This window comes from Kribbella sp. NPDC050820 (assembly GCF_040653975.1).
Lineage (GTDB): Bacteria > Actinomycetota > Actinomycetes > Propionibacteriales > Kribbellaceae > Kribbella.
In genome coordinates this window covers 57,175-113,318 of the sequence record NZ_JBFAHB010000001.1, presented here as the reverse complement: position 1 = coordinate 113,318, position 56,144 = coordinate 57,175, and the positions used below count along the sequence as shown (strand labels likewise).

General features: G+C 68.9%; 57 protein-coding genes (2 of these 57 only partly in view). 22 read left to right on the top strand and 35 right to left on the bottom strand.

Translation table 11 applies throughout. The features are described from left to right. Nucleotides 1–1,195 carry the 5' portion of an MFS transporter gene (locus tag AB0H36_RS00535; protein ID WP_360514040.1) on the bottom strand. 32 nt of this gene lie to the left of the window's left edge, so the window shows 1,195 of its 1,227 coding nt (coding positions 1–1,195); its start codon is at nt 1,193–1,195; the stop codon falls past the left edge of the window. 82 nt (nt 1,196–1,277) lie between these two features. On the opposite strand from AB0H36_RS00535, the gene AB0H36_RS00530 reads away from it, so the two are divergent. Beyond that, nucleotides 1,278–2,174 carry a LysR family transcriptional regulator gene (locus AB0H36_RS00530; RefSeq protein WP_360514037.1) on the top strand — a complete coding sequence of 299 codons (897 nt, stop codon included), beginning with the start codon at nt 1,278–1,280 and terminating at the stop codon, nt 2,172–2,174. Here the strand turns inward: AB0H36_RS00530 and AB0H36_RS00525 are convergent. Further along, nucleotides 2,171–3,007 carry an SRPBCC family protein gene (locus AB0H36_RS00525; protein ID WP_360514034.1) on the bottom strand — a complete coding sequence of 279 codons (837 nt, stop codon included), beginning with the start codon at nt 3,005–3,007 and terminating at the stop codon, nt 2,171–2,173. The two genes, AB0H36_RS00530 and AB0H36_RS00525, sit on opposite strands and share 4 nt — an antisense overlap. Next, nucleotides 3,000–3,566, bottom strand: coding sequence for a helix-turn-helix domain-containing protein (locus AB0H36_RS00520; RefSeq protein ID WP_360514031.1), 567 nt, complete (start codon nt 3,564–3,566; stop codon nt 3,000–3,002). The genes AB0H36_RS00525 and AB0H36_RS00520 overlap by 8 nt, the downstream gene beginning before the upstream one ends. Before the next feature lie 195 nt (nt 3,567–3,761). Here AB0H36_RS00520 and ugpC point away from each other — a divergent pair, with 195 nt between their 5' ends. Genes ugpC through AB0H36_RS00505 form a run of 3 tightly spaced genes read left to right on the top strand, consistent with a single transcriptional unit; the run spans nt 3,762 to nt 5,718 of the window. Beyond that, a complete protein-coding gene (gene ugpC, locus AB0H36_RS00515) occupies nt 3,762–4,838 on the top strand; it encodes a sn-glycerol-3-phosphate ABC transporter ATP-binding protein UgpC (protein ID WP_360514028.1) in 1,077 nt (358 codons plus the stop codon). A 13-nt stretch (nt 4,839–4,851) separates the two neighbouring features. Then, nucleotides 4,852–5,280, top strand: coding sequence for a protein-tyrosine phosphatase family protein (locus AB0H36_RS00510; protein ID WP_360514025.1), 429 nt, complete (start codon nt 4,852–4,854; stop codon nt 5,278–5,280). Between the two features lie 42 nt (nt 5,281–5,322). Continuing rightward, entirely contained in the window at nt 5,323–5,718 is a 396-nt protein-coding gene (locus AB0H36_RS00505) for a RidA family protein (protein ID WP_360514021.1), read from the top strand. On the opposite strand, the gene AB0H36_RS00500 is transcribed toward AB0H36_RS00505, so the two are convergent. Next, a complete protein-coding gene (locus AB0H36_RS00500; RefSeq protein WP_360514018.1) occupies nt 5,702–6,973 on the bottom strand; it encodes an FAD-binding oxidoreductase in 1,272 nt (423 codons plus the stop codon). The genes AB0H36_RS00505 and AB0H36_RS00500 overlap by 17 nt on opposite strands. 59 nt (nt 6,974–7,032) lie before the next feature. On the opposite strand from AB0H36_RS00500, the gene AB0H36_RS00495 reads away from it, so the two are divergent. Next, nucleotides 7,033–7,998 (top strand): YafY family protein, encoded by a 966-nt coding sequence (locus tag AB0H36_RS00495; protein ID WP_360514015.1) that lies wholly within the window; start codon nt 7,033–7,035, stop codon nt 7,996–7,998. Here AB0H36_RS00495 and AB0H36_RS00490 read toward each other — a convergent pair. After that, on the bottom strand, nt 7,988–8,389 hold the full coding sequence (locus AB0H36_RS00490; RefSeq protein ID WP_360514012.1) for a hypothetical protein: 402 nt from the start codon (nt 8,387–8,389) through the stop codon (nt 7,988–7,990). The genes AB0H36_RS00495 and AB0H36_RS00490 overlap by 11 nt on opposite strands. A gap of 108 nt (nt 8,390–8,497) precedes the next feature. Here AB0H36_RS00490 and AB0H36_RS00485 point away from each other — a divergent pair, with 108 nt between their 5' ends. Together AB0H36_RS00485 and AB0H36_RS00480 are read left to right on the top strand one after the other, a co-directional pair. Further along, on the top strand, nt 8,498–8,560 hold the full coding sequence (locus AB0H36_RS00485) for a hypothetical protein (RefSeq protein ID WP_360515102.1): 63 nt from the start codon (nt 8,498–8,500) through the stop codon (nt 8,558–8,560). A 430-nt stretch (nt 8,561–8,990) separates the two neighbouring features. After that, nucleotides 8,991–9,623, top strand: coding sequence for a MerR family transcriptional regulator (locus AB0H36_RS00480; RefSeq protein WP_360514009.1), 633 nt, complete (start codon nt 8,991–8,993; stop codon nt 9,621–9,623). On the opposite strand, the gene AB0H36_RS00475 is transcribed toward AB0H36_RS00480, so the two are convergent. Further along, a complete protein-coding gene (locus AB0H36_RS00475) occupies nt 9,624–12,698 on the bottom strand; it encodes a replicative DNA helicase (protein ID WP_360515099.1) in 3,075 nt (1,024 codons plus the stop codon). A gap of 474 nt (nt 12,699–13,172) precedes the next feature. Between AB0H36_RS00475 and AB0H36_RS00470 the strand changes: the two genes are divergently transcribed. Then, nucleotides 13,173–14,501 carry an MATE family efflux transporter gene (locus AB0H36_RS00470; protein ID WP_360514006.1) on the top strand — a complete coding sequence of 443 codons (1,329 nt, stop codon included), beginning with the start codon at nt 13,173–13,175 and terminating at the stop codon, nt 14,499–14,501. Nucleotides 14,502–14,543: 42 nt separating this feature from the next. Next, nucleotides 14,544–15,149, top strand: coding sequence for a hypothetical protein (locus AB0H36_RS00465; protein ID WP_360514003.1), 606 nt, complete (start codon nt 14,544–14,546; stop codon nt 15,147–15,149). Here AB0H36_RS00465 and AB0H36_RS00460 read toward each other — a convergent pair. Genes AB0H36_RS00460 through AB0H36_RS00415 form a run of 10 tightly spaced genes read right to left on the bottom strand, consistent with a single transcriptional unit; the run spans nt 15,146 to nt 25,189 of the window. Continuing rightward, on the bottom strand, nt 15,146–15,484 hold the full coding sequence (locus tag AB0H36_RS00460) for a YrdB family protein (RefSeq protein WP_360514000.1): 339 nt from the start codon (nt 15,482–15,484) through the stop codon (nt 15,146–15,148). The genes AB0H36_RS00465 and AB0H36_RS00460 overlap by 4 nt on opposite strands. After that, on the bottom strand, nt 15,484–15,861 hold the full coding sequence (locus tag AB0H36_RS00455) for a DUF4913 domain-containing protein (RefSeq protein WP_360513997.1): 378 nt from the start codon (nt 15,859–15,861) through the stop codon (nt 15,484–15,486). The genes AB0H36_RS00460 and AB0H36_RS00455 overlap by 1 nt, the downstream gene beginning before the upstream one ends. Beyond that, nucleotides 15,851–17,701 carry a TraM recognition domain-containing protein gene (locus tag AB0H36_RS00450; protein WP_360513994.1) on the bottom strand — a complete coding sequence of 617 codons (1,851 nt, stop codon included), beginning with the start codon at nt 17,699–17,701 and terminating at the stop codon, nt 15,851–15,853. Before AB0H36_RS00450 ends, AB0H36_RS00455 begins: the two co-directional genes overlap by 11 nt. Further along, nucleotides 17,701–19,347, bottom strand: coding sequence for an ATP/GTP-binding protein (locus tag AB0H36_RS00445; RefSeq protein WP_360513991.1), 1,647 nt, complete (start codon nt 19,345–19,347; stop codon nt 17,701–17,703). The genes AB0H36_RS00450 and AB0H36_RS00445 overlap by 1 nt, the downstream gene beginning before the upstream one ends. 16 nt (nt 19,348–19,363) lie before the next feature. Further along, nucleotides 19,364–20,872, bottom strand: coding sequence for an SCO6880 family protein (locus AB0H36_RS00440; protein WP_360513988.1), 1,509 nt, complete (start codon nt 20,870–20,872; stop codon nt 19,364–19,366). Beyond that, nucleotides 20,859–22,481: a type IV secretion system protein gene (locus AB0H36_RS00435; protein ID WP_360513985.1), complete on the bottom strand. Its 1,623-nt coding sequence runs from the start codon at nt 22,479–22,481 to the stop codon at nt 20,859–20,861. Before AB0H36_RS00435 ends, AB0H36_RS00440 begins: the two co-directional genes overlap by 14 nt. A 1-nt stretch (nt 22,482) precedes the next feature. Continuing rightward, nucleotides 22,483–23,385: a type IV secretion system protein gene (locus AB0H36_RS00430; protein ID WP_360513983.1), complete on the bottom strand. Its 903-nt coding sequence runs from the start codon at nt 23,383–23,385 to the stop codon at nt 22,483–22,485. Further along, nucleotides 23,385–24,242, bottom strand: a complete 858-nt coding sequence (locus tag AB0H36_RS00425) for a hypothetical protein (RefSeq protein ID WP_360513980.1) — start codon at nt 24,240–24,242, stop codon at nt 23,385–23,387. Before AB0H36_RS00425 ends, AB0H36_RS00430 begins: the two co-directional genes overlap by 1 nt. Nucleotides 24,243–24,274: 32 nt before the next feature. Then, complete coding sequence (locus tag AB0H36_RS00420; RefSeq protein ID WP_360513977.1) at nt 24,275–24,544, bottom strand: conjugal transfer protein TrbC; 270 nt, start codon at nt 24,542–24,544, stop codon at nt 24,275–24,277. Nucleotides 24,545–24,562: 18 nt separating this feature from the next. Continuing rightward, entirely contained in the window at nt 24,563–25,189 is a 627-nt protein-coding gene (locus tag AB0H36_RS00415) for a DUF6668 family protein (RefSeq protein ID WP_360513974.1), read from the bottom strand. Between the two features lie 304 nt (nt 25,190–25,493). Between AB0H36_RS00415 and AB0H36_RS00410 the strand changes: the two genes are divergently transcribed. Then, nucleotides 25,494–26,909 (top strand): hypothetical protein, encoded by a 1,416-nt coding sequence (locus AB0H36_RS00410; protein WP_360513971.1) that lies wholly within the window; start codon nt 25,494–25,496, stop codon nt 26,907–26,909. Nucleotides 26,910–27,340: 431 nt separating this feature from the next. Here AB0H36_RS00410 and rplI read toward each other — a convergent pair whose 3' ends face one another. From rplI to AB0H36_RS00380, 6 genes are all read right to left on the bottom strand, one after another. After that, nucleotides 27,341–27,787, bottom strand: a complete 447-nt coding sequence (rplI, locus tag AB0H36_RS00405) for a 50S ribosomal protein L9 (RefSeq protein WP_360513968.1) — start codon at nt 27,785–27,787, stop codon at nt 27,341–27,343. 14 nt (nt 27,788–27,801) lie between these two features. Then, a complete protein-coding gene (gene rpsR, locus AB0H36_RS00400; protein ID WP_360513964.1) occupies nt 27,802–28,035 on the bottom strand; it encodes a 30S ribosomal protein S18 in 234 nt (77 codons plus the stop codon). Nucleotides 28,036–28,116: 81 nt separating this feature from the next. Next, the gene (locus tag AB0H36_RS00395) at nt 28,117–28,692 is read right to left on the bottom strand and encodes a single-stranded DNA-binding protein (protein WP_360513961.1); all 576 of its coding nucleotides are present in this window, start codon (nt 28,690–28,692) and stop codon (nt 28,117–28,119) included. 92 nt (nt 28,693–28,784) lie between these two features. Next, a complete protein-coding gene (gene rpsF / locus AB0H36_RS00390) occupies nt 28,785–29,075 on the bottom strand; it encodes a 30S ribosomal protein S6 (protein WP_132211461.1) in 291 nt (96 codons plus the stop codon). Between the two features lie 212 nt (nt 29,076–29,287). After that, nucleotides 29,288–29,947: a DUF4241 domain-containing protein gene (locus AB0H36_RS00385; RefSeq protein ID WP_360513958.1), complete on the bottom strand. Its 660-nt coding sequence runs from the start codon at nt 29,945–29,947 to the stop codon at nt 29,288–29,290. After that, nucleotides 29,944–31,089 carry an MFS transporter gene (locus AB0H36_RS00380; protein ID WP_360513955.1) on the bottom strand — a complete coding sequence of 382 codons (1,146 nt, stop codon included), beginning with the start codon at nt 31,087–31,089 and terminating at the stop codon, nt 29,944–29,946. The genes AB0H36_RS00385 and AB0H36_RS00380 overlap by 4 nt, the downstream gene beginning before the upstream one ends. Nucleotides 31,090–31,183: 94 nt before the next feature. Between AB0H36_RS00380 and AB0H36_RS00375 the strand changes: the two genes are divergently transcribed. Together AB0H36_RS00375 and AB0H36_RS00370 are read left to right on the top strand one after the other, a co-directional pair. Continuing rightward, nucleotides 31,184–31,684 carry an Lrp/AsnC family transcriptional regulator gene (locus AB0H36_RS00375; RefSeq protein WP_360513952.1) on the top strand — a complete coding sequence of 167 codons (501 nt, stop codon included), beginning with the start codon at nt 31,184–31,186 and terminating at the stop codon, nt 31,682–31,684. Nucleotides 31,685–31,747: 63 nt separating this feature from the next. Beyond that, on the top strand, nt 31,748–32,551 hold the full coding sequence (locus tag AB0H36_RS00370) for a deoxyribonuclease IV (RefSeq protein ID WP_360513949.1): 804 nt from the start codon (nt 31,748–31,750) through the stop codon (nt 32,549–32,551). On the opposite strand, the gene AB0H36_RS00365 is transcribed toward AB0H36_RS00370, so the two are convergent. Continuing rightward, the gene (locus AB0H36_RS00365; RefSeq protein ID WP_360513946.1) at nt 32,532–32,987 is read right to left on the bottom strand and encodes a hypothetical protein; all 456 of its coding nucleotides are present in this window, start codon (nt 32,985–32,987) and stop codon (nt 32,532–32,534) included. The two genes, AB0H36_RS00370 and AB0H36_RS00365, sit on opposite strands and share 20 nt — an antisense overlap. A gap of 35 nt (nt 32,988–33,022) precedes the next feature. On the opposite strand from AB0H36_RS00365, the gene AB0H36_RS00360 reads away from it, so the two are divergent. Further along, the gene (locus tag AB0H36_RS00360) at nt 33,023–33,559 is read left to right on the top strand and encodes an NUDIX domain-containing protein (RefSeq protein ID WP_360513943.1); all 537 of its coding nucleotides are present in this window, start codon (nt 33,023–33,025) and stop codon (nt 33,557–33,559) included. Here the strand turns inward: AB0H36_RS00360 and AB0H36_RS00355 are convergent. The 3 genes from AB0H36_RS00355 to AB0H36_RS00345 are packed head-to-tail and all read right to left on the bottom strand — an operon-like array spanning nt 33,528 to nt 36,050. Further along, nucleotides 33,528–34,736, bottom strand: coding sequence for an MFS transporter (locus AB0H36_RS00355; RefSeq protein WP_360513940.1), 1,209 nt, complete (start codon nt 34,734–34,736; stop codon nt 33,528–33,530). The genes AB0H36_RS00360 and AB0H36_RS00355 overlap by 32 nt on opposite strands. Before the next feature lie 31 nt (nt 34,737–34,767). Continuing rightward, complete coding sequence (locus AB0H36_RS00350; RefSeq protein WP_360513937.1) at nt 34,768–35,484, bottom strand: SDR family oxidoreductase; 717 nt, start codon at nt 35,482–35,484, stop codon at nt 34,768–34,770. After that, entirely contained in the window at nt 35,484–36,050 is a 567-nt protein-coding gene (locus tag AB0H36_RS00345) for a TetR/AcrR family transcriptional regulator (protein WP_360513934.1), read from the bottom strand. The genes AB0H36_RS00350 and AB0H36_RS00345 overlap by 1 nt, the downstream gene beginning before the upstream one ends. A 120-nt stretch (nt 36,051–36,170) precedes the next feature. On the opposite strand from AB0H36_RS00345, the gene AB0H36_RS00340 reads away from it, so the two are divergent. The 4 genes from AB0H36_RS00340 (at nt 36,171) to AB0H36_RS00325 (ending at nt 40,034) form a co-directional block, all read left to right on the top strand. Next, the gene (locus AB0H36_RS00340; RefSeq protein ID WP_360513931.1) at nt 36,171–37,088 is read left to right on the top strand and encodes an SDR family NAD(P)-dependent oxidoreductase; all 918 of its coding nucleotides are present in this window, start codon (nt 36,171–36,173) and stop codon (nt 37,086–37,088) included. 81 nt (nt 37,089–37,169) lie between these two features. Continuing rightward, entirely contained in the window at nt 37,170–38,300 is a 1,131-nt protein-coding gene (locus AB0H36_RS00335) for a peptidoglycan bridge formation glycyltransferase FemA/FemB family protein (RefSeq protein WP_360513928.1), read from the top strand. Nucleotides 38,301–38,304: 4 nt separating this feature from the next. Then, nucleotides 38,305–39,306, top strand: a complete 1,002-nt coding sequence (locus AB0H36_RS00330; RefSeq protein WP_360513925.1) for an alanine racemase — start codon at nt 38,305–38,307, stop codon at nt 39,304–39,306. Nucleotides 39,307–39,368: 62 nt separating this feature from the next. Continuing rightward, nucleotides 39,369–40,034: an AIM24 family protein gene (locus AB0H36_RS00325; protein ID WP_360513922.1), complete on the top strand. Its 666-nt coding sequence runs from the start codon at nt 39,369–39,371 to the stop codon at nt 40,032–40,034. Between the two features lie 73 nt (nt 40,035–40,107). Here the strand turns inward: AB0H36_RS00325 and AB0H36_RS00320 are convergent, their stop codons facing one another. Continuing rightward, nucleotides 40,108–40,473 carry a VOC family protein gene (locus tag AB0H36_RS00320; protein ID WP_360513919.1) on the bottom strand — a complete coding sequence of 122 codons (366 nt, stop codon included), beginning with the start codon at nt 40,471–40,473 and terminating at the stop codon, nt 40,108–40,110. Between the two features lie 116 nt (nt 40,474–40,589). Here AB0H36_RS00320 and AB0H36_RS00315 point away from each other — a divergent pair, with 116 nt between their 5' ends. Continuing rightward, the gene (locus AB0H36_RS00315) at nt 40,590–41,312 is read left to right on the top strand and encodes a methyltransferase domain-containing protein (RefSeq protein WP_360513916.1); all 723 of its coding nucleotides are present in this window, start codon (nt 40,590–40,592) and stop codon (nt 41,310–41,312) included. A 10-nt stretch (nt 41,313–41,322) separates the two neighbouring features. Beyond that, nucleotides 41,323–41,679, top strand: coding sequence for a VOC family protein (locus AB0H36_RS00310; RefSeq protein ID WP_360513913.1), 357 nt, complete (start codon nt 41,323–41,325; stop codon nt 41,677–41,679). A 100-nt stretch (nt 41,680–41,779) separates the two neighbouring features. On the opposite strand, the gene AB0H36_RS00305 is transcribed toward AB0H36_RS00310, so the two are convergent. Then, complete coding sequence (locus AB0H36_RS00305) at nt 41,780–42,934, bottom strand: NAD-dependent epimerase/dehydratase family protein (RefSeq protein WP_360513910.1); 1,155 nt, start codon at nt 42,932–42,934, stop codon at nt 41,780–41,782. A gap of 159 nt (nt 42,935–43,093) precedes the next feature. On the opposite strand from AB0H36_RS00305, the gene AB0H36_RS00300 reads away from it, so the two are divergent. Next, nucleotides 43,094–43,594 carry a GtrA family protein gene (locus tag AB0H36_RS00300; RefSeq protein ID WP_360513908.1) on the top strand — a complete coding sequence of 167 codons (501 nt, stop codon included), beginning with the start codon at nt 43,094–43,096 and terminating at the stop codon, nt 43,592–43,594. On the opposite strand, the gene AB0H36_RS00295 is transcribed toward AB0H36_RS00300, so the two are convergent. Then, on the bottom strand, nt 43,494–45,704 hold the full coding sequence (locus AB0H36_RS00295) for a glycosyltransferase family 2 protein (RefSeq protein ID WP_360513905.1): 2,211 nt from the start codon (nt 45,702–45,704) through the stop codon (nt 43,494–43,496). The two genes, AB0H36_RS00300 and AB0H36_RS00295, sit on opposite strands and share 101 nt — an antisense overlap. Nucleotides 45,705–45,745: 41 nt before the next feature. After that, on the bottom strand, nt 45,746–46,645 hold the full coding sequence (locus AB0H36_RS00290; RefSeq protein ID WP_360513902.1) for an NAD-dependent epimerase/dehydratase family protein: 900 nt from the start codon (nt 46,643–46,645) through the stop codon (nt 45,746–45,748). Nucleotides 46,646–46,951: 306 nt separating this feature from the next. On the opposite strand from AB0H36_RS00290, the gene AB0H36_RS00285 reads away from it, so the two are divergent. After that, entirely contained in the window at nt 46,952–50,854 is a 3,903-nt protein-coding gene (locus AB0H36_RS00285) for a GH92 family glycosyl hydrolase (protein ID WP_360513899.1), read from the top strand. 200 nt (nt 50,855–51,054) lie between these two features. Here AB0H36_RS00285 and AB0H36_RS00280 read toward each other — a convergent pair whose 3' ends face one another. The 5 genes from AB0H36_RS00280 to AB0H36_RS00260 all read right to left on the bottom strand — a co-directional run bounded on the left by AB0H36_RS00280 (nt 51,055) and on the right by AB0H36_RS00260 (nt 55,575). Further along, a complete protein-coding gene (locus tag AB0H36_RS00280) occupies nt 51,055–51,348 on the bottom strand; it encodes a hypothetical protein (protein ID WP_360513896.1) in 294 nt (97 codons plus the stop codon). A 48-nt stretch (nt 51,349–51,396) separates the two neighbouring features. Continuing rightward, nucleotides 51,397–52,524, bottom strand: coding sequence for a mannosyltransferase family protein (locus AB0H36_RS00275; protein WP_360513893.1), 1,128 nt, complete (start codon nt 52,522–52,524; stop codon nt 51,397–51,399). 194 nt (nt 52,525–52,718) lie between these two features. Continuing rightward, nucleotides 52,719–54,941 (bottom strand): transglycosylase domain-containing protein, encoded by a 2,223-nt coding sequence (locus AB0H36_RS00270; protein ID WP_360513890.1) that lies wholly within the window; start codon nt 54,939–54,941, stop codon nt 52,719–52,721. A 160-nt stretch (nt 54,942–55,101) separates the two neighbouring features. Then, nucleotides 55,102–55,272, bottom strand: a complete 171-nt coding sequence (locus AB0H36_RS00265; protein WP_360513887.1) for a hypothetical protein — start codon at nt 55,270–55,272, stop codon at nt 55,102–55,104. A 39-nt stretch (nt 55,273–55,311) separates the two neighbouring features. Beyond that, nucleotides 55,312–55,575, bottom strand: coding sequence for a TIGR00366 family protein (locus tag AB0H36_RS00260; RefSeq protein WP_360513884.1), 264 nt, complete (start codon nt 55,573–55,575; stop codon nt 55,312–55,314). Nucleotides 55,576–55,747: 172 nt separating this feature from the next. Here AB0H36_RS00260 and AB0H36_RS00255 point away from each other — a divergent pair, with 172 nt between their 5' ends. Continuing rightward, on the top strand, nt 55,748–56,144 hold the 5' portion of the coding sequence (locus AB0H36_RS00255; RefSeq protein WP_360513881.1) for a PadR family transcriptional regulator. 188 nt of this gene lie beyond the right edge of the window; only the first 397 of its 585 coding nucleotides appear in the window; its start codon is at nt 55,748–55,750; its stop codon lies off the right edge, out of view.

Genomic DNA, 56,144 nt, shown 5'->3' with positions numbered 1-56,144 from the left:
CGGTGTTTACCAGGATCAGGATGACGGCGGAGAACAGCAGCAGCGCGACCTGAGCCGGGAGGAAGGCGATGCCGGCGCCGATCCCGAGCACCGGGACGGCCAGACCGGCGTACGCGATCAGGAAGAGCGCGGCCAGCACCTCACCTCGGGAGCTTGGGTCGGCCAGCGAAGCCGCCGTCGCGACGGCGCCCCGGAAGACGACGCCTGCCCCGGCGCCAGAGACGACGCCGCCGAGGGTGAACAACCAGAGGCTGGGAACAAGGCCACCCACGGCGACGCCGGCCAGGCCGAGCGACATGAACACCAGCCCGAGCCGCAACTGGTTCCGCCGGCTCATCCGGACGAAGACGACCTGACTCACCGCCCCGGCGATGAACACGACGAACGTGACCACTCCGGCCAGCAGCCGGGACGTGTGGTGCAGCGTGCCGGCCAGGAAGGTCGGCGCCAGCGACGTGAACAGTCCGAAGATCGCGAACGCCGCGAAGGCGCCGATGGCCGTGGCGAAGAACAACGGCTTCGCCGCCGACGGAAGCGCCACGCGCTGCGGCCGGTACGCCGGGCGTTCCTCCAGCCGCTCGACCGTCTCGGGCACCAGCGCGATCCCGATGGCGCTCAGCACCAGCAACACCAGGAAGACCTCGTACGGGCGCTCCAGCGGTGCGGACATGTAGGTCGCCAGCAGACCACCCACCAACGGGCCGAAGGCCAGGCCGCCCAGGTTGACCATGCTGGAGATCAGCGCGGAGCGGCTCGGGTCCTCCTCGGGGCGGGCTATCTGGCGAAGCTCGGAGAGGTGGGCGGTCGCCGTCGCGGTGAGCACTCCGACGCCGACGCCGCAGATGAAGCGTGCGAGCAGCAATCCCGGTACGTCCTGCCAGACGAGGAATACGAGGGCCGAGAGTGCCTGCGCGAGTACGGCGAGCAGCGCGACCCGGCGTCGGCCGAGCCAGTCGCTGACGTGGCCGGCCAGGTAGAGCGACGCCATCACGCCGACCGCGTAGCTGGCGAAGATGACGGTGATGACGTACGTCGGGAAGCCGTCGCGTTGCTGGTAGATGGCATACAGCGGGGTCGGCACGGTGGAGAACGCCATCACGGTCAGGAACGCCGCGGCGATCACCCAGAACCCCGGACCGTGCGCGAACCGTACACGCCTCGACTCCAGCGCGTGGGAACTGGTCAGAGCGGACATGTCACCAGGTTCGCTCGCAGGATCTATCGAGTCCAACGAAAGTTCTTGCACGGTCTTATCGGTGCTAGCGATAATTGAGTCTGTGGACAGCCGCCAGCTCGAGTACTTCGTCGCGGTCGCGGAGGAACTGAGCTTCACCCGCGCGGCGCGGCGCCTGTTCACGGTCCAGTCCACGGTGTCGGCCGCCGTACGGGCGCTGGAGGCCGATCTCAAGACGACGTTGTTCGACCGGTCGACCCGGCGCGTGACGCTGTCCACGGCCGGCCAGGCTTTGTTGCCGGAGGCAAAGGCTGCGCTGGAGGCGCTGGACCGGGCCCGGGCCGCGGTCGAGGAGGTGTCGACCGGCCTGCGCGGCAACATCCGGATCGGGACAATGACCCGGATCGGGCTGGTCGACCTGGCCGAGCTGCTCGGTGCGTTCAACCGGAAGTACCCGCTGGTCGACGTCCAGGTGACCACGTCGCCGAGCGGATCGAGCGGACTCGCGGACGACGTCCGGCACGGTCGGCTCGACCTCGCCCTGGTCGGTTTGGCCAAGCCGGACCTGGTCGGGCTGGAGGTGCGGGAGATCGGCGCGGTGCCGTTCGTCGTGCTGCTGCCGTCGTCGCACCCGCTGGCCGGCCGGTCCGAGATCAGGCTCGGCGAGCTGGCCGGGGAACGGTTCGTGGACATGCTGGGCGGGTTCGGTAACCGGCGGACGGTGGACCGGGTCTTCGACAACGCCGGCATCCAGCGCCGGGTCCAGGTCGAGGTTCCCGACGTGACCGCGGTCCCGGACTACGTGCGCGCCGGGCTCGGCGTCGCCGTCGTACCGAACTTGGAGGGAGCGGAACTGCCGGGCGTGACCCGGCTGCCGATCGCCGGGGCGGACCTGCGCTGGACGCTGTCGGCGATCACGATGGGCGGAAGGAGACCGAGCAGAGCGGTGACCGCCCTGCTCGATCTGATGTCGGACTCCATCCGGCCCGGGTACTTCTAGGCGACCCAGATGGGCTGCCAGTTCGCCTGCTCGTTGTAGCGGCGGAGCTCGGCGACGCCGCTGAGCCAGCCGAGCCATGCGGAGTACGGCGCGTTGTCGGTGTCGAACCCGCTCATCACGAAGGTGAGCCGGGTCTTGCCCTCGGACTCGGCCAGCTCCCAGGTGCTGACGCCGGCCGGGCCCCAGTCGACCGACATCTTGCTGCCCTCGACCAGGTCGACGACCTTCGCGGGCGGCATCCCGGAGTCGAAGCCGCCCATCGCGTACCGGCCGCCGACCTCCGGCTCGATGCCGATCGGGTAGCCGAACCACGCGGACACCTTCTCGGAGTCGACCAGCGAGTCGTAGACCTGCGCGACCGGGGCGTCGATCAGCACCTCACCGCTGAAGTCGGTCGAGGTGAAGTCCTGCCGGGGCGTCAGCTCACGGCCCTCGAGGTGGTCGACCAGGTTGGCGAGCGCGAGCGCCCAGAAGGTCTGCAGCACGCCGCGAATGTTGCCGCCGGCCACCAGGTCGGTGTAGTCGAACCCGGTCTGGGACAGCTTGATCAGGGTGGCGTCGGGGCCCTCGTCGACCAGCGTGATCTCGGTGGTGGTCTCCTCGCCGCCGAGGGTCCACGCCAGCTTCAGCGTCCGGCCGTCGTACTCGAGGACGCGCTGGTGCGGCGCGTCGCCCTCGGGGATGTAGCGGCCCCAGAACTCGAAGGTCCCGGGCAGGTCGACGTTCGCGTGCTCGCCGAGCCAGAGGTTGAGGGTCTTGGGGTCGGTCAGCGCCTGCTGGACGGCGTCGATGCCGGTCTTGGCGCGGGCGGTGAGAACGAGCGGTTCAGTCATGGTCTTGGTCTCCCTTGGGGTAGCAGGCCACGGCCAGCTTGAAGGCGTCGCCCTCGGAGCCGCCGTAGCGCGAGAACAGGTCTTTCAACGTGCTTTGCAGGTCTTCGAAGAACTCCCGCCGCCGGTCCGGTGGGACCCGGATCTCACCGGACACCCCGATGGACGGCAGCTCCGGAGCTGCCCGGTCCAGCGCGGCGATGTCGGTCTGGACCTCTTCCATCAGGTCCAGTAGGTAGCCGAGGCTCAGCTCGTCCTGGGCCCTGCGCAGCCCGCCGATCCGGCCGACGAGCCGCGGTGACAGCCAGTACGAGCGGGCCGTCGCCTGGTAGATGCCCTCGTGGATGCCGCGCACCTTGCGCTCCTCCACCAGGGTCACCAGGCCGGCCTCGACGAGGCGCTTGACGTGGTAGTAGACGCGCTGCGGAGTCTGCCCGAGCTGCTCCGCCACCTCGCCGCAGGTGTGCGGCTCGGCCAGCCGCCGCAGCACCTCGATGCGCTGCGGCTTGAACAGCGCCTCGGCCTGCTCGAGCTGCTCCAGGTGCATCACGTCTCTGATCACACAAAGAACTTTGTACGTAAAAATCTCTTTTGTCAATGCTTGCCCGAGATCCATTGGCCGGGAATGGATCTGCCGGCTCAATCGTTGGAACAGATGCTTTGGTGATACATCACCGAAGCAAGACACCCACACGCCTGGGGGCCTTTGCTACGGACCGTCCGGCACGTTCCTGCCGGCGAAGGAAGGAAGCGCAACATGGCAACTGTCTCGTTCAAGGGAGCCAGCCGGGTCTACCCGGGCACCGACCTCCCCGCTGTGGACAAGCTCGACCTGGACATCCAGGACGGCGAGTTCATGGTGCTGGTCGGACCGTCGGGGTCGGGCAAGTCGACCGCGCTGCGGATGCTGGCCGGCCTCGAGGAGGTCAACGAGGGTTCCATCTACATCGGCGACCGCGAGGTGACCAACAGCCCGCCGAAGGACCGCGACATCGCGATGGTGTTCCAGAACTACGCGCTCTACCCGCATATGACGGTCGGCGACAACATGGGCTTCGCGCTCAAGATGCAGGGCATCCACAAGGAGGAGCGGGCGAAGCGGGTTCTCGAAGCCGCCAAGCTGCTCGGCCTCGAGGAGTACCTCGACCGCAAGCCGAAGGCCCTGTCCGGTGGTCAGCGTCAGCGGGTCGCGATGGGCCGCGCGATCGTCCGCAACCCGCAGGTCTTCCTGATGGACGAGCCGCTGTCGAACCTCGACGCCAAGCTCCGGGTCCAGACCCGCACCCAGATCGCCGAGCTCCAGCACCGGCTGGGCGTCACCACCGTCTACGTCACCCACGACCAGGTCGAGGCCATGACGATGGGCGACCGGGTCGCCGTACTGAAGGACGGCGTCCTGCAGCAGGTCGACACCCCGCTGAACCTCTACGACCGGCCGAAGAACAAGTTCGTGGCCGGTTTCATCGGCTCGCCCGCGATGAACCTGATCGAGGCCGAGATCGTCGACGGCGGCGCCAAGATCGGCGACTTCGTGGTCCCGATCGAGCGCAAGCTGCTCGCGAAGGCCGGGGACGACAAGACGCTGACGCTCGGCATCCGGCCGGAGGCGTTCAGCCTCGCCGACCAGGGCCTGCCGGTGAAGGTCGCGGTGATCGAGGAGCTCGGCTCGGACGCCTTCCTCTACGGCACCGCCGAGCACACCACGAACCAGCAGATCATCGCCCGGATCGGCACCCGCCTGCACAACGACAAGGGCACGATCGTGCACCTCGCCCCGAACCCGGACAAGCTGCACCTCTTCTCCACCTCGACCGAGGAGCGGCTCAGCGCCTGAATAGGCTGACCAGGTGACGACCTGGGACGAGAAGGCAACCGGTGTGATGGTCCTGCCGTCGGGCCTGACGGTGCGCGGACGCGGTCTGCGCAACGGCCTGCCGGCAGGACCATTGCCGTCGTACGGCGTCTATCTCCTGGGCAAGCGGCCTCCGGAAGTCTCGTGGGACTCGCACTGGTTGCGCTGGCCCGACTTCCGGCTGCCCGCCGACCGCGCCGAAGCGCGCCGGGTCTTCGCCGACGCCCTGGAGCGAGCCGGCTCCGAGCGGGTCGAGTTCGCCTGCGGCGGCGGCCGCGGCCGAACCGGTACGGCGCTCGCCTGCCTCGCCATCCTGGACGGGATCCCCGCTGAGCAAGCCGTCGAGTTCGTCCGGCGGAACTACGACCGGCACGCCGTCGAGACCCCCTGGCAGAAGCGCTACGTACGGCGCTTCACCGGCTAAATCCCGTTGACCGCGGGCCGGGTGTCGCGTTTGCTCGGCTGGGTGACGATCGAGCGCGCCAACCCGGACAAGCTGCACCCGACCCCCGGCTACCACCACATCACGAAGGTCCAGGCCGACACCCTCATCTACCTCGCCGGCCAGTGCCCGCTGGATCCCTCCGGCGACCTCGCCGAGGGCGGGCTCGAGGGCCAGACCGACCAGGTCATCCGCAACATCCTCGTCGCGCTCGAGTCCGCCGGCGCCACCCCGGACGACGTCGTACGCACGGTCATCTACGTCGCCAGCCCGGTCCGCGACGACCTCGCGGCGGTGTGGACGCAGCTCAACGCCTCACCGCTCGCGCCCGCCTTAACCTCGGCCAGCACGCTGCTCGGCGTCGCCCAGCTCGGCTTCCCCGGCCAGCTCGTCGAGATCGACGTCACCGCGGCGCGGTGAGCTGATGGTTCGGGGCCAGGCGCTGATCGGGGTCGTACCGGTCTTTGAGCTCGAGGAGCCGGTCGATGTCGCGCGGGTCGAAGGCCTGGCGAACCTCGTCGGGAGTCAGCGGACCGAAGCTGAAGTTGAGCGATCGGCCGATCGTCACGGCGGCCCACGGCTCGAGGATCTCCCGGTGCAGGCCGGCCATGTCGCCCTGGCCTGGTGAGAGCACGGTCAGCGAGTACGACGCCGCGCGGTGACCGGCCGCGTTCGGGACGGCCGGCGGCCGGCCGAGTGCGCCGCCGAGGTGCCGGATGGCAGCGACAACGGTGGTGTGCTTGGGCAGGATCGCGAGCGCGTCCGGGTCGAGGTCGCGGAGCAGGACGTTGCGCGAGCTGTAGCTGTCCGGGCGTTCGGGTTCGGCGAAGATCTTGCCGGACTCGGCGTAGGGCAGCTCGCCGACCGTGTCGAGCACGGTGTCGTGTCGCAGCGGTTCGATCAGCTCAGGCCCTCGATCGCCGAGGATCGCGACCTGGATCTGCGCGATGTGCTTGCCGCGCAGCGGAGCCGGCACCGGCGGGATGTCCGGGAACGGCACCAACGCAACGGCTGACGTCACCTCGTCGGGCACCGTGCGGGTCCACTCGCGCCAGGTCTCCAGGATGGCCGGGTTCTCCGCGAGGTCGACGGACAGGCTGCCGCCGTACAGGGTCGGCACGTCGAAGAGCTCGATCTCGATGCCGGTGACCACGCCGAAGTTGCCGCCACCGCCGCGCAGCGCCCAGAACAGCTCGGGGTCGTCTTCCGCGTTCCGTCGTACGCCGTCCGCGGTGACCACCTCGATCCGCCGTACGTGATCGGCCGCGAAGCCGTGGCGGCGGGCCATCAGGCCGACGCCGCCGCCGAGCGTGTACGAGATCGCGCCGACGCCGGGGAAGCTGCCCGACAGCGGGGCGAGTCCGTAAGGCGCGGCCGCGTCGATCACCTGCCGCCACGTCGCGCCGGCCTCGACCCAGGCGGTCTTCGCCGCGGGATCGACTTGCACACCGTTGAAGTCGCGGGTGGCGATGAGTACGCCGTTGCTGCCGCGCGTCAGTCCGTGACCGGAGGCCTGGACGGATATGCGGTGGCCGTGGTCAGCGGCGTACTTGACGGCTTCCTGGACCTCCGCCGCGCTGGTGACCGGGAAGATCGCGTCCGGCTCGTGCGGGTCGAAGCGCTGGAAACCGAGTCGCGCCTCGTCGTATTCGTTCGATTCCTTTGTCAACATCATGGTGCCCACGCTAGGAGCGCTTGCGGACAGATCTTGTCCGCAAGGGCATGCTGGGTGATATGAACATGCCTGGCCGACTGCTGCAGTTGCTGTCCTTGCTGCAGAGCCGCCGCGAATGGTCCGGCCGCGAACTGGCCGAGCGCCTCGGCGTGACCGAGCGGACCGTGCGCCGCGACGTCGAGCGGCTGCGGTCCCTCGACTACCCGGTGCGGGGGACGACGGGGACGGCGGGCGGCTACCGGCTGACCTCGGGGCGGAACATGCCACCCCTGATCCTGGACGCCGAGGAAGTGATCGCGGTGGCGGCCGGGCTCGCGACCGTGACCGGGATCGACGGGATCGAGGACAGCGCGATGAGTGCGCTGGCCAAACTCGAACAGGTGCTGCCGGCCCGGCTGCGCCCGCAGGTCGCAGCGCTCGGCGAGTCGTCGGTCGCGCCGCACCTCGGCCTGCCCCGGATCGACGCACAGTTGCTGGCGTCGCTGGCCTCGTGCTGCCGGGACTCGGAGATCGTTGCCTTTGACTACGAATCCCGATCGGGTGCGACCAGCTGGCGTCGCGTGGAACCGCATCAGTTGGTGGCGGTGCACGGGCAGTGGTACCTGCTCGCGTACGACCCGGATCGGTCGGACTGGCGGACGTTCCGAGTCGATCGGATCAGCACGGTGCGGCCCGGCCGGCACCACTTCACGCCACGGGATCTGCCGGCGGACGACGCCGCGTCGTACCTGGTGCAGTCGTTCGCGACGGCGTCGTACCGGCACTCGGCGGCCCTGCGGGTGCGGCTGCCGGCCGACGAGTTCAAGCGGAACTTCTACGGATGGTGGCTGCCCGGCACCGTCAAGGACGACGGGCCCGACTCGTGCGTGGTGCGGTTGACCGCGGAGTCACCACAACTCCTGATCCAGTACGTCGCCGCGGTGGTTGCCCTCGGCGCCGACTTCACCGTGGTCGAGGCACCCCCGGAGACCGCGGAGGCGATCGCCCAGGTGGGCGAGCGACTCCAGCGATCGTTCAGGCGGTGATGAGGCCGATGCCCAGGGTCAGAACGCCGACGGCGAGGGACGCGGCGCCGAGCCACAGGACCCAGAGGAACTGGTTCGGCTGCATGCGGCCCTTGCCCGCCGACGAGGCGAAGAAGCCGCCGGACATCAGGATCGCGGCGACCGGGATCGCCAGCCGCGCCACCCAGAGCAGGACCCCGGTCAGCCCGGTCTGGTCGACGTACAGGAGGCCGACCAGGCTGAGGATCACCAGCACGCCGGCGTGGGCGTGACCGGCCCGGGCGAACGACTTCTGGAAGTCCGTCATCGGCACCTGGCCGCGGACGATCTTGGTCATGAAGTAGCCACCGAACTGGATGGTCACGATGGTGAGCAGGATCGCTCCGGCGATGATCCGCGAAGCTTCCGTCATGAGTGCACTTTCTCTTTCTTGGTTTGGTTGAGGAGTTGGCGCGCCGGGGCGCTGCTCGACTTCGAGGCGACCCACAGCGCCACCGCGATGTAGAGGACCTGTTCCGGGATGCGCTGCCACAGCGGGGTCGCGGGCTCACCGGCGAACGCGACGTCCGCGGTCGCGGCGTAGATGTTTGCCGGGAGCAACGTCACGTACAGCGTCGCCAGCCCGACCGCGGCCGGCCAGCGGGTCGCGGTCAGCACCAGCCCGGCCGCACCGGCGAGCTCAAGGACCCCGGTCAGGTAGATCAGCCCGTCCGCGAACGGCAGGAATGGCGGCACCATCCGGGCGAGGTCGGCGTGGTTCGGCATCACCGTCACGCTTGCCGGCACGAAGTGCGCGCTGGCGGTGAAGAGCAGCATCACGGCCATCCCGTGCGCCGCACTGACCGGCCAGCTCGCGAATCGCCGTACTCCGAACGCACCCAGCGCCCGGAACAGCAGCGTGGTCAGTACCAGGACGAGGGGGATCATCCGGTCACCTCCTGACTATGGATAGTCGCGCTATCCGTTTATGGATACTGCTACTATCCATCACAACCGCGAGGAAGGCAAGCGAGATGCGAATCGGGGAACTCAGCCGGGCCGCCGGCGTGCCGGTGCCGACGATCAAGTACTACCTGCGTGAGGGACTGCTGCCGCAGGGTGAGCTGAGCAGCCCGAACCAGGCGTCGTACGACGAGGCGCACCTGCGCCGACTGCGGTTGATCCGGGCGCTGGTCGAGTTGGCTCAGGTCCCGGTGGCACAGGTGAAGGAGATCCTCGTGGCGCTCGACTCCGACGCCGTACCGCTGCACGAACAGATCGGCCGGGCACATCGGGCCCTCACCCCCACCCGCAAGCCGGCCGCCACGGACGAGGCCCGCACCGCCGCGGCCGCCCAGGTCACCGACCTGATCGCCCGGCGCGGCTGGTCCGTCGAGTCCACGGCCCCCGCCCTGGCCACCTTGATCGAAACCGTGGCCGCCCTGCGCACCCTCGGCCAGGACAACCTGGTCAGCTTCCTCGACGCCTACGCCGAAGCCGTCGAAGGCTTCACCGAACTGGAGATCGCCGCCGTCTCCACCAACCCCACCCGCGACCAACTGGCCGAGTCAGTAGTCATCGGCACCATCCTCGGCGAAACCCTGATCTCCTCCCTCCGCCTCCTAGCCCAAGAATCCATCTCAGCCAAGCGGTGGCAGCAGCCCTGATCAGCCGTCGTGGGCCATGTCGACGAAGCGGGAGTAGTGGCCCTGGAAGGCGACGACTACGTCGGCGGTCGGCCCGTTACGGTGCTTGGCGACGATGAAGTCTGCTTCGCCTGGGCGGGTGGACTCGCGTTCGTAGGCGTCCTCGCGGTGCAGGAGGATCACGACGTCGGCGTCCTGCTCCAGGCTGTTGTGGGTGGCAATGCCTTCGGCGACGAAGTTGTGGGTGCCTAGGACGGCGGCGTCGTACACCGGCTGATCGCCGAGGGACTCGATCGAGGTGATGGTGTCCCAGAAGATGTCGTTCGTGGCGAGAACGTCGAGGTCGGCGTGGTCGAGGATGTCGGCGACCTTGGCGAGACGCTGGCGGCTCGGGGCATGTTTCCACATCGTCGAGCCGGAGAACTGCGTTCCCATGGCCGCCGCGAACTCGCGGTGGCTGACCTTCCGGTCGGCGAGCACCTCGCGGACGCGCGTCCAGACCTCCTTGGGGACCGTGTCGAGGTTGGTGTTGCTCTTGATGTCCCGCAGAGCTGCAGCGACCTCAAGGACCTTGAGTCCGCGCAGGCCGTGGACACCGATCTCGTCGCAGAAGCGCAACTGGTTCTCGGCGCCGTAGATGTGCAGGTGGTAGCTATCGCGGTAGCCGGCCTTCTTGACTGTCTTGATCCGGCTGAAGATGTTGTGGCGGAGCAGAAGGCGGGCGAGGTCGTCGACCAGGCGGCGGCTGGTGGAGGCGTAGTAGATGCGGGCCTGGCCGGCCTTCGCGTCCCAGCGGACGGAGCCGTCGGTTGCCCACAGGTGGTGGATGAAGCGGCCGAGCTGGTCCTTCGGCAGGGTGAAAACGCCGGCCGGGACGAACTTCTCGTGACTGCGCAGGCCGAAGAGGCCGAGGCCGTCGAGCCAGGCGGCAATCGGGTTCCGCCTGCCGCGGGCGAGCCGGTACGGCGCCGGGAGTCGCAAGCTGATCACCCGGGCAGCGGCGTAGTCGTCGCGGATCCCGGTGATCCCGAAGCGCCGGTGGGCGGCCTCGGCGACGGCTGTCAGGTTGGCCTCGTCGATACTCGCGTAGCGGATCGGCTTACGCTTGACGAATGAGCCGTCACCGAGCAGGTGGGCGAGGAGCGTGACTTCATCCTCGTCCCAGGGTGCGACGTCCAGTGGCGCCGGCACGTGTCGAAGCGACCCCAGCCGGGCCCCAGGGCTCAGCTCACCGAGTGGCTTCCATCCGTCGTACGTGAGGAAGGGGTGGTTTGCGGTCGCCTTGATCTCCCGGCCGGACGCGAGCTTCAGCCGGAGGACCTCCTTCACGCCGCTGGGGAAGGCGTGCGTCAGCGTCCGGGGCACCAGTTTGAGGCGATCGTCCAGCGACCAGACCGGGACGTCGCGTGCGTCCGTGGCCAGTAGCTCGCCGAGGGAGATCTCGGCGCCGGTGTCCGCGCGCAGCAGCCGGGTGTCCGCAGTCAGGCAGCCCGATTCGCGGAGGTCGGAGGCCATGGGGCGTTTGTCGGAGCGTTGTTCGGAGCCTCGGTTGAGCTGGCAGATGGCTACTACGGGGAGCTCCAGCTCTTTGGCGAGGAGTTTGATGGAGCGGGAGAACTCGGAGACTTCGAGCTGGCGGGACTCGACCTTCTTGCCGGACGTCATCAGCTGGAGGTAGTCGATGACGATCAGGCGGAGGTCGTGGCGCTGCTTGAGGCGGCGGGCCTTGGCGCGGATCTCCATCATGGTGAGGTTCGGCGAGTCGTCGATGAACAGCGGGGCCTCGGAGACCTCGCCCATCTTGCGGGCCAGCCGGGCCCAGTCCTCATCGGTCATCTTGCCGTTGCGCATGTGGTGCAGCGGCACCTTCGCCTCGGCCGAGAGCAGTCGCATGGTGATCTCGTTGCGGCTCATCTCCAGCGAGAAGATGCACGAGGTCAGGCCGTGCTTGATCGAGGCCGAACGGGCGAAGTCCAGCCCGAGGGTGGAGTTGTGGGTCGGGATCATCGTCTTGCCGGCCAGGTACAGGTGGTCGGCGTTGTCCACCTCGACGCAGCGCACCGGGACGCTGTCGACCGGGTCGATCCACTCGATCCGGCGCTCACCTTCGCCGGCCAGCGCTGCCGGGAAGCCGTGCCCGGTGATCTGACGCGGCGCCGACCCGGGAATCGGCGGTGTCAGCCCGGGACTCGCGGACATCGCCGTGTGCAGGTCGGCGGTCGTGCAGACCACCGGGCGGCCGCCGTCCTCGACGCGCCACTGGTGCTCGGCGTCGGCGACGATCGTGGAGCCGTCGGAGAAGGACAGCCGGAAGCACGGCCGGTCCAGCATCACCTCGGTCGCCGCGACCACGGTGGTCGGCGACCCGTCGGCGTCGAGCAACTGATCCCCGACGGCGATCTCGGCCATCGTGGTCCAGCCGGTCGGCGTCGGCAGCGGGGTGTCGAGGGCGAGCGCCTTCCCCATCGCGGGCCGGGCCGCGACGATGATCATCTGCCCGGGGTGCAGGCCGTTGGTCAGCTCGTCGAGGTCGGTGAACCCGGTCGGCACCCCGACCATCGCGTCACCGCGGGAGTCGATCGCCTCGATCTCGTCGAGGGCGCCCTCCATGATGTCCTTCAGCGGCGCGTAGTCCTCGGCGGTGCGCTTCTCGGTGACCGAGTAGATCTCGGCCTGGGCCTCGTCGACGACGTCGTCGACCTCACCCTCACCGGCATACCCGAGCTGGACGATCTTGGTGCCGGCCTCGACCAGCCGGCGCAGGATCGCCTTCTCCCGGACGATGTGCGCGTAGTAGCCGGCGTTCGCGGCCAGCGGGACCGAGGCGACCAGGGTGTGCACGTACGGCGCGCCGCCGATCCGGGCCATCTCGCCCCGGCGGTTCAGCTCCGCCGCGACCGTGATCGCGTCGGCCGGCTCACCCCGCGCATACAGGTCGGTGACGGCGTCGAAGACGACCTCATGCGCCGGGCGGTAGAAGTCCGTGCTGCGCAGCGTCTCGATGACGTCGGCGATCGCGTCCTTGCTCAGCATCATCGCGCCGAGCACGCACTGCTCGGCCGCCAGGTCCTGCGGCGGCGTGCGGTCGAAGCCCATCTCCGGGTTGCGCTCTTCCTGGCCGCCGCCCGGTCCCCCGCGGAACTCCGCCACGCTCACTTCGCCCGACCTCCTCGTCCGCCACCCGACCGGCTGACCCGCACCACGAACAACCGGCTCGAATCGAACACCTGATCGAATCATAAGCCGGGCCGCCGACAATTCCCGTCACCCGGACGGCGTCAGTCACGCGACCGTACGCCGGTCAGGTCACAGGGTGGTAGTTCGTCGTCCACACCCCCTGTGGACGAGTTGTGGGAAACCCCGGGAGCAGGTGTGCACAGGTTGGGCACAATCCTGTGGATATCTGGGGACAACGCTCCGCAACCGGGCCCTGACCTGCGGTTTCACCAATGCACAACTGTGGAGAAGAAAAACTTCCGCACCTTCTTCCGGACTCCCGGGTCCGGTGGCCTGTGCACAGCCCGAGTCAGGCACAATGAGCGTCATGCTCATGACAGGCCACCCGGAACGGTGAGGTCCGGGCTGCGGCGCCTGCTCGGTGAGCAGGACCGGGAGATCCTGCGGCTTGCCGTCCCGGCGTTCTTCGCGCTGGTCTCGGAGCCGCTGATGCTCCTGGCCGACTCGGCCATCGTCGGCCACCTCGGTACGCCGCAACTCGCAGCACTCGGGATCGCCGGGACAATCCTGCAGACGCTGGTCGGCGTCTGCGTCTTCCTTGCCTACGGCACGACGTCGGCCGTTGCCCGGCGGATCGGCGCCGGCGACCACCGCGGTGCGCTGGCCCAGGGCATCGACGGACTGTGGCTGGCGTTGCTGCTGGGCGTCGTACTGGCCGTGGCTGGGCTGGTCTTCGCGCCGGCCGCCATCGCTGCCTTCGGCCCGTCGCCGGACGTCGCGGACCATGCAGTCGTCTACCTGCGCATCTCCTGCTTCGGCATCCCGTCGATGCTGCTGTTGCTCGCCGCGACCGGCGTACTGCGGGGTCTGCAGGACACCAAGACCCCCATGATCGTCGCGATCAGCGCGAACCTGCTCAACATCGGCCTGAACTTCCTGCTCGTCTACGGCCTCGACCTGGACATCGCCGGCTCCGCACTCGGTACGGCGCTCGCCCAGACAGCCGCCGGAGTCGCACTGGTCGTGGTCGTCGTCAAGGGCGCAAGACGGGACGGCGCCAAGCTGCGACCGGACCGCCCTGGCATCCTCGCGTCGGCCCAGATGGGTGTGCCGCTGATCGTCCGCACGTTGACATTGCGGGTGGCAATCATCCTGCTCACGTTCGTCGCCACCGCGCTCGGTACGACGTCCGTCGCCGCGCACCAGGTCGCCTTCACGCTGTGGTCGTTCCTGGCTCTCGCGCTCGATGCGATCGCCATCGCCGCGCAGGCGTTGACCGGCCGCGCATTGGGCGCCGGTGATGTCGCGGGGACGCGCGCGATCACGCGTCGGATGATGTGGTGGGGCCTGTTCTCCGGAGTGCTCGGCGGACTGGCGTTGTGGGGGCTGCGGGACGTCTACGTGCCGTGGTTCACCGCCGATCCAGAGGTGCGGAGTACGTTGGCCGCCGTACTGGTCGTCGCGGCGCTCTGGCAACCGGTGAACGGTGTGGTATTCGTGCTGGACGGCGTACTGATCGGTGCAGGCGACGGGCCGTACTTGGCGGTGGCAGGCGTGATCGCGCTCGTGCTGTACGTGCCGCTGGCGCTGAGTGTGCTGTGGTTCGACGGTGGTGTCGTCGCCTTGTGGTGGGCGTTTGGCGGCTTCATGCTGCTTCGTCTGCTCACTCTGGTCACCCGGGAGCGTAGCGACGCCTGGCTGGTGACTGGGGCTATCCGCTGACCCTTCCGGTGCGGCATGGTGTGGCGGGAGGAAAGGAGCGGCATGGCCGACACGGACGACGCCCGCGACGAGGAGCTCGAGGAACTTCGCGAGGAGGAGGAGCTCGAGGAGGATCTCCGCGACGACGAGGAGACGTTCGAGCTCGCCGCGAAGGACCAGCAGGAGCTGCACCGGGTCCGCCGGGAAGCCGAGGAGGACGCGCGGCTGGAGACCCACCAGGCGCTAAGGCTCGCGTACGCCGACGAGGCCAAGGCCGACCGGCTCCGCACCGACGCCGCCGGCAAGTACCAGCAGGGCCTCAGCGACCGGGCCCACGGCCGCCACCTGCTCGACGAAGCCGCAGCCCGGCCCGACGAGCCCGGAGCGGACGCCACCGCAGCCGCCGGTCGCCGGTACGAGCGAGCCGCCGGCCGCGAGGAGCGGGAGGCGAGGTACGACCGGGCTCGGGCGGACGAGTACGACGCTGATGCGCGCGACCGCCGGAACGACGCCGCCCAGCAATCCGGGCAACCACCGGCCGAGGAAGCCGCCCGCAGGCCGTCCGAGCCGCCGGTCGCAAGCAAGTTCGAACGCCGCAAGCCGAAGCACGACAAGCGCAAGGACCGCCGCCCAGGAGAGCTCCGCAACATCGGCCTGGGCGACGACTAGTCAGGTGTGAGCCCCTGGACGTGGATGACCACCAGGTTCGCCGCGACCACCACGACGAAGGCCACCGCCCACACCGGATGCCCGAGGCTCCACAGCGCAGCACCGGCCAGACCGAAGACGACGACCTTGACAATGGCCCGTACGACGGGTGTCGTGCGCGTCGCCGTGGGTGCGGCGAAGAGTCCCCACACCAGCGCGGTCACCGCGGGTAGACCGATCGCGAGCAGCAACCGGACGACCGTCGTACCGGAAGCTGTCCAGCCCCACCAGGCGAAGATGCCAAGGGCAACCAGCTCGACCAGGAAGGCAAGCAGCAGGTTGCCCCAGCGCCACACTAGATGCCGCGCAGGTTGGGTTGGCGTTGGTCGAAGAACAGGCCGGCCGGGGGCTCCTCCACCGGGAGCGGCGGGATCGGGTAGTCGGTGTGGGCACCTCGGCAGGCCGCGAACGGACCGTCCGGGTCCAGCAGCGCCATCATGTGCGGGTCCGCGTGGTCGCGCCACCAGACCGACATCCCGGTGGCCGGGTCGAGGCGCAGGTGTTCCCAGGCCCGCCAGATCGAGTCCAGCCGGCTCAGCGCCTCGGCGTGCCGGTACCACTCCGGGCACCAGACGTACTGCTGCCCGATCCGCCGCGCGTAGAGGTAGATCAGCCGGTCCTCGACGAAGGCCGCGACATGCGGGTAGAAGAGTTCCTGCGCTTCACCATCCACGACGCTGCTCCTCACTCTGCTGCTCCCAGACCGGGACGCCCGTCGGCAGCGGGGGCGGTCCGGACTGCTGCGGGCCGGCCGTCACCCACGGGTTCGCCCCGCCCTGCGACGATCCGCCGGTCGCGGCACCCGGATCGTACTTCGCCAGCGACGCCTTCACCGCGCCGGCGTCCGGCCGGGTGAACCACGGCACGGTCTTCACCATGGTGGCCGGGATGCCGGACGGGAAGACGATGGCCCGGCCGGGCGGCATCGAGGCCAGGTCGGACACCTCGAGGATGTTGTGCCGCTGGGTCTGCCGGCTGGTGCCGCGCTCACCCTTGTTGTACGAGACCGAGCTGGAAATGATGTCGTAGTCGCCGATCAGCTTGCTCAGCTTCTCGAGGAAGTTCGCGTCCGACGCGCCACCGCCGTACACCCGGACGTTCGCCGCGGACCAGAGTTTCTCCATCCCCTCCGGACCCCAGCACTCCACGCCCTGCGGCCAGGACTGCAGGATCGTCATCAGCACGATGCCGCGGGAGCCGAAGTGGCTGTAGAGGTCGGGCAGGTTCTTCCACCGGCACACGTTCGCCGCCTCGTCCAGGACGCCGACCAGCGGGTTCGGCATCCGGCCCATCGGGTTGCCCTTGGCGTACTCCTCGGCCGCCTCGACGACCGCAACGGTCAACGCGGTGACCAGCGGTCCCGCCGTACCGGCGCCTTCCTTGGACAGGCTGTACAGCGTGCCGCCCTGGCGGACGAACTCGTGCGGGTTGAACTGCGGGCGGGTGTCGTTCGAGCCTTGCGGGATGACCCATCGGGTCACCTTGCGGTTGATCAGGAACTGGGCGCTCTGCTGCGCCGTGCCATAGACACCGGCACGCTGCTTGTCCGGCGCGTTGATGACGCCGGCGAGTGCGTCGGCGGACAGGTGCAGCCCGGGGGTGTTGCGCAGGATCCGCTCCGGCTCGTCGTTGCGCTGGTCCGCGAGCCAGCTGTAGACCTGCGTGATCGGGCGCTTCGCGACCGCGGCCGCGAGCAGCAGGCCGGCCAGCAGGTCGGTGCCGGCGGCGTCGAAGAACGCGTCGGTCTGGGCGTTCCGGTCCTTGCGCTGCGAGGCGACGAAGTGCTCGGCGAGCTCGCGGGCCTTGGTCTCGTCGGTGATGTAGGTGAGCGGGTTCCACCACCAGTTCGGCGGCTCCTCGCAGACCTCCTGGGGGTCGAACACCCAGACCGGGCCCTTCTCCAGCCGCGGTCCCCGGGTGGCGTCGACGATGTCGCGCTTGTTCGAGGTGGCGATCACCGCGCCGGGCGCGTCCAGGATCGCCGGTACGGCGCGGGACGTCGTCTTACCGGTTCGAGGCCCCCAGATGTCGACGTGCATGTCCTCCCAGGACCCGAACACCTCGAGGTTGTCCCGGACGGTGCGGCCGATCAGGACGCCCGGGCCGGCGTGCCCGGCGCCGAGCCGGTTGGCGATCCCCTGCGCACCCTCCCGGGTGATCTTGAAGATCTCGGACCGCTTCGACATCAGGAACGCCTGCTTGTCGACCCGGCCGACGCTGACCTGCCGGCGCCGGAGCAGGAACCAGACCCCGCCGGCGATCAGGCCCAGCACGACGAGCTCGAGGATGAGTACTCCGGTGGCCGCGCCGGACCAGCGGATCCGGCCGTTGATCAGGTCGGCCAGCGCGCCGATCGGGCCCGGCACCGCGCGGGTGTCGTTGATCGCGGCCGCAGCCTTGAGCGCGCCCCAGATACCGCCGACGACCAGGACGAACAGTCCGATGCCGATGAAGACCAGGACCGACTCGACCGACAGCCCGCCGGGACCGGTGCTCTTCCTGCCTTGGGCCATTACTCGTCAACTCCCGTTCGGGCGACCAGCCGGGTGGCCGGGTCGGGTGGCGGCGCGACCAGCCGGGTGGTCGGGTCGGGTGGCGGCAACATCGTCGGGTCGTCGAGGTTGTACTGCTCGACGACCTCCTCCGAGCCGTCGTCGGCCACCTCGACCTTCATCGGGTTGCCGTCGGCACCTGTCTTCCACAGCTTGTTGGTGTCGTTGATCTCGCGCTCGACCGAGGTGAGGCCGACGTGCACCGGGATGCCCGGGCGGCCACCGACCTTGACCAGGAAGTTGCCCCGGCCGGGCGGCGCCGCCTCCTGGCCGGTGGCCGGGTCCCACGCCGGCGGGTCCTGCCAGCCGATGAGCATGTTCTGCTCCTCCTCGGACATCGGCACGACCTCGGTCAGGTTCTCCATCTCGGCCCGCGGCAGACCGCCGCAGATGACCATGCCGGACCGCTCGACGAAACCCTTCGCCTTCATCCGGTCCTCGGGGTGCTCGAGCGCGAGCAGGTCGGACATGGTGTGCGAGATCATCGCCATCCCGACACCGCGCTGCCGGTTCAGCCGGGTCAGCGCGTCGACCCGGTCGACCAGGCCGCGCCCGGCCCTCAGCACCCGCCACAGCTCGTCGAGGATGACGAAGTAGTGCCGCCGCGGCTCCAGGCCGGCGTCCGCGAGCGCCTGCGACACCGCGACCGCACCGAACCCGTACGACCAGCAGGCCAGCAGTACGGCGGCCTGCAGGCTGGTCTCGGAGTCGTCGATGTTCGACACGTCGAAGACGACCGGGCGGTCCATCTGCATCGGGTTGTCGGTCTGCTCGGAGAAGATCTCGCCGAGCCGGCCACCACCGACCAGACCGATCAGCGAGGCCTCGAGTCCTTCGGTGATCTGCCGGTACCGGTCCAGGCTGCCGCGGTCCAGCGCCACGTTGCGGACCTGGTCCGGAGCGTCCTGGATGACCTTCAGGAGGTCGCGCAGCAGCGGCGTACCTTGGTGTCGCTCGTCGAGGACCTTGAGGGCCTCGTCGATGATGGTCTCCTCGCGGTCCGTCGGCGGGGCCGAGCGCATGATCGAGATCAGCGCCGACACCATCGTCTGGCGGCGGCCGTGCGCGTCGGCCTGGATCGCCTCCCGGGCCTTGCCGGTGAGCCGGAGCGCGGCCTGCCGGGACTCGCCCGGGTCGAGCACGTTCAGGTGCCCGCGGCCGCGGCCGAGCTGGATGACCTGGCCGCCGAGGGCCTCGATCAGGTCCTTGTAGTCGGGCTTCAGGTCACCGAGCACCAGCGGCTGGATGCCGTACCCGGCCAGGCCGAGCGCCATCCGCCGGGTGATCGTCGACTTGCCCAGACCGGGTTTGCCGAGCACGAACATGGACGGGTTCGAGATCAGCTTCGCCCGCATGAACCAGCTGATCGGGTCGCAGCACATGGTCGCGCCGGACAGGATGTTCCGGCCGATCGGCACGCCGACCATCGGGCTGCCGGTGCCGGCCGAGAACGGCCACAGTCCGCAGACCTGGACCGTCGTACCGCGCCACTCGGCCGGGGCCTGGACGTACGTCGAGTAGCCGCCGCCCATCCCGGGCCAGCCCCGCGGCATCGGCCGCTTGCCGCGCCGTTTGGGGTCGGCCGGCTGCTTCTCGTTCTTGCTCACGATGACTCCCCAGCGGTCAGAGCGATTCCCGGATGCCGGCCGGGATGGACAGGTGGCTGTGCAGTACGACGCCGAGCGGCAGCGCGGCCACGAACGCGGAGTCCTGCGAGCCGTACGCCGGCCGGAGCAGGATGCGCGCAGTCGCGCCCAGGTTGTCGATGGCCGCGATCATGTCCGGGATCTGCTCGGCCGTCATCACCGTGCCGGTGACGACCATGCCGAAGTTCACCAGACCGGCACCCCGGGCCTCCTCCTGCGCGGTGCGGTCCGCCGCCCGCGCCTCGGCCATCGTCCGGGCCGTCGGACGGTTCGACGTGGTCGCGCGGAAGGACGCGTTGCGCTTGTCGGCCTCCACCATCCGGGCCGCGGTGGCCGCGTCGAGCGGACGGTAGAGCAGGGTGACGCGCTTGCGGTCGATGTCGGAGTGCGGTGCGACCAGCTGGGACAGCACCGAGGAGAACACCTCACCACGCGGCGCCTGGGTCATCTGCCAGGTCACCGACCACGCGGAGTCGTGCCGGTACTTGTCCCAGAACGCCTGTGCACCGGCCGGACCGACATCGGTCCACTGCAGCTCCGGCGCCATCCCCTGACCGCGGGCCTCGTCGATCAGTACGGCGGCGGCCGGGTCGTAGGCGATCCGCACGGTCTCGCACAGCTCCTGCGCGGTGACCGGCCGGGCAGCACCCGCCCCGGTCGCGTTGAGGCTCTGGGTGAGCGCGGGCAGCCGGGACGCGAGCTCGCGACCCATGTCGTCTTCCTTGCGGCGCTTGCCGCTCCGGTCGGTGCCCTTGAAGGTCAGCGCGACGCGGGCCGAGATGAGCGCGGAGCCTTCCGGGTAGGACTGCACGACCTCGGTCAGCATCGCCCGGGCGATGGCCGGCGTGCCGTCCAGCATGTTGTTGCTGACCTCGCGACGCAGCCGGATGCCGGTGTCGGGCGCGCTCTCGACGGTCACCGAGGCAGCGACGATGCCCGGCTCGTGGCCGAGCGAGGCCAGCCACTGGCCCCAGTGGGCGACCCACACGTCCACCTGCTCCTCGTCGACCAGCGAGGCGCCGTCGGGCTCCGCGTTGATGACGACGGTGAAGTGCCGGGTGCTCGGGTAGTACAGGAGCGCGAAGGGCCGGCCGTACGAGTCCTGGTACTCGCTCAGCTGGGACGCGGCGGCCAGGCCGGGGAGCTGGAACTTGCCCCACGCGGTCCGGCCGAGTGGACCCGAACGGTAGATGTTGTGCTTCGCCATGGTCGCTCGTTGCCATCCAATACGCGTCGAGAGCCGTTGCAGGGTGGACAGCCCGTGCTTGTCCTTGGTCATCAGCATCAGCAGGCAGATGCCGACGATCACCATCGTCACGATCGCGGCCTCGGGTCCGCCGGACATCATGGCGAACACCGTCATCAGCAGGCCGCCCATCATCAGGGCGGTGCCGAGCGTGCCCAGGCCGGCGATACCCGCCGAGACGGGCTGCCTCCAGTTGCCGTAGGTGCGCGGGGCGCTTCGTACGTTGTCAGCCGCTGCCACGTGGTCCGTCCGAGTCTCGTTGAGCGTCGCGGCGGGCCTGGTCGTCCCGCCAACGGGTGTCTTGCTGCTGCTGTGCGCGGTCGCGATCGCGCTCGCGGCTCAGGTCACGTTGTGAGCCGCCGCTGCCCGACGGGCCACCGCCACCACCGCCGCCTCCTCCGCCGCCACCGCCACCGCCTGTGGAGTCGTCGTCCAGGACCTCGGATGCGACCGTCTCGGACGCTTCCTTGGCCTTCTGGAACGCGACCACCGCAGCAGCTACCGGAGCGGCCACGGCACCACCGGCCGCCGCAGCGCCACCACCTGCAGCCGCAGCACCACCGCCCGCAGCAGCACCGCCACCACCCGCGGCAGCAGCGCCTCCGCCACCACCGGCTGCAGCAGCACCGCCACCACCGCCGCCACCTGCGGCGGCGCCTCCACCGCCACCGCCGCCGGCACCACCAGTGGCTCCACCTCCGCCGCCGCCCCCGCCGGAACCGCTCTGGGCCTGGCTGGGCCGGCCGACGTTGCGGGCACCGCTCGGGCCTTGGCCACTGCCGCCACTGCCGTCGGCGCCGCCTTGGTCGGCGCCCTGCGACGCCTTGTCGGCGAGCTTGTCCATGCCGAGCATCTTCGCGCCGATCATGCCGGCGCCCGCCGAGCCCGCGGTCGCCGCGACCATCGGCACCAGGAAGCGCATCAGCGCGGGCAGCGCGAACAGGGCAAGGATCAGCAGCGTGAGGCCGGTGACCATGTTCATCACCTGGGTGCCACCGGGTTCGGCGGAGTCCTCGAAGTTCAGGCCCTGGCCGTTGTTCGAGGTGAGTCTGATCGCGGTCGCATAGATGATCGCGGCAACGAATTTGTAGAGGATGAACGCGAGGATCCAGCCCAGGATCTTCTTGAACCAGGTCCGGCCCATCTCGGTGTTGGTCGCCGCGGCCGCGATCGGCAGCACGCCGAGCAGCAGGATCAGCATCGCGCTGCGGACGATCATCAGCACGATCTGGATCACCCCGGCGATGATCGCCAGGATGCCGATCGTGATCGCCAGCCCGATGCCGAGCGGCCCGGCCGCCGGCGACAGGCCGATCATGGCGCCCATCACCTCGCCGAAGCTCTCGCCGCCGCCGGTGTTGCCCATGCCGCAGCGCCAGCCTTCGCCGGAGTCGCTGAGCGACGTGGTGACGATGCAGTCGGCGAACTTGTCGACCACCTCGATCAGCGCCTGCGCGATGCCGATCGTCAGCGCGGACGCGAGGGCCAGGGTGATCAGCGACCGGAGGATCTCCCGGGCCGCCTCACCACGGTGGCTCCACGCCATCTGGATGGCGCCGACGATCAGGCCGATCGCGGCGACGAACAGCGCGATGTACTGCGTGTGCTCCCAGATCCAGCCGACCGTGTCGTTGGCCGGCGCGCCGTTGGCCCCGCCGACGGCAGGGGTGTCGACGTACACCCAGAAGGTGCCGATGGTGCCCATCAGCACCGTGACGGCTTCGGCGACGATGTCGAGAATGGGCTGGAACACGAAGTTGATCACCGCTTCCGCAACTGGTTTGAGCACAACCTCGACAGCAGCCTTCAGGCACTCGTACCAGCCGTCACCACACCCGAGCGGGATCATGTCAGGACGTCCTCGGTGAGACGAACCGCAGGATGGCGGGGAGCGCGACGCAGGCGAGGATCATCAGCGTCACGCCCATCACGAGCTTGAGTGTCTGCGAGGTGCCGTCGGGGGCGCCGTCGGGCGCCGCCGGACTCCCCATCAGCTTGATCGCGGTGGCGTAGATCAGCGCCGCCACCGGTTTGTAGATGATGAAGCCCGCGAGCCAGGCCAGCGCCCGCTTGAACCACATCATGCCCATCTCGGTGTTCGTGGCCGCGGCGGTCAGCGGGAGCACGCCGACCAGCAGGACGAGCATCCCGTACCGGACCACCATCAGGGCGAGCTGGATGATCGCGGTGATCACCATCAGGATGCCGACGAAGATGATCAGCGCCATCGCGAACGACTCGCCGGGATCCTTGAGCGGATCCAGCATCACCGAGGCGATCTTGTTCGCGAAGCCGGAGTCGTCCGCGCCGACCGCCTCGTGAATGATCCACTGCGAGAACTGGTCGGCGGCCTGAATCAGGGTGGCCGCGAAGGCCGCGCCGGCGGCCGAGACGACCACCATCGTGATCAGCGACCGCAGGATGTCGCGCAACGGCTCACCGCGCTGCGAAATCGCCATCTGGATCGCCGCGACGATCACCGCGATGCTGGCCGCGACGGCCAGGATGTAGTTGGTGTGGACCTGGATGAAGCCGGCCGCGCCGGTGTTGCCGACGTCCGGGGTGTCGATCCAGACCCAGAGGAAGCCGACCGCCTCGAGCACCACCTCGACGGCCGCCACCACGACGTCCTTGATGACCTCGAGGATGATCCTGAAGAACGGTCCCATGACCGCCTCCATGACGTCGCCGAGCTTCTCCTCGACGCAGTCGTCCCAGTCCCAGGGCGCCCAGGAACAGCCGAGGACGATCATCACGCCCCCCGGAACCGGACGTAGCCGTCCAGGGACTGCAGCACGTCGGGCGCGGTCTCGCCGTTGAAGCTGCCGTCCTCCTGCAGCACCGCCCGCCAGTCGCTGCGGTACCACTGCATCGTCACCGGCAGCGAGGCGATCTTCGTCTCGTCGATCTGTACGGCGATCTGGAGCACCGCCCGGTCCGGCAGGTAGTCGAACACCTTGAACCCGATGAACTGCGCGACCTTGCCCTCGTTGCGCGGCGTCGTACTCACCCTGGCCTCGGTGACCGCCCGGTTCCGGCCCGGACCGGGCACCACGCGGGTGGCCAGCACCTCGTCGGTCAGGTCCGGGTTCCGGATCTGGCCGAGCACGTTCATCGCCGCGAGCACAGCGCCGGTCGGCGAGTGGGCGAAGCAGGAGCGCACACCGGTCCGGTCCATGACGGCCGGACCTCCCTCTTGCTGGAGCGGAATCAGCATGTCGGCCTCGAACTGCCAGGTGACCGCCGACGGCGCCATCCGCGGGATCCTCTGGTCAGGTTTCTTGAGCTTGCAGCCACCGACACCGGGCGTGGGCGGCCCGGACGGTGTCACGGTGGAGGTGGGTCGGCCCGTGGGCGTGGCGGGCGGCACGGACGGTTCCTCGGTGGGCTGTTCGGTCGGCTCGACCACACTCGGCGACGTCGACGGCTGCGAGGCCGGCGTACCCGGGTCGCGGGCGAACAGCCACACGATCAGGCAGACGACCACCGCGCCGACGATGATCGCCGAGGCGATGAAGCCGTTGTCCTGCCAGAAGCTGCTGCCGGACGCGTCGCCGTCGCCATCGCCTCCCGCGGAACCGGAGCCGGAGTCCCTGCTGAACAGTCCCACAGCCGATCAGGCTCCGGCGACGGAGAGCGCGGTCACTTCAGCTGGTCGACGATGGCCGTCGCCGAGCCGATGATGATGCAGGCCGCCAGGACCCAGCCCAGCCGGGCCGCGTGCTCGCCACCCTCACCACGGCGCTGGCCGATGGCCATCATGGCGCCGGCGATGATGATCCCCAGACCGCAGATCAGGTACGCGATGATCTTGACCCAGTTGATGACGCCCCGGAGCTTGTCCATGCCGGGCGGGTTGTCGTCGATCATCGGGACCAGGTTGGCGGCCTCCGAGACCAGATGTACGAGCATCATTGCGGTGGTTGCCTTTCAGTACGGGGCGGGATAGTCCGCTGGGTTTGACGCGCGAAGAGCGTAGATGGATTCAAGGACTTCGAAAACCTCGTCGGGGGTGTTGTCAGGGGTGGGTGCCTCCCCTCGGCGCCACTCCTCGATCCACGGGATGTCCCACACCCTCGGCACGCCACCGCCGACGATGTCGGCGAAGTCGTCGAGCACGCGGGGCAGCCGGCCGGGGGCGTCCGCGATCAGCACCAGGCCGAGTACGGCGACGCCCTGGACGACTCCGGAGGCCCACTCGATCGCGGCCCGCTGAGCGGCCCGCAGACCCGAACCGTTGGTCCGCGCGACCAGGATCACGGGTGTCGGCACCGGCGGCGGCGGGATCGGCCAGCGGTGGTTGGCCGCCCTGGTCCCCGGAAGCAGCAGCGACATGGTCGTCTCGCCCGCACCACCGTGCACACCGACCCACCACAGCGTGTCGGCGGCCGGGATGGCGAACTTCGGCAGCCGCTGGTCCTCGGCCGGGGCCGGGACGCCGTGCTGCGGGGCCGACGGCCCGCGCCGGGAGAGATCCGCAGGCTGCGAGGGACCTGGAGCCGACTGTTCCGGACCCGGGGTCGGCGATTGCTGCCGAGTCCACGGGTTCTGCGTCATGCCCCCTCCTCTCGCAGTGCGTCACAGGCTGTCGCCCACAGTATTCTCTCGCTTTCCGGGTGTACTTTCGTGACCCATCCACAGGCGAGGATGTTTCTACCCCCTTGTCGGGGTCAGTCGAGCCGAGATCTCGCGTCATCGGCGGACCCGGGCTCCCCGGCCTGCCTTTGATGCGGTGGACATGCTAGTGGTCTACTTTGCCGGGGACTCGGGTGGTGGCTCACTGGTACAGCGGTCTGGACCACTGATGACGGTGGCGGAGTCGGACGAGTGAGGAGTCAGGTGGCGGGAATGAGAGGTCGTCGTGGCTGAGAAGGTCCCGTCCTGGCCCAAGGTGACGATCCGGCTGTACGACGACCACAACGCCGAGGTCAAGATCGCCGGCCGCAGCCACCCGGTCAACCATCATGATCCGCGACAGGCGGCGATCGCGCTCGTCAGCGAGCGGGCCGGACAGCTCGGGCGGCCGGTGAAGGCGACCGCTGTCGAGTCCGACGGCGCCTCCTGGCCGCTGATCATCCACCCGGACGGCCGGGTCGAGGCGGTCGAGGAGCAGACCCGCAAGGGCAAGGGCAGCGGCGCCGAGAAGCCGATCTGGCCGATCATCGTCGCCGCCGTGGTGGCCGGCTGCCTGGTCGTCGGCACGGTCCTCTACCTGACCGTGCTGCCCAAGGGCGACGGCGTCGCCAAGCCGACCACGTCGCCGAAGCTGCCCGCGCTGCCCGAGCCGAGCGTCGGGCCGGACCAGCTCGCCTCCCGGCCGGCGCCGCCCGGCTTCACGACCAACGCGTCCTGGACGGTCGACATCGCCCAGGACACGATCCCCGCGGTGTCGCCGGACGGCACGGAGGTCGCCGTACTGACGCCCGACGACAAGATCGCGGTGTTCGACAGCAACGGCAAGGTGCTGTGGCAGGACAAGGTCCCGAACGACGCGCAGAACCCCGTCTACACCACCGTCGACTCCAAGGTGGTCCTCGCGGTCGCGACGTCGGACACCCTGTACTACTGGGCCGGCGACGGCGCCGAGGCCACGGAGGTGGAGCTTCCGGACTCGGCGAAGGTGCAGTTCTTCGGCACGTCGCCGCTGATCGAGATGGGCAGCGCCGGGGCCAGCGTGGTCTCCGGCGGCGAGCTCAAGACCGTCGAGCACCAGCGCCGCGAGGCGACCATCCTGCTCGCCGAGGGCGACCGCGCGTTGATGGCGCGGTACGGCGGCCCGCTCTACTGGAGCCAGCCGGGCAAGGACCTGCAGGAGGTGGACCCCAAGCCGCCGACCGGGTCCAAGGGCATCCTCCGCGTGCTCGCCGCCAGCCCGGGATACGTGCTGGTGCTGTGGAAGACCGCGGACGCCAACGTGGTGATCCCGGTGGTGCACTCGAGCGCCAACGGGGCGGTCGTGGCGATCTGTCAGGGCGACTCCGAGGGCACGGTGGAGAACTGGGACTGGGTCCCGGACACCGGGCGCAAGGTCGCCGCCTGGGGTGAGTGCCTGATCGACTTTACCCGGAAGGCGACCTTCCCGGCCCCCGACTTCCAGCCGCTGTCGATCACCGCCAACGTCGTCTACGGCAACCTCACCGGCAAGCTGGTCGCCACCTCGCCCGGCAAACCCACCCACCCGCTGACCACCGGCACCGCCCGCCCGTGGGGCATCGCAGGCGCCCACGCCATCGTCGTCCACAACTCCGTCCTGTACGCCCTGGACAAGAAGAAGTGACGCCGATGGTTTACCGGACAGGTACGGCGGTCGAGCTGACTCCTGGGGTCGGCCGGCGGGTGGTGCGCGCGGTGGCGTGTTGGGTGGCGGTAGTGGTGATGGTCGCGCCTCCGGGGTCGGCGGTGGCGGACGACGATCCTGCGCCGGTTCCGTGGCCGTCGGTCGGGAAGCCGGAGTCCGGTGGTAGCGGTCAGGGTGGTCCGGCGCCGGTCAGCTGGCCGAGCGTCACCAAGCCGGAAGACACGGGCTCCTCCTCAAACCCCGCCCCAGTCCAGTGGCCCGCCCCCACAAAAACCAGCTGACCACCCACATCCCCAGCCCCCGGAACGAGAGGCCGCACCACCGGTGCAGTCGAGCCACGCCGCGGGCTTGTGGAACGAACAAGGCCCGCAGCTCCCCGGGTGGGGAGTGCGGGCCTTGAACGGGGTACGTCAGCTAGCTGCTACCTCGAGGCGGACGGTGGCCGCTACCTCGGGGTGGAGCTGGACCGAGACCTGGTGCTTGCCGGTGGTCTTGATCGGCGACGCGATCGCGATCGCGCGCTTCTCGACCAGCGGGCCGCCGGCGGACTTGATCGCGCCGGCGATGTCGGCCGGGGTGACCGAGCCGAACAGCCGGCCGGTCTCGCCCGCCTTCACGTCCAGCGTGACGGTGAGCTGCTCGAGCTGGTTCTTGACCTCGCTCGCGTGCTCCTTGCCCTGGATCGCCCGGGCGTCACGCGCCCGCTTGATCGACTGGATCTGCTTCTCGGCGCCGCGGGACCAGCCGATGGCCAGGCCGCGCGGGACCAGGAAGTTGCGGCCGTAGCCGTCCTTCACCTCGACGATGTCGCCGGGGGCTCCGAGGCCCTCGACCTCCTGCGCCAAAATCAGCTTCATGTGCCGGACCTCCCTCAGCGAGCCGTGCTCGTGTACGGCAGCAGCGCCACCTCACGAGCGTTCTTGATAGCGGTGGCCACGTCACGCTGATGCTGCACGCAGTTCCCGGTCACCCGGCGGGCGCGGATCTTGCCGCGGTCCGAGATGAACTTGCGCAGCAGCGCGGTGTCCTTGTAGTCGACGTACGACGCCTTGTCCTTGCAGAAGCCGCAGATCTTCTTCTTCGGCTTCCGAATGATCTTGGCCATTGTGGTGCTCTCTTCCTTCCAGAGCCCGGCACACGTGCCGGAATGGTCACTCTTGTCAGTTGGTCACGACCCGGGACCGGATCAGAACGGAGGCTCCTCCATCGAGCCGCCGCCACCCTGGCCGGCCCAGGGGTCGTTCTGCGGGGCGGACTGGCCGCCACCGCCCTGCGGGGTCGCCCAGGGGTCGTTCTGCTGCTGGGCGCCACCGCCCTGGCCGCCGCCGTAGCCGCCGCCACCCTGGTTCCCGCCACCGCCACCACCGAAGCCGCCGCCGTCACCGCCGGGACCGGAGCGCATCGCCCGGGTCACCTTCGCGGTGGCGCTGCGCAGGCTGGGCCCGACCTCGTCCACGTCGATCTCGAAGACCGTGCGCTTGTTGCCCTCACGGTCGTCGTACGAGCGGGACTTGAGCCGGCCCTGCACGATCACGCGCATGCCGCGCTGCAGCGACTCGGCCACGTTCTCCGCGGCCTGCCGCCAGACGGAACAACTCAGGAACAGCGACTCGCCGTCCTTCCATTCACCGGTCTGCCGATCGTACGTGCGCGGCGTCGACGCGATCCTGAAGTTCGCGACGGCGGCGCCGGACGGGGTGAACCGGAGCTCCGGATCGTCGACAAGGTTGCCGACCAAAGTGACGACGGTTTCGCCTGCCATTGCCGTTCCTCCTGCTGTCGGGTGTGGCTGTGTCCACAACTATCAGTAGCGGCTGGCGCCGACAGTACCGATGGTTGCTGACGACCCCAGGGTCAGTGCTGGTCCGGCCGGATGACCTTGGTGCGGAGGATCGACTCGTTCAGCGTGAGCTGACGGTCGAGCTCCTTCACCACCGCGGGCTCCGCGGTCAGGTCGATGACGGCGTAGATGCCTTCGGCCTTCTTCTTCACGTCATAAGCAAGCTTGCGACGACCCCAGATGTCGAGCTTCTCGACCGTGCCACCTTCCTTGCGGACGATGTTCAGGTACTGGTCGATGGACGGCTCCACGGTGCGCTCATCGAGCTCAGGGTCGAGGATCACCATGACTTCGTAACGACGCATGCGCGAACTCCACCTCCTTCGGACTTGGCGGCCACGGTCTCTCCGTGGCAGGAGGGCGATGCGATGATGCCCGGCGTCGGCACTTGCCACCGGCGCCAAGCAATGAGCCCGGTCGATGGACCGGGCCACACCCAAAAGAATACCAGCGTCCGGACGCCCTCTTGACCATATCCACAGGGCACTTCCGGTAACTCTCCGTCACTCGGCGGCGATCAGTCGTCACTCTCCGGCCCGACCACCAGCAGATCGATGTGTACGGCGAGAACCCGGCCGTCCGCGTCCACGGTCCGCACCACCGGGTACGCGCCGTCACCCCAGCCCGAGTGGGCCAGCACCACATTCTCACCGTCCGTGGCGAGTGGCAGCACGATGTTCGCGCAGCCCTCGCGGAGGTGGTCGGCCGAGTCCATCAGCGCGAACCAGCTGTCGTCACGGCCGTTGTCGAACAGGTCGTCGTACCAGTTGCCCTCCGGCATCTTGGACCGGGCGGCCTCCGCATCCACGAACGCGACCGTGCCGGCGTCCACACCGACCGCCCAGAACTCGTCCTCGCCCAGAGCGTCGCCGGAGCTGGTCGCCGCCTCGACCCGCGCGACCTCGCCGTCCGCGACGCGCAGCGACAGGAACGCCTCCCGGAGGTGGCTCCCGTCCTGCTCCTCCGACACGTCCGCCACGGTGACCTGCACCGGGTAGTCACCAGGCGGTACGTCGACCACCGGCGCCTCCCCCAGCGTGACGAACGGGTCGCAGGCCTCGAGGCGGCCACTCGGGACGCGCAGCAAGCCGAGGTCATGGACGGTCAAGGACCACGTCCTCCCGTCGACCTCGACGGGACCAGGGCGGAGTGCACGGAAGTAGTCGGGGCTGATCACGAACCAATGCTAGAGGTCTGGCGACGGTCGGCCGGAGAGGTACGTCGCAAGGTCAGGAGTAGCAGCGGGACTGCCAGTAGCCAGGAGAAGGTGGCCAGGAGGCTGAAGCCGCCAAGCGTGAAGAGCCAGGGAGACGCGGCTGTGGCCAGGGCGGAGACGGTCCAGATGGACGACTCGACCTTGCTCTCCAGCTCCGCGGTGACCAGCAGCGCACTGCCGCCCAGATAGCAGAGGTTCCAGGCGTAGCCGAGCAGGAACAACGCCGGCGTGAAGACCGGGCCGGACTGGGTGATCAGTACGCCGGAGACGAGCAACAACCCGAGCCCGGCCACCACAACAGGCCGAGTGCCGAACCGATCGATGCTCCAACCGGTCAGCGGAGACAGGGCGAACATGCCGAGCGTGTGAGCGGACAGCATCAGCCCCAGCGCCCCCAGCCCCGCTCCGTGGTGGTGTGCATGCACCGGCACCGCAGTCATCAGCGCCACCATCACCAGATGCCCCACGACCATCACAGCGGCAGCCAGAACGACCTGGGTACGACGAGGCGCCGCCAAGCGCTCGCCATCCGTCGACACCTCCACCGCCCGCGCCCGCGGGATGTAGGTGGACGCAATCAGAGCGCAGAACACCGCGGCCAACGCCAGCAGGAACGGTCCCGCGACCGCCGGCAGCCCAAGTGCCCGAGCGAACGACTGCGACGGCGCCATCAAGAACGGTCCGCCGGCAGCACCCGCCGTACTGGCCCAGACGACTGTGCTCATGGCAGACGCGCGTCGGGCAACAGGTACGGCGTCAGCCGCGGCGTACCGCGACAGCAGGCTCGCAGCGTTGCCCGCACCGAGCAGGAACATGCCGACGAACAGCAGCGAAACGTGAGCGCCCACTGCGGTCAGCACGGTCAACGCTCCGCCGGCGACGCCAACGCCGTACCCGGTGCGGAGTGCCTGAGCGCGTCCGCGGCGGGCAGTCCACTTGCCGACGGCCAGTGCGCCGGCGGCCGTGCCCAGTACGCCGGCTGTGTTGGGCAGACCGGCCAAGCCGGGGCTCAGCTTGTCGGAGATCAGGATGGTGCTCACCGCGCTCGCGGCGACCATGGCGGCGTTCATCAGGGCGGCGGCCAGAACGACGGGAATCAGCATGTCTGCAACGCTAGAAAGGCAGCCGCCGTCGCTGAATGTACGAAGTAAGGCATTCACCCTTGTGCAGTGGCGATGTCGAAGGTGTTCTGGGGAGATGACCTTTCAGGAGCGCGACCTGGACGCGACGGACTGGCAGATCCTCTCCGAGCTGCAGGCTGACGGGCGACTGTCGTTCAACCAGCTCGGCAAGCGGGTCAACCTGTCACCGCCTGCGGTGGCGGACCGGGTACGGCGGCTGGAGGAGTCGGGCGTGATCGTCGGCTACCGCGCGCAGGTCGACCCGGCCCGCGCAGGCCAGCCGCTGTCCGCCTTCATTCAAATGCGCTGCAGCACTGGACGCTGCCTGCTGAAGACCACCCGCGCGGAGGACTTCCCCGAGGTGCTGGAGATCCACAAGCTCAGCGGCAACTCCTGCTCGATGCTCCGCGTCCGCGTGACCTCCATGAAGCACCTCGAAGGTCTCTTCGAGCGCCTCGGCGAGCACGGCGAGATGAACACGCACGTCGTTCTCTCCACGGAGTTCGAGGGGCGGCCGGTCCAGCCGCCCGCTCACGACTCGCGGCCCGTGACACGTTCCGAGGGATGGGGTTCCTGAGATCGGGGCGGTGGGGCGGGGGAGGAATTCAGTACTGTCGGTGGGCGGTTCTAGGGTGGGGTCATGAGCTTGAAGCTGGGTGCGCACGTGGACCAGGAAGACCCGCTGGCCGAGGCGGCCGACCGGGGCGCCGACCTGGTGCAGTTCTTCCTGGGCAACCCCCAGGACTACAAGGCGCCGAAGCTCGCCTACGCCGACGGCGAAGCGGCGCTGAAGGAGCGAGCCGCCGCGGCGGGCGTCGATCTGTACGTGCACGCGCCGTACCGGCTGAACGTGGCGAACACGAACAACCGGATCCGGATCCCGAGCCGCAAGCTGCTCCAGCAGACCCTCGACAAGGCGGCAGAGATCGACGTCATGGGCGTCATCGTGCACGGCGGGCACGTCGGCGACGAGGACGACCCGGAGGCCGGCTTCGACAACTGGCGCAAGTGCATCGAGCGGGCCGAACTGCCGGTGCCACTGCTGATCGAGAACACGGCCGGCGGTGAGAACGCGATGGCCCGCCAGCTGGACCGGATCGCCCGGCTGTGGGACGCGGTGCAGTCCTCGGGCAACGACCGGCTGGAGAACGTCGGCTTCTGCCTGGACACCTGCCACTTCCACGCGGCCGGCGAGGAACTGCCGACGATCGTGGAGAAGGTGAAGGCGATCACCGGCCGGATCGACCTGGTGCACGCCAACGGGTCACGCGACGAGTTCGGCTCCGGCGCGGACCGGCACAGCAACTTCGAGGAGGGTCACATCGACCCGGCCGACATCGTCGCGGTGGTGCAGGCAGCCGGTGCCCCGGTGGTGGTCGAGACCCCGAACGCGAACCACGGTCAGAAGGCCGACATCGACTACCTCAGGTCTCATCTGAAGTAGCCGCGGGCAGGCCGTGCACCCAGTAGGCGATCCCCCATGGAAGCAGCAGCGCGAGCGCGGTGGTGTTGCGGGTGGGGAGGAGAACGCCTGCGGTGAGCGCGATGAGCAGTACGACGGTCGACGTCTGGAAGAGGTCGAGCCTCCCGATCACGCGGGTGCGCAGGGTCGCGCGCTCGAGCGCGCAGGCGGCGTAGCAGGCGATGAGCGCGAGGACGGCCAGGAGCGCGACGACCACGGCGATCCAGGCGGCGGCGCCGTACGTCGAGGCGCCGCGGAGGATGTCGGCGAGTTGGAAGAGACCGACCATGGCAGCCAGCGCGGCCGAGGTCCCGAGCAGTCGCGCAGTCGTCCGCCGGGCGCGCTCAGGCTCGGGTGCAGGCGCCGGGTCAGGCGAGGGATCCGGGTCGGGCGATGGGTCCGGTGGTTGGGCCGCCATGGGGGGACGGTAGCGCAGCCGCGAGAATGGCCCCCATGCAGACCTGGGCCGAGCGGTTTCCCGAGCTCTTCGCACCGGACCACTGGGCCTGGGGTGAGCTCGATGTCCGGTTCTCGACCGAGGTGCCGCCGGACGAGCTGATCAGCAACGTGCACGTGATCGGCCGCACCAACGGCGGAGTCGTTGTCTGCGGCAACGACCTCGGCTGGCGCTTCCTCCCCGGCGGCACCCGCGAGCCGGACGAGACGATCGAGCAGCTGGTGCAGCGCGAGCTGCTCGAGGAGGCCGGCGCCCGCCTGACCGGACCGCTGACCTGGCTCGGTGCGCACCGCGCCGAGCACCGCCGCCCGGGCCCCTACCGTCCGCACCTCCCGCACCCGATCTCGTACTGGGCCACTGTCGTCGCGGACGTCGTGGTCGACCAGGAGCCGACCAACCCCGACGACGGCGAGCAGGTGGTCGAGGTCCTCGTGCTCCCGGCCGAGCGGGCGGTCACGTATCTCGACGCCCAGGCCGACGGCGGGATGATGGGCAGCCAGGTCAGACTGGCTCAGGCAATGGAGCTGCTGTAGCCGACCGCCACGGCAGTACGGCGGCGCTCAGCAGGCAGCATCCGCCCGCGATCCACAGCGCACCACGGAGTCCGATCGTCGCTGCAAGCACCCCGCCGAGCGCCATGAACGCCGGCTGCACGCAGCGCGAACTGATCGACCACGCGCCCACCACCCGCGCCATGTAGCCGTCCTCGGTCGCCTCCATGCGGTACGTCGCGAAGGACGGGTTGAACGCTCCGGCAGCCACCAGCAGCCCGACCTCGGCCGCGGTGATCAGCGCGAACCCACCCCAGCCGGCCGGCGCCAGCGGCATCAGCAGCAGCCACGGCGCCCGGAGTACGCCGAACACGAGCAGCATCCACTGCAGTCCGTACCGTCGGGTGAGCCGGGGCGCGAGACGCGCGCCGAGGACCCCACCCAGGCAGGACAGGCCGAGCGAGAGCCCGTAGTTCCACGCCGGCAGGCCGAGGTCGCGCAGCATGAGGACGGTGAGCAGCGGCGACGTCATCATCACCGGTCCGCCGAACAGCTGCGAGTTCCAGAACAGCACCCGCAGTCCGCGATGCCGCAGGATGTACCGCCACCCGGCGGTGATGTCAGCCTTCCCATCCCGCCGTACCGGCTCGGGCTCGGGCTGCTGGATCCGCCGGATGCCGAGCGCCGATCCGAGGAACGACACCGCGTCCACAGCCAACGTGACGGTCGCACCGACCAAGCTGACCAGCGCGCCGCCAACCGCCGGTCCGACGCTCAGCGTGATCCAGTTGGTCTGCTCGAACCGGCTGTTCGCCTCGGCTCGCCCCTCGGCCGGGACAAGCGCCTTGAGGTGCGCGCCACTCGCCGCCTGGAACACGATCAACGCGGCTGCCTGCACGACGCCGACCACACAGAGCTGGGTGTAGGTCAGCACGTCGAGCACGGCCGCGACCGGCACCGAGATCAGTACGACGAACCGGACCAGGTCGGCCGCGATCATCACCGGCCGCTTCCGCCGCTGCTCGATGAAGTCGCCCAGCGGCAACGCGATCGCAGCGGCCGCGATCGCGGACAGCGCGGCGAGCATCGAGACCTGGAAGGTGCTGGCGCCGAGAGCGAGTACGGCGATCAGCGGCAACGCGCCGAGGCCGACCGCCGATCCGGCCGCGCTGACGGTGAACGCGACCCACAGCCGCCGGAAGTCTCGACCCAAAGACATCCGGCGATCGTAGGAGCCGGCACCGACAGAACTAGCGCAGGTTCAGGCCGCCGTCGAGCAGGACTACTTCGCCGGTCACGTAGGTGTTGTGGACAAGTGCGGAGATCAGGTCCGCGACGTCCGACGGCTGGGCCGCGCGGCGCATCGGGCTCATGGTTTTCCACAGCTCCTGGGCCTCGGTCCAGGACGCGGTGAGCGGGGTGTCGACGAGGCCGGGCGCGACCGCGTTGACGCGCACCTCTGGTCCGAGTGCGGCGGCCAGCAGCTTGGTCATGTGGTTCAGCGCGGCCTTCGAGGCGGCATACCCGATCGAGCTTCCCTTCGGCCGGACACCGGCATGGCTGGTGACGTTGACGATGCAGCCACCCGACTCCCGGAGCGCGGGCAGGGCCGCCGTACACAGCAACCACGGCGCGATCAGGTTGACGTCGAGCAGCCGCCGCCAGTCGCCCGCCGTCAACGCCTCGAGATCCGCGTGCGGCACCGGCCAGCTGATCCCCGCGTTGTTCACCAGTACGTCGAGCCGCCCGAACTCGGCCAGCACCCGCGGCACCAATCCAGCCGCCTCGGCGTCGTCCGCGAGATCTGCCTGGAAGTACGACCCGTTCAGCTCGCGCGCCAGCGCCGTACCCACGTCCCGACTCGACCGTGAGTGCACCGCGATCGTCATCCCGTCCGCGGCCAACCGCCGGGCTGTCGCCGCCCCGATTCCCGAAGCCGAGCCCGTCACCAGTGCGACCTTCTGCACTAAGAGCTCCGGTAGCGGAGGCCGTCCATCAACAGGTTGAGGGCTCGGTCCGCCTGGTCGCGGTTCTTCCCGGTGGCCAGCGCGACCCCGCTGATGCTGACCAGTACGTCGTCCGCCGAGACATCGGAGCGGAGATCGCCGGACGCGGCGCCGGCGTCCAGGAACGGCTTGATCGCGCCGACCAGGAGCTCGAAGCTCTGGGCGTACGGGTTCGCGCCGGACGCGATCACCGCGCGCAGCGCGTCGGCCATCCCGAGCTTGCGCGTCATGTAGTCGATGTAGCGGTCCATCCAGGCCCGCAGCGCCTCGGCCGGCGGCATCGTGTCGAGCAGCACCGGCGCGGCGTCGCAGATCGCGGCCAGCTCACTGCGGTACGCCGCCTCGATCAGCAGCTCACGGGTGGGGAAGTGCCGGTAGAGGGTGCCGATGCCGACACCGGCGTCCTTCGCGATCCCCTCCAGCGTCGCCTCCAGGCCGCACGTCGAGAACGCGCGCGACGCCGCGGCCAGGATCTGCTCGCGGTTGCGCTGCGCGTCCGCCCGCAGCGGACGTTCGCCAGTGCCCATCTCCCCTCCCTTCTGACCCCAGAACCTATCGGACTTGATAACCGGAGGTGCCTCCAGTTAACTGGGATTACCGGAGGTTCCTCCGGTTAAAGCCTAGCTCGCAGAACAGGACCGAACCTGATGAGCCGAATCACCACCCCCTTCAGCTATGACTCCACCGCGGCCGACGTGATCGCCGGCGTGGATCTGTCCGGGCGTCGCGCGGTCGTCACCGGCGGCGCGTCCGGCATCGGCGTGGAGACCGCCCGTGCCCTCGCGTCGGCGGGGGCCGAGGTGACTCTCGCCGTACGCAACACCGCCGCGGGTGAGCGCACCGCGGCCGACATCATCGAGGCGACCGGCAACAGCCACGTCTTCGTGGCGCCGCTCGAGCTCGCCGACCGCGCCTCGGTGCGCGCGTTCGCCGAGAACTGGGACGGACCGCTGCACATCCTGGTCAACAACGCCGGCGTGATGGCCGAGCCGCTCAACCGCACGCCGGAGGGCTGGGAGCACCAGTTCGCCACCAACCACATCGGCCACTTCGGGCTGGCGACCGGCCTGCACTCGGCGCTCGCCCAGGCGGGCAACGCCCGGATCGTGTCCGTCAGCTCCAGCGCGCACAACCGCTCGGACGTCGTCTTCGACGACATCCACTTCGAGCACCGGCCCTACGACGAGTGGGCGGCGTACGGACAATCGAAGACGGCCAACGTCCTGTTCGCCGTCGAGGCGGCGAAGCGCTGGGCGAGCGACGGGATCGTCGCCAACGCGCTGATGCCGGGCGGCATCCGGACCGCGCTGCAGCGGCACCTGCCGGAGGAGTTCTTCAAGAACTGGGAGGGCTTCGCCTGGAAGACTCCCGAGCAAGGTGCGTCGACCTCGGTCCTGCTGGCCGCGTCGCCACTCGTCGACGGCGTCACCGGCCGGTACTTCGAGGACAACAACGAGGCGCTGCCGCACGGAGACAACGACTACAGCGGCGTCTCGGCGTACGCCCTCGATCCGGAGTCGGCCACTCGGTTGTGGGACCTCTCGGAGAAACTCCTCGCCCAGTAAGCCGGCCCAGTTATCCACAGGTTTGATCAGGTCACCGGCTCGGCTACGGTTCAAAGCTTCGGGCCGGTAACCTGACCGACCGTGAGTGACTTGAGCATCCGGACCATCTCGGCCGACGAGCACGCTGCCTATATCGCAGCGCAACCGGCGGCGAGCTTCCTGCAGACCCCCGGGTGGGCGGCGGTGAAGAGCGAGTGGAAGGCGGAGTCACTCGGCTGGTACGACCCGGCCAACCCGGCAGAGCTGGTCGGCGCCGGCCTGGTGCTGTACCGGCAGATGCCGAAGGTGAAGCGGTACCTGGCCTACCTGCCCGAGGGCCCGGTGATCGACTGGGACGCCGTCGATCTCGGCCGGTACCTGCGCCCGCTGGCGGGGCACCTGCAAGAGCGCGGCGCGTTCGGCATCCGGATGGGTCCGCCGGTGGCGACCCGGCGGTGGGGCGCCAAGACGATCAAGGACGCGATCGCCGGCGGGCAGCAGCCCAAGCTCGGCGACGTCCGGGCCGACGTGATCGAGCCCTCCGGCGAGCTGGTCGCCAAGCAGTTGCGCGCGCTCGGCTGGAAGGCGCCGCGGACTGGAGAAGGATTCGCGGCCGGACAACCGCAGTACGTCTTCCAGGTCCCGCTGGCCGGCCGCAGCCAGGACGACCTCCTCAAGGGCATGAACCAGCTGTGGCGACGCAACATCAAGAAGGCCGACAAGGCCGGCGTCGAGGTGACGCAGGGCGGCGCCGAGGACCTGAAGGCGTTCCACCAGCTGTACGTCGAGACCGCGGAGCGGGACCATTTCACCCCGCGGCCGCTGCCGTACTTCGAGAAGATGTACGCCGCGATGGCCGACCAGCCGGCCGACTGTTGTGACTTCCGGATCTACAACGCCTACCACGAAGGCGACCTGGTCGCATCGACCATCTGGGTCCGGGTCGGCGGTCACTCCTGGTACTCCTACGGTGCCAGCTCGACCGCCAAGCGAGATGTGCGCGGATCGAACGCGATCCAGTGGCGCATGATGACGGACGCGCTCGCCGCGGGCGCGTCCGTGTACGACCTACGGGGCATCACCGACACCTTGGACCCGAACGACCCGCACGTCGGGCTGATCCAGTTCAAGGTCGGCACCGGCGGCGAGGCCGTCGAGTACGTCGGTGAGTGGGATCTGCCGTTGAACAAGGCGCTCTACACCGCATTCGACCTCTACATGAGACGGCGTTGACACCATGCCCCTAGTCCTGCACGTCGATTCCGATCGATGGCGCGAACATCTGCGTTCCACGTGGAACCCCGACATCGTCCCGGTCGCCAAGGGCAACGGGTACGGCTTCGGCAACCACCGGCTGCTGGCCGAGGCGCGCGCCCTCGGCGCCCGCACGGTCGCGGTCGGCACCTACTTCGAGGTGCCGCCGGACCCGCGCGAGGACATCGTCGTGCTGTCGCCGTGGCGGCCGTTCCACGAGATCCCGCAGAGCAAGAACGTGATCCACACGGTCAGCCGGCTGGCCGACCTGGTCTCGATCCCGGCCGGCAGCCGGGTGCTGATCGAGGTGCAGACCTCGATGCGGCGGCACGGGATCGGCGCCCGCGAGCTCCGGCACACGATGCTGCTGAACGCGCTCGACCGGATCCGGTTCGAGGGCTGGTCGCTGCACTTCCCGATGGGCGCCGGCGGTACGTCGGCCAACCTCAGAGAAGCCTCGGAGCTCGGCAAGGCCGCCCTGGCCGTCCGGCGCGGACCGCTCTGGGTGTCGCACGTACCGGCGCAGAAGCTCTCCGACATCGGCGAGGACGTGAAACTGCGGATGGGCACCGGGCTCTGGCTCGGCGACCGCGGCGCGCTGTCCGTGCGGTCGACGGTGCTCGACGTGCACTCGGTCCGGCGCGGCGAGCGGGTCGGCTACCGGCAGCGCCGGGTCAGCGGTGACGGGCACATCCTGGTGGTCTCGGGCGGTACGGCGCACGGCGTCGGCCTGGAGGCGCCGACCGCGGCGGCCACCGTTCGCCAGCGCGCGATCGCGATGGCGAAGGGCAGCCTGGACGCGGCCGGCATGGCGCTGTCGCCGTTCACCATCGAGGGCAAGCAGCGCTGGTTCGCCGAGCCCCCGCACATGCAGGCCAGCATGCTCTTCCTGCCGTCGACAGTGGCCCCGCCCGCGGTCGGCGACGAGGTGGGCGTCGACGTCCGCTACACCACCACGTCGTTCGACAAGGTGTCGATGGACTGAGCCGACCGGCCACGGACCGAGGCTTAGGCTGTCGGCATCATTCCCGGTCGAAGGGGGACGTCGTGCGAAGTTCGGTTCTCGGCAATCTCGACGGCCAGCCGTTGCCCGGCGGCTTCGGGCTGGAGAACAAGAAGATGTTGCGCGTCCAGCTGCCTGACCAGGTGCTCGCGAAGCAAGGCTCGATGGTCGCCTTCCAAGGGCGGATGGACTTCGACTACGAGGGCGCCGGCGGTCTCGGCAAGCTGTTCAAGAAGGTCGCGACAGGTGAGGGCGTGTCGCTGATGCGAGTTCGTGGTGACGGGTTGCTCTACCTTGCCGACAACGCTGACGACATTCAGCTGTTCTTCCTGGAGAACGAAGGGCTGACCGTCAACGGGCGGAATCTGCTGGCTTTCCAGCCACAGCTCAGCTGGGACATCCACCGGGTTCAGGGGGCCGGGATGGCAGCCGGTGGGTTGTTCAACACGACGGTGACGGGGACCGGATGGGTGGCGGTGACCACGCACGGCACGCCGGTGCTGCTCGACGTCGCACGCATGCCGACGGCCGCGGATGCGCAGTCGGCGGTTTGCTGGAGCACCGGGCTTCAGGTCGGGGTCAACCGAACCATGAAGGCGGGGGCATTGATCGGACGTGGCAGTGGGGAGGCCATGCAGCTGGCCTTCACGGGGCAGGGGTTCGTGCTGGTGCAGGCCAGCGAAGGAGCCCCCATAGTCACCACGTCATGACGGCCTGCTGACCGAGTGCAAGGACCGTGCCGCCGGCAAACGCTCGCCGACGGCACGGTCAGGAGCCACGCCCTCAGGCAGGCGACGCGAGGTCGACGACGGTGCCGTCGGGGCAGCGGAGGTACGAGGTGACCTGGCCCCACGGCGACTTCTCCGGCTCCTGCAGTGGCTGGGCGCCGGCCTCGACGGCCCGCTGGAAGGCGGCGTCGACGTCCTCGGTGGTCAGTGAGAGCTCGAACGCGACCGCGCCCGGCTTGCCGATCTCGGGCAGGTGGCTCTGCCCGAGCTCGTACGTCGCGAAGTGCACTTGGACACCACCGGCATCGACCATGCCGGCGCCGTTGTCCCAGTACGTCCCCTTGAACCCGAACGCGCGCTCGAAGAACTCGATCGAGGCCTTGGCGTCCTCGACGTACACGATGGTCTTGGCGAACTTCATGACTCGTCTCCCGGTGCGACTTGCGGCGGGACCGTCCCGCCACCCAGCCTGACGCATCCCGGTGCGGAAGTGTGACAGGTTGACTTCAGGTGGACCTGAAGTTTCAGCCTGGGAGCATGAGCTTTCTGGAACGGATCGAGGAGCGTCCCGGAGCAGCGGAGCTCCGGGCGGAGTCGTACCGGTTGCTGGACCTGACCAGCGGCGGAACCTGCGTCGACGTCGGCTGCGGCACCGGTAATGCGGTTGCCGAGTTGTCCGCGGCCGGGCTGAAGGCGATCGGGGTGGACGCGGACCCGGAGGCGGTCGAGGCCGCCCGGGTCCGGGTGCCCGAGGCAATGTTTCACGTGGCACATTCCGACGACCTGCCGCTGGAGGACGCGTCGGCAGACGGCTACCGCGCGGTCCGGCTCTTCCACCTGCTCGAGGACCCAGTGCCGACGGTGGCCGAGGCCCGGCGGGTGATCCGGCCGGGCGGGCACGTCGTACTCGGTGGCCAGGATTACGGCTTCCTGCTGATCGACAGCGCCGACCAGGATCTGACCGACGTCGTTCTGCTCGGCCTGGAGTCGCGGTCGGTGGCACCGCGGGCGGCTCGCAGCGTGCGGGACCTGTTACTCGATGCCGGGTTCCGCGACGTCGAGGTCGTCGTACACACCGAGGTGGTCACCGACCACGGGTTGCTGGCCGGCCAACTCGCGGCGGCTGCGGCGGCTGCGGTCGAGAAGGCGTTGATCACGCAGCAGGACGCGGACGGGTGGCTGGCCGAGCAGGCGGACCGAGGCCGGCGTGACCGTTTCCTCGCCGTACTGCCGACGTTGCTTGTCGGTGGCCGCCGCTAGCGTGCGAAGCATGATTCCACTCAAGGGCGTGGTACTGGATGCACCGGATCCGCGGCAGCTCGCGCGGTTCTACTGCGAGCTGCTCGGCTGGCAGCTGGGTGAGGACGACGAGACGTGGGCGACCGCGATCGGCCCGAACGACACCAAGCTGTCGTTCCAGCTGGAGCCGAACTACCGGCCGCCGACCTGGCCGAGCGAGACCGAGAAGCAGCAGATGCAACTTCACCTCGATCTCCAGGTGGACGACCTGGAGGCCGCACACGAGCGCGCGACCTCCTTGGGCGCCCGGCTGCAGGAGTTCCAGCCGCAGCCCGACGTCCGGGTGTACGCCGACCCGGCCGGCCACATCTTCTGCTTCTTCGCCTAGGTCGTGTCTGGCAGTTCCGCGCCGTAGCGAGCAGGTGCTCGGTGCGGCGAGGTGCCGTGCCGAGTGCCGCGCAGTAGGCGGGGAATTGCCAGACACGACCTTAGGTCTTCAGGTGGCCGCGCCAGCGGACGGTCGGTAGGAGGGCGGCCGGGTCGACGCGGTCCTTGTTGGCGGCGACGATGTCGAACATCGAGTCGATCAGCGTGTCGGACAGCAGGTGCGGCTGCAGGCCGAGGCCGACGAGTCCGGTGTGCTTCACGTTGTAGTAGTGCTCGGCCTGCTCCACCCGCGGGTTCTCGAGGTGCTCGACCTGCACCGGGCCGGGGAAGCATTCCGCGACCTTGTCCGCGAGCTGGGCGACCGAGTAGCTCTCGGTCATCTGGTTGAACACCCGGAACTCGCCGGCGTCGGCGGGGTTCTCGACCGCGAGCCGGATGCACTCGACGGTGTCCCGGATGTCCAGGAAGCCCCGGGTCTGGCCGCCGCTGCCGTAGACGGTCAGCGGCTCACCGAGCACGGCCTGGATGACGAACCGGTTGAGCACGGTGCCGAACACCGCGTCGTAGTCGAACCGGGTCGCCAGCCGCGCGTCCTGCACGGTCTGCTCGGTCTGCTGGCCGTAGACGACGCCCTGGTTCAGGTCGGTGACCCGCATCCCCCAGATCCGGCAGCCGAACTCCAGGTTGTGCGAGTCGTGCACCTTGCTCAGGTGGTAGAACGACCCCGGCTTCTTCGGGTAGAGCATCCGGTCCTTGCGCCCGTTGTGCTCGACCTCCAGCCAGCCCTCCTCGATGTCGATGTTCGGCGTCCCGTACTCGCCCATCGTGCCGAGCTTGACCAGGTGGATGTCCGGGTTGGTCTCGGCCACGGCGTACATCAGGTTCAGCGTGCCGACCACGTTGTTGTGCTGGGTGTAGACCGCGTGCGCACGGTCGATCATCGAGTACGGCGCCGCCCGCTGCTCGGCGAAGTGCACGATCGCATCCGGCTCGAACTCACGCACCACCCGGTAGACGAAGTCGGCGTCGACCAGGTCACCGGTGTACGCCGCGATCCGCCGGCCGGACACCTCCTCCCAGGCCGCCACCCGAGTGTCGAGGTCCTGGATCGGCACCAGGCTCTGGACCCCCAGCTCCTGGTCGTAGCCCCGGCGGGCGAAGTTGTCGAGGACGGCCGTCTCGTGGCCGCGGTCTGACAGATGCAGCGCGGTCGGCCACCCTAGGTAGCCGTCACCGCCCAGGACGAGTACTCGCACGGCTCGGCCGCCTTCCGTGAAGGGATGTTGGCTTTCACTGTCCTTCCTATCCCGAGTACCCGCTCCCCTAACGTGATCGGGCCCACTAGCAAGCTGGGAATTGGCTATGAATTGGCAACCAGGGGACTGTGCTGGGTGCGGGGGTGCACAATAGGGCCAATGCGTACGTTGACCAAGGTAATCAGCGGATTCGGCCTGAGCCGGACCCGTTTGTTGCTGTGGGCGAAGTACCTGGCGGCCTCCGTGGTCGCCACCGTGCTCAGCCAGGCGGCGTTCGCGCTCTGTTACGGGTTCGGCACGACGCCGCTGATCGCCACCCTGGTCGCCTGGGTGACCGGCACGGTCCCGAGCTACCTGATCAACCGCCACTGGACCTGGGGGCACCGCAACCCGAGCGGTCGCGAGCTGTTGCCGTACGCAATCATCTCGGTGGTGTCCGCCGTGATCGCGGCGATCGTCACCACGGTCACCGACAACCTGGTCCAGGACCGGATCGCCTCACACGCCTGGCAGACCGCCCTGGTCAGCGCCTCCTACCTGGGCACGTACGGCGTGCTGTTCATCCTGAAGTTCGTGCTGTTCGATCGCTACGTGTTCGCCAAGAAGCCTGCGCCGGAGTCCGCCGACCCCGCCGAAGCACGTACTCCCGTAGCCACGTAGTCGTCATCACCCGCGCATAGTTCGCGCCGTACACCAGGCCCGGGCCCTTCTTGCTGGTCCCGTCGCCGCGGCGCCGCATCGTCATCGGCAGCTCGACCACCCGCGCGCCGAGAGCGAGTGCCCCGAGCAACAGTTCCGACGACTGGTACTGCGGCTCGCGCAACGTCACCGCGGTCGCCAGCTCGGCCCGCATCGCGCGGAACCCGAACGAGGTGTCGGTCAGCTTCCGCCGGGTCAGAATCGACGCCAGTACGGCGAAAACCCGCACCCCGACCCAGCGCAGCCGACTGTCCGCGTCCTCGGCTCCGAGCCGGCGTGACCCGGTGACGAAGTCGGCCCGGTCGTCCAGGATCGGCTGCAGCAGCACGTCCAGCTCGTCGTTGTCGTACTGCCCGTCGGCGTCGGTCGTCACGACGTACTGCGCTCCGCCCTCGGCGGCCAGGTGGTAGCCGAGCCGGAGTGCGGCGCCCTGCCCACGGTTGCTGAGGGCAACGCACACGTAAGCACCGTGTTGACGGACAACATCGGCGGTGTCGTCGGTCGAGCCGTCGACCACGACGAGGACGTCGACCGGCAGGCCGGCGCAGGTACGCGGCATGTCGGTCAGCACCGGGCCGATGCCGCCGGCCTCGTTGTAGGCGGCAATCACCACGACGATCGGCGCGAAGGACGGCGTACCGAAGTCCTTCACCGCGAGGGAGTCCACCTCGTCCGGGTAGTCGGCCATCGCGGGACGCGCTTGGTCCTTGCCGAGCAATGCGCGGAGTCCGATCGCTCCTGCGAGCGGGAAGAGGACCAGACCAGGCAGCTGGTAGCGCCAGGAGAACTCGAAGGCCGCCGAGCCGAGCAGCAGGATCACACCAGCGGCCGCGGGCAGCAGGGCGGCAGACCGGAGCCCTGACGTCTTGGCACGGCCCAGACCAGCCACTGCGGCCAGGGCGATCAGCACGCAGATCCCCAGCAGCGTTCCGGACGTGTAGCCGCCGTTCAGCTGGTAGGCGCGCAGGATGACGGCCGGCACATGAGCCACCTGTGGCTCCGACCCGCCCCACTTGACCGCAGCCTTGGCGGTGTTCGGGTCCTGCAGGTTCGGATAGGTGGTCTGGAACTGCCAGCGCTCCAGCGGCACGTCGTCCGGCGACGTGGTGCGAGTCGGCGCGAAGCCCTTGGCGAAGTCCTTCAGCGCGGCCCAGGTGACGTCCAGCGGCTGGTGCCGAATGACCAGCCGGGCGAACTCCGTGGCCAGCTCCTGTTTGGTGGTGCCGGGTGGAAGCGGTCCAGGCCAGTTGGGGTCGCCGTAGTGGTTGTGCGCGTACTTGTCGACGCCGAGGCGCTCACCGAGCGGCTCCTTGGGGCAGAACAGCCTGGTCCCCTCGTTGAGCGGCAGCTTCGAGCAGTCGGCGACCACCGCGGTCCGGCCGTACAGCACCTGGTTCTCGGCACCGGTGAATCCCCACCGCCCGGTCTCCGCGTGGAAGTAGACCGCATACGCGCCGAACACCACTGCGAATCCGGCTATCGCTGCCGCCGTACGCCGTACCAGCTCTAGGCGACGGCGACGCCAGGCATTGCCGACGACGACCAGGTAGAGAACGACTGCGATGAGCAGGGTCAGGCCGATCGTGCGGACCGCGAAGGCGGCGCCGAGGAGCAGACCGACCGCGAGCGCACGCTTCCAGCCGGGGACTCCCCAACCCAGAAGCAGCCAGAGGATCGCGACCAGCAGTACGTCGAAGGTGGTCTCGGCCATGATGTTCTGCTCGATCTGCACCTGGTAGGCGTCGAGCAGGAGGGGTGCGGCGGCCAGAGCGGCCAGCCAGCGGTAGACGTTGAGCCGCCGGGCTAGTGCGTAGATGGCGATGCCCAGCAGCAGCCCGACGACGTGCTGCACGATGACGACGAGGGTGAGACCGCCCAGGCTGACCAGAGGCCGCAGTGGGAACTCGTAGCCGATCGGGTTGAGCTGGATCGGGCTCAGCGCTGACATGTTGTTCAGGTACTGGACCGAGTCCGTGTAGATGATCGCCGGCCGGTAGGCGACGGTGGCGAGCACACGCAGGACGGTGCCCGCCAGCAGGAAGACAGCGAGCAGCCAGTGCTCCCTTAACACCCCGCCCCCGAGCGCAGCGAGGGGGCGGGATACTTGGGGTTTCACGCGGACTGGAAGTACTGCCACGTCCGGGCGAGCCCGTCTTCCAGCGACACCGCCGGCTCGTAGCCGAGGTCGTTCGTGATGTCGACGACCACCGCCGGCATCTCCCCGGCCGGCGCCTCGACGTGCTCGGCCGGCACCGGGCGGCCGGTGACCGCGCGGACCGCCTCGACCATCTCCAGCACCGACACGGACCGACCGGATCCGATGATCGCGCGGCCGTCGTACGCCTTGTCGAGGGCGAGCATGATGCCGGCGACGACGTCGTCGATGTAGACCAGGTCGCGGCGCTGCTTGCCGTCGCCGTAGATCCGGACGCCCTCGTCCTTGAGCGCGGCCTTCATCATCCGCGGCACGAAGCTGTCCTTGTGCGACATGCCCGGTCCGTACACGTTGGTGAACCGCAGCGCGGCGGTCGCGAGACCGTAGCTGCCCGAGTACGCCGAGAGCAGCATCTCGCAGGCCGCCTTGGTCGCGCCGTACGGCGTGAGTGGCCGGAGCGGAAGGTTTGCGTTGATGGTCGCCGTACCGACGTCACCGACGACGGCGTTGGTCGACGCGAGGATGAAGCGGTCAACGCCGCTGCCGCGGGACAGCTCCAGGAGCACCTGGGTGATGGTGACGTTCTGTGCGAAGGTCTGCATGGGCGCGTCGACCGAGCGCAGGACCGAGGTCAGCGCGGCCAGCTGAACCACGGCGCTCGGCCGGGTCTCGAACGCGGCGATGCAGACCTCCTGGTCGGCCAGGTCGCCGGTCACCACCTGCACGCCTTCGTCCCACGACGGGTCCGGCGGCTCCCGATCCACTGCTGTCACCGGGACTCCGCGCTGCCGCAGGCCGGCCACCACGGCCCGCCCGATGAATCCGGCCGCCCCGGTCACCAGCACACGTTCGTCCATGGCTTCAACCTACCGCTGGAGTGTCAATCCCCCACCAGTCGTCGACAGTGCGCTACGACCTATTGACCAGGGGTGACGAAGCTGGGCAGGATCGCCCCGGGCGCGGGCTGACAACCTTGTCATCGGGGCCGCGCACCCCACACCGGGGGACGGGGTGAGACCCGTTGCGCCGGTCCGGCCTTGCAAGGAGCGTTGATGAATCTCCGCCGCCCACTGGGGCTCGTCGCGTCTCTGGGACTCGTTGTGACAATGTCGACTGCCATGACGCCAGCGAATGCCGTCTCAACCACGTCGGAGGACCAGCCGGTGGCCACCGGGTCCTCCTTCTTCACCTCGTTCGAGCCGGGACAGCCACAGCCCGGCTACACCGACACGGTCGAGACCCGGCCGGACGGGAAGCCGCGCACCGACGGTGTCCGCGGCCCCACGCCGACCGGGATCGGCGGCAGCGAGATGGACAAGGTCACCAAGGTGACCGCGAACGGCGAGAACACCGGAGGCGGTGAGATCGCCACCAACGCCGCCGACGGGGACAAGTTCACCAAGTGGCTGGTGTTCGAGCCGACCGGCTGGCTGGTCTACCAGACCTCGGCCCCGGTGGTGATCCGCAAGTACGCGCTCACCTCGGCCAACGACGCCGACGGCCGCGACCCGCAGAACTGGACCGTCTCCGGCTCGAACGACGGGACCACCTGGACCACGCTGGACACCCGGACCGGCGAGAGCTTCGAGAACCGGTTCCAGACCAAGGATTACAGCTTCTCGAACGAGACGCCGTACACCTACTTCAAGCTGGACATCACGCTGAACCACGGTGAGAACATCGTCCAGCTCGCCGACTGGTACCTCTCGAACGGCGCCCCGCTGCCGCCGCCGGGCCCGGTCGTCGAGTCCCGGCTGGACTCCGGCCCGACCAGCGCCTACAACGCCCGCGCCCGGGTCGGCTACACCGGCGTCAAGTCGTTCCGGTACGCCGGCCACCAGACCGCCGAGGGCCGCGGCTACAGCTGGAACCGGATCGCCGACGTCGACCTGAAGATCGGCAAGGACACCCGGCTGTCGTACAAGATCTTCCCCGAGCACACCGAGGGCGACCTGAGCTACCCGAGCACGTTCGCCGCGCTCGACCTCGCGTTCTCCGACGGCACCTACCTGAGCGATCTGAAGGCGCGCGACCACCACGGCTTCGAGCTCAGCCCGCGCGGCCAGGGTGATGCGAAGGGCCTGTCCACGAACCAGTGGAACAACGTGGAGGCGGACCTCGGCACGGTCGCCGCCGGCAAGACGGCGACCCGGATCCTGGTCGGCTACGACAAGCCGTCCGGCCCGGCCGAGTTCCGCGGCTGGATCGACGACATCCGGATCGCCGCCGCGATCAACCCAGACCGGGCCGCCCGGAAGACCGCGGCCAAGCACCCGTCGGACCTGGCGATCACCACCCGCGGGACGAACTCGACCGGTGGGTTCTCGCGCGGCAACAACTTCCCGGCGACCGCCGTACCGCACGGCTTCAACTTCTGGACGCCGGTCACGAACGCGGGCTCGACGTCCTGGCTGTACGACTACGCCAAGGGCAACAACGAGGCCAACAAGCCGACCATCCAGGCGCTGTCGATCAGCCACGAGCCGAGCCCGTGGATGGGTGACCGGCAGACGTTCCAGGTGATGCCGTCGACGGCCGCGACCCCGACCGCGGACCGCAAGGCGCGGGCCTGGTCGTTCAGCCACGACAACGAGATCGCCCGGCCGTACTACTACGGCGTCACCTTCGACAACGGCAACGCCGCCGAGATCGCGCCGACCGACCACGCCGCGCTGCTGCGGTTCTCGTTCCCGGCCGGCAAGGCGTCGCTGGTGTTCGACAACGTGAACAACAACGGCGGCCTGTCGCTGGACCCGGAGACCGGCACCGTCACCGGCTTCAGCGACGTCAGGAGCGGCCTGTCCACCGGCGCCGGCCGGTTGTTCGTGTACGGCGTCGTCGACCAGAAGGTGATTGCCTCCGGCAAGCTGTCGAACGGCGGCGGCGCGAATGTCGGCGGGTACTTCGGCTTCGACCCGAAGGTCACCCAGGTCCAGCTCCGGATCGCCACCTCGCTGATCGGCACCGAGCAGGCCCGCCGGAACCTGGAGCTCGAGCTGCCGGCCGGGTCGAAGTTCGGCAAGGTCAAGGACGACGCCCAGGCCCAGTGGGACGCGAAGTTGCGCACCATCGAGGTCGAGGGCGCGACGGCGGACCAGCTGACCACGCTCTACTCGAACCTCTACCGGCTGTTCCTCTACCCGAACAACGGCTCGGAGAACACCGGCACCCGCAAGGACCCGGTGATCAAGTACGCGTCCCCGACCTCGCCGAAGGTGGGCACCGACACCCCGACCACGACCGGCTCGAAGATCGTGGCCGGGCAGACGTACGTGAACAACGGCTTCTGGGACACCTATCGGACGGTGTGGCCGGCGTACTCGCTGTTCGCCCAGGACTCCGCGGCCGACCTGGTCAACGGGTTCGTCCAGCAGTACAAGGACGGCGGCTGGATCTCCCGCTGGTCGTCCCCGGGCTACGCGAACCTGATGGTCGGCACCAGCTCCGACGTCGCCTTCGCCGACGCCTACCTGAAGGGCATCAAGGGCATCGACGTCCAGGCCGCGTACGACGCCGCCCTCAAGAACGCGGCCGTCGTGCCGCCGTCGCAGAACGTCGGCCGCAAGGGCCTGGACCTGTCCACGTTCAACGGCTACACGGCCAACACCACCGGTGAGGGCTTCAGCTGGTCGATGGACGGCTACATCAACGACTTCGGCATCGCGAACATGTCGAAGCGGCTCTACGACACCGCGAAGAAGAACGACCCGCGCAAGCAGGAGTACCTGGACAACTACAAGTACTTCCTGAACCGGGCCCGCAACTACGTGACCCTGTTCGACCCGGCGCTCGGCTTCTTCCAGGGCAAGGGGCCGGACGGCGTCTGGGGCAGCTCGCCGGGCACCTTCGACCCGCGCGACTGGGGTCACGACTACACCGAGACGAACGCCTGGAACATGGCGTTCTCGACCCCGCAGGACGGTGCCGGCCTGGCCGCGATCTACGGCGGCCGCGACGGGCTGGCGAAGAAGCTCGACGAGTTCTTCAGCACGCCGGAGGACGCCCTGCACACCGGCGGGTACGGCGGCACCATCCACGAGATGCTCGAGGCCCGCGACGTACGGATGGGTCAGTACGGGCACAGCAACCAGCCGTCGCACCACATCGCGTACATGTACGACTTCGCGGGTCAGCCGTGGAAGACCCAGGAGAAGGTGCGCGAGGTGCTGTCCCGGCTGTACCTGGGGTCCGAGATCGGGCAGGGGTACCCGGGTGACGAGGACAACGGCGAGATGTCCGCGTGGTACCTGTTCAGCATGCTCGGGTTCTACCCGCTGCAGGTGGGTGCTCCGTCGTACGCGATCGGGTCACCGCTGTTCACCAAGGCGACGGTACGGCTGGCGAACGGCAAGAAGCTGGTGGTCAGCGCGCCCGGCAACGACGCGCGGAACATCTACGTCAAGGGCGTCCGGGTGAACGGCAAGAAGTGGACCTCGACCGCGCTGCCGCACGAGCTGATCGCGAACGGCGGCAAGATCGAGTTCGAGATGACCGACAAGCCGTCGAAGTGGGGCACCGGCCGGAACGACGCGCCGCCGTCGATCACCACGCCGGGCGAGGACCCGAAGACATGGCAGGACTCCACGTCAGACGAGGGCGCCGTGGTCGGCGCCGGCGGTCTGGACGTGACCGCGCTGACCGATGACGACGCCAAGACCCAGGTCACGCTGACCGGCGCCAACCCGACGATCACGGTGGCACTGCCGCAGGGCCGCCCGGTCGGGATGTACACGCTGACCAGCGGCGCCACCGGCGCGGCGCCGTCGGGCTGGGTCCTGGAGGGGTCGAACGACGGTACGACGTGGTCGCCGGTGGATCGCCGTACCGGGGAGAAGTGGGCCTGGGCGTCGTACACCCGGTCGTTCTCGATCGCCTCGCCGAAGGCCTACACGCAGTACCGGCTGGTGCTCACGGCCGCGGGCGCGGACGGCGTCACGTTGTCCGAGCTCGAGCTGCTCGGGACGCTGCGGGGTGTCGAGCCTGGCACCCACCCGAGCGACAAGCGGGCCGCCGAGACCAAGCCCAGCCCGACCCCGTCGGCGTCGATCGACCGGAACTACGGGTAAACGTCAGCGGGGCGGCGGCTTGGTCGCCGCCGCCCCTGCTGGACGATCTTCCGGCGGAGCCTGCCCCTGAAAGGTTCCGCCGGACGGAGTGAGGAGGGGTGGCGGTCCCCGCCCGGACTGCCACCCCTTCATCCCTAACGACGTGCGAACCGTCCGTAGGGTTGCCTCCGGCCGAAATCGTCCACATGCCGGACACCGAGTCAGGTGACGGCGGCGAACCAGACGAGGTTGAGCGCGACCACGGCCGCGCCGGCGGCGACGGTGGCGGGCCAACTGAGACCCGCTCGCCGGGCGAACACCGGCAGCGCGAGCGCCATCGCCAGACCGCCGATCTGCACGGTGAACAGGTCGCCGAGCAGGTCGACCACGCAGTGATCCGCCGACGGGGCGCACAGCGGAGCGCCGGTGCGCACCATCAGTTCGTACGCGAACGCGGCGAGCAGGCCGGCCAACACTGCCTGCAGCAAACTCCTGCCGAGCAACCGGGTGTCCATGCGATCACGCTAGGCGAGCGGACACCCGCCGTACCTGAGTGAAACTACTCAGCCGGTCCAGCGGCCGGTAAAGAAGCCGGCTGCCCAGATCGCGGCCAGGGGTATCGCCAGGGCCAAGTAGAGGCGCCCGAGCCAGCGTTTGCGCTGGACGAGGACGGCCAGGCCGATCCAGAGCGGCCACCACAGAAGGGTCGCCCGGGTGAGCGAGTAGATCCAGAACGACGTGCAGAACGCGCCGACCGTGGCGGCGACCCAGGCGGCCTCGCCCCAGGAGCGGCGCCAGACCAGCCATGCGAGCAGCAGCAGGCCGATCACCAGAGTGACCAGCTCGGCCCGGAACATCCAGGTCCAGTCGCTGCGCTCGGCAGCGAAGTGGCCCCTGCTCGCGGCCTCGATGGTGTGCCAGATCGAGGTCCACGGCAAGGTGAACTCGCGCGCCCAGCCCTTCTCCTGCGCATCCTGCCAGGCGAACCACGAGCCGTGGATCTGCTTCAGGTACGCCATGAAGCCGAGCACCGGGACGGCCGGCAACGCCAGCCAGGGCAGCGACAGCCAGTCCCGCTTCTTCGAGGTGACGAACTCGACGATCAGTGCGAAGGCGAGGAAGATCCCGGACACCCGGACCGTCGATGCCATCGCGACCAGGATCGCGGCCCGGGCCCACCGGCCCTGCCGGGCGGCCAGCCAGGCCGGGAACGCGAACGCGCAGAACAGCGCCTCGGTGTAGCCGGCGGCAAGGAAGACAGCGACCGGCGCCGCGAACCAGACCAGCGCCGTGATCGGGCCGAGGTCCTTCACCTGAGGGAACTCGTACTGCGCCAGTCGCGCCAGGTAGACCGCGGCGACGGCGCTGGCGACCGCCGACACGACGATGCCCGCGGCAACGTAACCGATGCCGGTGTAGCTGACGAGTCGCACGAGCACCGGGAAGCCGGGGAAGAACGCGGCCAGCGGCGCCCCGGACGGCTCGCCGTTCGCGTAGCCGAACTCGGCGACCGCGTTCAGGTGCCAGACGTCCCACTGCAGCCAGGCCCGCCAGACGTTCGGAAAGTCCTTGCCGCGGTTGAACAGCAGCGGCGCCGAGATCGCGAGCAGGAACAGCCCGGCCCGGGTGACCAGCCACCAGCCGAGCACCTCCCGCGTCATCGCGGTCGGCATCCACCGTTGCCGGCGCACCCCTTCGACCCGAGCCCGCCGCGCTCCGCCCGGCTTCTCGGGCCCGCCCGGCTTCTCAGGCCGTTGCTCATTGGCCGCCCGCTCAAACACCGACGACCCACCCCCAGAAACCCACCCGAGCCCGACTCACGCCCCCATGGTGCCCCATACCGAAAACAACCGGCGGCACCCGGGTGGGGTGCCGCCGGTCGAAGCTATTGTCCTGCGCCGGGTGTCTCCGGCGTCGCGGTCGGCTCGGTCGTCCCGGTCGGTAACGGTGGCCAAGCCGGCGTCTTGGTCGGCTTGGTTCTCGTCGGAGTCTCAGTCGGCGTGTTCGTGGGCTTGCGAGGCGTCTTCGACGGCGGGGGCGTGTTCGTCGGAGTTGGCGTGCTCGCCGGCGGCTTCGACGGCGTCGGCGTCGGGGTCGGGGTCGGGCTGTCCTTGATGGCGTCCTCGTCCGGCTCGGCGAACTCCGAGTCCGACACACCTTCGAGAGCCGGCTTCATGAACGCCAGCCAGGTCTTCAGCGGCCAGCCACCACCGAAGAACGCGGCCTGGTTCGAGTAGGGGTCGAGGTCCGACTCACCGGTCTTTCCGGCGCGGTAGAGGACCGCGGTCGAAAGCTCAGGCGTGTAGCCGGTCCACCAGGAGGTCAGGGTGTCGGCGCCGTCCTTGCAGCCGCCGCACTCGGCGTTCTCCTTTCGGTGCTCGACACCGACGCCACCTGCCGTACCGGTCTTGCCGGCTACCGCGCGGCCCAACTCACGGGCGTCGGTGCCGGTGCCCTCCTTGACCACGTCCTGCAGCACGTAGTTGACCATCTTGGCGACCTCGGGGTCGATGGTCTGCTTGCTCTGCTTGTCCAGCAGATCCTTCTTCTCGGACCACAGCACCTCGCCGTCCGGGCCGGTCACGCTCTTGATCGTGTGCACCGGGGCGAACTTGCCGTCGGCAGCGAAGGTCGCGTAGGCGTTCGCCATGTCGACCGGCGACGCGTACGGGTCCGGGCCGAGGACGGTGGACGGGTTGTCCCGGCCGACCTCCAGCGCCTTGGTCTTCGGGATGCCGGCCGCCTCGGCCGCGTCCACTACCTTGGCCGGCCCGTTCTCCATCTGCTTGTCGACCAGGTCGTAGAACGCGGTGTTGACCGACTCCTGGGTCGCATAGAGAAGATCGACCTCGCCGTAGTCCCGGTCGAACTCGTTGTTGAGCTCCTTGCCCTGGATCTCGATCGGGCTGTCGCCCTGGAAGGTGTCGTAGATCGTCTTCCCGTCCTTCAGCGCCGCGGCGACCGCGAACGGCTTGAAGGACGAACCCGGCCGGGCTTTGAGAGTTGCCCAGTTCAACTGACTCTTCAGGTAGTCCGGTCCGCCGTACATGGCCAGCAGGCCACCGGTGCCCGGCTGGACGGTGGCCATCCCGACATGGAGGTTGTCGCGCTTCTCCGGCAGCTCCTTCGTCGCCGCGGCGATCATCTTCTTCTGCAGGCCGTAGTTGAAGGTGGTGACCACTTTCAGGCCGCCGCCGCTGATCTCGTCCTGGGTGAAGCCCAGCCGCAGCAGCTCCTTGCGCGCCATGTCGAGCAGGAAGCCGTTCGGACCCTTGTAGCGGTTGTTCTTCTTCTGCTTCTTGCTGAGATCGGGCAGCTTGTTGGCGTATTTCACCGCCTGAGTGTCGTTGATCGTGCCCATCTGCCGCATACCGTCGATGACGTACCGGTACCGCTCGACGATCCGCTTCTGGGTGCGCGGGTCCTTGTCGTCGATGTCGAACAGCGTCGGGTTGTTCAGCACCGTCGCCAGGAAGGCGGCCTGCTGCACGGACAGCTTCCGCGGATCCGGCTGTCCGAAGTAGGCGGCGCCGGCCGCGGAGATGCCGTAGGCGCCCTCACCGAAGTAGATGGTGTTGAGGTAACCCTCGAGCGTCTTGCTCTTGTCCTGCTGCCGGCTCAGCTTGGTCGCGATGAACAGTTCCTGGAACTTTCGGGAGACCGTCCGCTCCTGGGTCAGGTACATGATCTTCACGTACTGCTGCGTGATCGTCGAACCACCCTGCAACTGCTCGCCCCGCGCGATGTTGAACGCGGCCCGCGCCATACCCGACGGCGAGATGCCGGGGTTGGTCCAGAACGTGCGGTCCTCGGCCGCGATCACCGAGTCCTGGACGTGCTTCGGGATCTGTGACAGCGGCACGGTGGTCCGGTTCTGCTCGTAGAAGGAGCCCAGCGGGTTCTTCTGGTCCGCGAACGTCACCGTGGTGGTGTTGGTGGTGAACTCCTTGTTGATGTCCGGGATCTTCGTGGTCTGATAGACAATGAAAAAGGCGGCGACCGATCCGATCACCCCCACGAAGAACAGAGCGAGGAGCCAGCCGCCGACCCGGAGCGCCCAGTGTTTCTTGCGCTTGACGGGTACGGCCTTTCTACGAGCTTCACTCACAGTGCAATCCTCGACGATCTCGCGGAAGTCATTGCCCCACAGACTACGGTGGGTGTGGTAACGGCCCCGAATCCGCTCCGGATGCTAACAACCCACCCGGTCACCCGCGAGTCGGGCGGGCAGAGCCTTACCAAGTTCTGCCGGAGCCGATAGCAAGCGGTTACCCCGTGACGTGCGGTGCGAGCAAAGTCACGCCGACCAGGGCGGCGGGGAAGCAGGCCAGGAACATGGTGAAGGTGTAACCCATGATGTCGCGGGCCTTGAGGCCGAGGATGCAGGAGTAGATCGCGACCAGCGGCGGGAACAGGAACTGGTTGCTTGCCTGCACCAACCAAACCGGCTAGCCGGGCGGAGATGCCGGTGTACGCGATCATCCCGAGGATGCCGCCGTACAAGGGAACTGCACGAGTACGCCGGCCGCCGCCGGAGCGCCGTCGCGGACCGCCCGGGCCATCCGCCACGGCCGCCAGTGCAGCAGCAGCGTGAGCAGGAACAGGATCAGGTTGACCGTGTTCAGGTCGAGGGCGTTGAAGAAGCTCTTCCCGCTGAAGTAGCGGACCAGGTACACCACACCGAGCAGCACGATCAGCAGGCTGAACAGAGCACCACGAAGGTGCACATGGCTGTCGGCCATGACCCTCCGCTCCTGGACCACGACTCATCCTCGGCGTGTGGCCGTGAGCAAGGTGACATACGGCGACTTTGTCAGGTCTTGTCCACAGGTCTCGGTTCTGCTTACAGTGGCGGCACGATGTATCGAGTCGATACATCAGGTCATGCCAAACTAGACCGAGGGAGGTGGGGTCATGGGAAACCGCAGTGGGGTCCTGGAACTCGCCGTACTCGGTCTGCTGCATGAAGCGCCGATGCACGGTTACGAGCTCCGCAAGCGCGTCAACGCCCAGTTCGGCTGGGGACGCGTGCTGTCGTTCGGTTCGCTCTACCCGTGCCTGAAGGCAATGCTCCGCAACGGCCTGATCACGGCCGACTCCGGTACGCCGGAGCCCGGTCGCAGGCCCAAGATCGTCTACACGATCACCGCCGACGGCAAGGACTACTTCGCGCACGCGATGCACGACGCAGGTCCGTCGGCGTGGGAGGACGACACGTTCGGCGTCAGGTTCTCGTTCTTCGGCCGGACCGATCCGGCCACCCGGTTGCGCATCCTCGAGGGCCGCAGGGCCCGGATGGAGGAGCGGTTGG

Coding starts and splice junctions, on each gene's coding strand:
- AB0H36_RS00490 (WP_360514012.1), bottom strand. CDS start 8,389: ATGACGGAAGCTTCGCGGATCATCGCCGGAGCGATCCTGCTCACCATC.
- AB0H36_RS00380 (WP_360513955.1), bottom strand. CDS start 31,089: ATGCTGATTCCCGTCGTTCTGGCCGCCGCCCTGATGAACGCCGCCATG.
- AB0H36_RS00340 (WP_360513931.1), top strand. CDS start 36,171: ATGAGCCGAATCACCACCCCCTTCAGCTATGACTCCACCGCGGCCGAC.
- AB0H36_RS00415 (WP_360513974.1), bottom strand. CDS start 25,189: ATGACGCAGAACCCGTGGACTCGGCAGCAATCGCCGACCCCGGGTCCG.
- AB0H36_RS00290 (WP_360513902.1), bottom strand. CDS start 46,645: ATGGACGAACGTGTGCTGGTGACCGGGGCGGCCGGATTCATCGGGCGG.
- ugpC (WP_360514028.1), top strand. CDS start 3,762: ATGGCAACTGTCTCGTTCAAGGGAGCCAGCCGGGTCTACCCGGGCACC.
- AB0H36_RS00420 (WP_360513977.1), bottom strand. CDS start 24,544: ATGCTCGTACATCTGGTCTCGGAGGCCGCCAACCTGGTCCCGATGATC.
- AB0H36_RS00260 (WP_360513884.1), bottom strand. CDS start 55,575: ATGGCCGACAGCCATGTGCACCTTCGTGGTGCTCTGTTCAGCCTGCTG.
- AB0H36_RS00395 (WP_360513961.1), bottom strand. CDS start 28,692: ATGGCAGGCGAAACCGTCGTCACTTTGGTCGGCAACCTTGTCGACGAT.
- AB0H36_RS00300 (WP_360513908.1), top strand. CDS start 43,094: ATGCGTACGTTGACCAAGGTAATCAGCGGATTCGGCCTGAGCCGGACC.
- AB0H36_RS00330 (WP_360513925.1), top strand. CDS start 38,305: ATGCCCCTAGTCCTGCACGTCGATTCCGATCGATGGCGCGAACATCTG.
- AB0H36_RS00465 (WP_360514003.1), top strand. CDS start 14,544: ATGGCCGACACGGACGACGCCCGCGACGAGGAGCTCGAGGAACTTCGC.
- rpsR (WP_360513964.1), bottom strand. CDS start 28,035: ATGGCCAAGATCATTCGGAAGCCGAAGAAGAAGATCTGCGGCTTCTGC.
- AB0H36_RS00320 (WP_360513919.1), bottom strand. CDS start 40,473: ATGAAGTTCGCCAAGACCATCGTGTACGTCGAGGACGCCAAGGCCTCG.
- AB0H36_RS00480 (WP_360514009.1), top strand. CDS start 8,991: ATGCGAATCGGGGAACTCAGCCGGGCCGCCGGCGTGCCGGTGCCGACG.
- AB0H36_RS00435 (WP_360513985.1), bottom strand. CDS start 22,481: ATGATCCCGCTCGGGTGTGGTGACGGCTGGTACGAGTGCCTGAAGGCT.
- AB0H36_RS00370 (WP_360513949.1), top strand. CDS start 31,748: ATGAGCTTGAAGCTGGGTGCGCACGTGGACCAGGAAGACCCGCTGGCC.
- rplI (WP_360513968.1), bottom strand. CDS start 27,787: ATGAAGCTGATTTTGGCGCAGGAGGTCGAGGGCCTCGGAGCCCCCGGC.
- AB0H36_RS00345 (WP_360513934.1), bottom strand. CDS start 36,050: ATGGGCACTGGCGAACGTCCGCTGCGGGCGGACGCGCAGCGCAACCGC.
- rpsF (WP_132211461.1), bottom strand. CDS start 29,075: ATGCGTCGTTACGAAGTCATGGTGATCCTCGACCCTGAGCTCGATGAG.
- AB0H36_RS00525 (WP_360514034.1), bottom strand. CDS start 3,007: ATGACTGAACCGCTCGTTCTCACCGCCCGCGCCAAGACCGGCATCGAC.
- AB0H36_RS00495 (WP_360514015.1), top strand. CDS start 7,033: ATGAACATGCCTGGCCGACTGCTGCAGTTGCTGTCCTTGCTGCAGAGC.
- AB0H36_RS00500 (WP_360514018.1), bottom strand. CDS start 6,973: ATGATGTTGACAAAGGAATCGAACGAATACGACGAGGCGCGACTCGGT.
- AB0H36_RS00375 (WP_360513952.1), top strand. CDS start 31,184: ATGACCTTTCAGGAGCGCGACCTGGACGCGACGGACTGGCAGATCCTC.
- AB0H36_RS00365 (WP_360513946.1), bottom strand. CDS start 32,987: ATGGCGGCCCAACCACCGGACCCATCGCCCGACCCGGATCCCTCGCCT.
- AB0H36_RS00430 (WP_360513983.1), bottom strand. CDS start 23,385: ATGATCGTCCTCGGCTGTTCCTGGGCGCCCTGGGACTGGGACGACTGC.
- AB0H36_RS00475 (WP_360515099.1), bottom strand. CDS start 12,698: ATGGGCTTCGACCGCACGCCGCCGCAGGACCTGGCGGCCGAGCAGTGC.
- AB0H36_RS00355 (WP_360513940.1), bottom strand. CDS start 34,736: ATGTCTTTGGGTCGAGACTTCCGGCGGCTGTGGGTCGCGTTCACCGTC.
- AB0H36_RS00450 (WP_360513994.1), bottom strand. CDS start 17,701: ATGGCCCAAGGCAGGAAGAGCACCGGTCCCGGCGGGCTGTCGGTCGAG.
- AB0H36_RS00315 (WP_360513916.1), top strand. CDS start 40,590: ATGAGCTTTCTGGAACGGATCGAGGAGCGTCCCGGAGCAGCGGAGCTC.
- AB0H36_RS00280 (WP_360513896.1), bottom strand. CDS start 51,348: ATGGACACCCGGTTGCTCGGCAGGAGTTTGCTGCAGGCAGTGTTGGCC.
- AB0H36_RS00360 (WP_360513943.1), top strand. CDS start 33,023: ATGCAGACCTGGGCCGAGCGGTTTCCCGAGCTCTTCGCACCGGACCAC.
- AB0H36_RS00310 (WP_360513913.1), top strand. CDS start 41,323: ATGATTCCACTCAAGGGCGTGGTACTGGATGCACCGGATCCGCGGCAG.